Source organism: Niallia yueguangensis (genome assembly GCF_052663115.1).
The window spans coordinates 57,447-115,117 of sequence record NZ_JBQTCX010000004.1 but is presented as its reverse complement, the minus strand read 5'-3'; the positions used below and the strand labels follow the sequence as shown (position 1 = coordinate 115,117).

The window sequence follows — 57,671 nt, the reverse complement described above, 5'->3', positions numbered from 1 at the left end:
TGGTATTAGTTCCTGTGCATACACAACCGTAACACTAAAACTCGACTGAAGAATAAATCCAATTATCATTAATAAAGGACCAACTAAACTAAGCGGCATATGAGGCACTAATAACGTAAACGGTGCAGCTCCAAGCATGGAAAACAACAAAATTGTTCTTTTTCCATATCGATCCGCTAATGGTCCGCCAAAAAAAGTGCCAATTACTCCTGCTAACAAAAATAAAAAAACATAAATCTGCGCTGAACGAATTGATAGTTGAAATTTATCAATCAAATAAAAATGAAAAAAATTACTGATGCCTGCACCATACCAAGATCTAGCAAAAACTAAAAAAATTAATAAACTAATGGCGATCACAATTTCTTTATTGATATAAAGCGGCTTTTTTGCTTGGTGGTTTTTTTTAGGTGCGATTATTTTCAACTCGCCTTTATACCAGTTGGAAACGGAAAAAAGCACAACTATTCCAATGGCAGCTAGCAAAGTAAACCAGATAGTGCCAAACTGGCCAGTATAAGTAAAGATAAATGCTGTAAATAACGGCGCCATAGATTGGCCTGCATTGCCGCCAACTTGATAAATGGATTGGGCAAGCCCCCTTTTTGCTCCCGCAGCCATATAGGCGACACGTGATCCTTCTGGATGAAAAATAGCAGAACCGAAGCCAATAAATAGTACAGATAAAAGCACAAAATAAAAATTAGTAGAAATTGCCAGTCCAAACATGCCTAATAAACTAAAAATCATAGCAACTGGCAATAAATAAGGAGCCGGGCGTTTATCTGCCAATACACCAAAAAATGGCTGCATAATAGACGATGTAATATTAAGAGTGAACGCAATCCATCCTACTTGTGTATAGTTAAGGTTCATCGACTTTTCAATAATTGGAAATAATGCAGGTACGACCGACTGCATACAATCATTCATAAAATGTCCTAAACTTATCGCAAATAATATATTATAAACCGTTATTTGCTGTTGCTTTTGTAATACTTCTGCTGTTTGCAACATACCCCTTCTTTCTTTTTGCAAAAATAGATAATAAATCAAATTACAAATGTTATTATACATCGGAAAAGAAGGAAAAAATAGGTATGGTAAAGATTTTATAAAAATCATTTTCTACAGCAAAAAAGGTACGCTGTTATTTGTAACAGCGCACCTTTTCTATAATTAACATCTATCCATTTTTTTCTATAAAAATTAATCTTGTCTTTGCATTCCTGTATAAATTAGAATCAAACGAATTAATTCTAATACAGCAACAGCAGCTGCTGCCACATACGTTAATGCAGCTGCATTTAATACTTTTTTTGTTTCTCTTTCTTCGTTATTGCGGATAATTCCTAATGAAACTACTTGATCCATCGCACGGTTGGATGCATTAAATTCCACTGGCAAGGTAATAAACTGGAACAACACAGCTGCAGCCATAAATACAATTCCTAACAGAACAAAATTGGATAACCCTGCAAACATTCCAATTAAAATAAGAATCCATGAAAAGTTGCTACCGATATTCGCAACTGGAACTAATGCATGACGGAAGCGCAAAAAAGAATAATTCTGCTGATCCTGAATGGCATGTCCTACTTCGTGTGCAGCAATCGCAGCTGCTGCAACAGAATGTCCATGAAAATTATTGGTCGAAAGACGAACCACTTTTGTTCTTGGATCATAATGATCAGATAATACGCCTCTTGTTTCTTCTACTGTTACATCATATAATCCATTAGCATCTAAAATTTTTCTTGCAACTTCTCTTCCTGTCATATACGAAGAAGAAGCTACTTTTGAATATTTTTTATAAGCACGTTTAACTCTAAGATTGGCGAAGAGAGGAACTAAAAGGATGATAATAAAATACACTAAAAACATACATTTCCCCCTATTTCATGATGTTATATATTTTTATTGTAAGCAGGGAAAATACTAAAGTCAAATTTTATGATTTGATTTTCTTTGTCTCTTCTTTTCTGCTTTATCCCCTGCATATTTTCTCCAGCCAACGTAAGATAATGTAAGAATAATAATACTTCCTGTTGAAATAATCATCCACCAAAGAGAAGGATCTGTTTCATCTTCATATACTTGATTAAATACATTTTGCAGCTCGGATTGCAAGGTGATCAATTCCTCTTGTTGATCACTATTGCTAAATACTTGCAGACGATACGTATCAATAAACTGTACAAGTGCATTTAACTTTTGAAACTGCTCTGTCGCTACATCAAGCTTTAAACTCGGGTAAATAATGTCGTATAAAGAAAGAAAGGAATTCATCTTTTCTTCAAAAACTTGTTTGTCCCCATTTTCAGCTGCTTCTTTCATCTCGTTGTATGTCGTCATAACAGGATCCTTCATTTGTGTCCATAAAGGCTGCTGTCCTGAAGAGATGGCATCTACAACAAGTCGAAACTTAGTTACTGCAGAAATGCGTTCCTCTACATTCATGGTTGTATTGGTGGTCGCTTCAACAGCTTCATCATGTGCAACTGTAACAATTCTTAATTCATCCATTGTGAAAGGATTTTGTTTAACTGTTATGTCGCTAAATTGATTAGAAAAATAATCTAGTATTTTTTTTGCATCTTCATATCGTTCGGATTTTACAAGCTGCAACGCTTCGTCCGATAATGTGTCTAGTTCATCTATAGGCGCATTTTGATCTGTATCTGCATATACAGAAATCGAAATAGGTAGCAAAAGCACTAAAACACTTACGAATACAACGAATTTAGCTTTCATCCCATGTCCCTCCTTGGTCTACTATTAAAAATGTATGACGAGGTGGACAAGGTTAGACTATTAATTTTTTTGTTCTTATGCTGGAACTCTCACTTTAATGTACTAAATTCCAATTCAATCGATCCTTTTTTTGTGTAACATAATATATAATCGCGATGCTTGCTATACTTAACCAAAAGGTAAAATAACCAATTTGCGCCATGTATTGATCTAATACTTTATAACTAGGCATCATAAAAAAAACATAATCAATGATATCATTATGCAACGTCCAAATCGCTGCTATAATGAGATGCTTTACTTTTATTCGGTAAAAAGGCGCATATAATAGACCTTGCAACGCCATCGCCCCATGTGAAAATATCAACATAAGCCCTGCTTTATCAACTATTCCAGTCTGATAAAAAACAAGTAGATTCATGACAACAGCCCATATTCCGTATTTAAATAACGTAATTGCTGCCAACGCTTCAAATAACGGCCAATTTTTTTTCAATAAAAAAGCAAAAAGAACGATAACAAAAAATAAACTTGCTGTTGGACTATCTGGCACAAAGGCTAAAAAAACAGTCGGTGTTTCTTGTAATTGAAATCTATACCAATAATATCCATAAGCTGTTCCTAACACATTAATCACAAGCATTAACATTAAGAAAGAACGATTGCTTAATATATAATACAACGATCTCATGTATGTATTTTCCTTTCCTTGTATTTGTTGATTTATTTTATCATACGATCATATTTAGCGGAAATTTATTCTATTTCAACTTGTTCTAAAAGAACAAAAGCGCAAGCGCCTTGAACAGCTCTGAAGAAAAATGTTCACATGACTCAAAAAGTGTTTTTTACTTTTAGAGGCATGGGGTTATTTTTCACAAGAGCTAGGCGCTGGAGCTGGATGCGGACACAACCGCCAAGTTATCCACAATCCCATTTCGTTTATAATTTCCTAAACGACAAAAAAAGTGACGGGAACGAATAAACAACCCCATCAAAAACCAATCAAGTTGTTTATTCGCTCTATTCGTCACTGTTAATTAGTACTTTGAAAATGCTTTAGTCTACTCGTTAATTCTTGAAACAACTTTTCATCTCCATTATCCAGCGCTTCATCAATTAAGTGAAGAAGTTTCTCTTTTTGAAATTTTTCAATGCTTGTTACAAGAAATTGTTCGGCAATCATTCTGTCTTTTTCACTAATTTGTAATTTTTTTGGCAAGTATGGATTTTCGACCAAAACGGCTGCATATTGATGCGCTTGATTAGAAGCAAAAAAATTCAACTGAATATAAATATCTTCATCTCTGTTTAAACGAATATCGTGAAAGGACTTTTCTGCATCGGTTGTCATCACATTTTCTTTATAAAAGCGGAATGGAACTTCATCCACACAATGGGTGGACATCACCAATCCTCGTGGACATCTTTCCGCATTTTCAACAAAATGAACTTTTTCCATTAATTGATCATGACTCATTAAATAATTTAAAATCCAAACACATTCCCGTCTCTTTAATTGATAATGATTTAAAAACCAACGAATGAAGTCTTTTTTCTCGTTGACAGATACAGGGGTTTTCATTTTTTTATTTCCCTCCTCTGTTTCCAACTAATTTTTTAAGTTTCTCCAAACTCCCTACCATAACAATTCCCATTCTCCATAAAACCGTTTCCTTTTACCAGCAAAACAACTAATACGATTCATCTGCTAACTGATCAAGTATTTCTAAATACTCTGCATTGCTAGGATCTGTTGCTAATAGCTTATTAAAAATTTCGGCAGCTTCCTTTCTTTTTCCTTCTTCTAAAAGAAAATATCCATAATCGTAAAGAAAATCTGGTAGTTCTTTAAAATAAGTATATGCTATTTCATATTTGTTTAATGCCTCTGAATATTTTTCCAATCCTTGTAAAGATTTTGCTGCATCCCATAGAAAGGTTGGTTCTTCAATATTTTGTTCATCCATTAATTCAATTAGTTCCATCACATCATCAAATCTGTCTTGTGTGAAAAATAGTTTATTTAATAACAGCACTGCTTCTATAAATTCCGGATCTATTGCCAAGGCTTCACGAAATTGCTTTTCTGCGTCTTCTTCCTTTCCTAATTTCAACGCCAATTTTCCACCATATAAATATAAATCCTTATTAAATTCATCTTGTTTTATTCCGTCTAAAACAACGTCATATGCTTCTTTTAGCATTTCTTCTCCTTCATACGCTTTCGCTAAATATAAATATAAGGAGTGAAAAGATGGATCCAATGCTTTGACTTCTTCAAGATGATGAATGGCACTTTGGTTGAATCCCGCTTGCAAAGATGTTAAGCCAAGATTAAACAGTGTATTTATTTCAACTTTCTCTTCCAACGCTTTTTTATAATACGTAACTGCTTCTTCAAATGCGCCGCCTGCACTTAAATTATCGGCAATTCTCCCATTTACATTTACGCCGCCAACTACTGTTTGAACTGGAAGAACGACTTTATAAGCACGAATTGCATCAAACAGCTTCCCTTGCTCTGCATATAATTCTCCTAATGCAAAATCAATGATTACCTCTTCTGGCAACATCTTTTTTGCTTGCAGCAGCTTTTGCTCACTTACTTCATACAAACCATCCATTTGGTACAGATCCGCCAACAATAGCAGAGCTTGGGGAAAGCTTGCATCCTCTGTATTTATCTTTTCTAAAATGGAAATAGCCTCTTCTTCATTGCCAAGTTCCATTTCCGTTTCCGCTAACAGAACCATTAGCTCTCCTTCTTCTGGATAAGCATTTAATAACAGATGAAATAATTGTTTTGCTTCTTCTAAAAATCCTAGTTGAAAAAGCTCTTCTCCTAATACAAATCGTTCTTCATTTGAACCACTTTTTACTATATCTTTATAATATTCTAACGCTTTTTCTTGTTGCCCTTCTTCTAATAATGCAATAATTTCATTTACTCTTTCCATGTATTTTCCTCTCTAAACTCCCCCTAATGCAAAAAAGGAAGGTACTTTTACTTCTATCTGTTCACCAAAACCAGGACGAAAATAAACCTTTTCTCCTGCCCGAATACAAACACCTTTATGAATCGTAAATTGTATTCTCTCATTATGATAAAGAAACAATTCATTTTGTTCAATATTTATGTTTGAACCATTTTTTTCATAAAGATTATACGTCACCTCTCCTCCTTGATACACATTTCCTTTAAGCGGGTAAATTCCCATCTTTACTAAAGACGGATATGAAATGACTTCTCCTTCTTTTACTTCTTCTGTAATAGAAGGAAGTTTTTCATCTCTCATAATGGTGGACCAAACGGCAAGTGCTTTTTTCCTTTCCTGCTCTTCTTCTATTAATACAACAGGTACAAGAGGACAATTATAAGGAAACATCGCTTCCTTTATCCACCCCCAAGGAATTTTGTTTAAATCATTTTTATCCGTTATTTCAACAAAAATAGCAGGAATCTTTTGCTTTTTACACTTGCGGATTAAAGAAACGGATAATCGTTTTAACGGAATTTGAATACTGATAATATAATCTAAGGAACTGTTTAGCAAAATATTTTTCGTTTGTTTTAATTGCTGCTCTAAATCTTTTTCTTTACTTATTGCACAGCAGGTTAAAAAAGTCGTAACGCCTCTTTTAATCAAATTATTTTCAATATAATTCCTCTGTTCTTTTGCGGATGTTAATGTTGTGACATGATTATCTAAAATAATTGGTGTTGGGGTCATAATATACGGCGCTCCGTCCATTCGAACACAACGATACTTTTGAAAGGCAGGCTTCATCATTTCAATTCGATTACCTTGCACTAAAAGGGATGTTTTCGTTACTTTCTGTTTTTTTAAAATATGAATGTTTTCGATTATATATGCCATTGCATCACCACCAATCTTTTTAAGACAAGCTATGCTTTTAATTGGCATTATATGACTGAAAATTCAAAAAAGCAGCAGCACCTTGAACATTCTATTGCCCGCCGCTCCTTACAAAGGGTCGTTCCTCGATAGACAAACGTTGTCATTCAGCCTGAAATTTTGCAGTCTTACTTTTTCGAAAATCTGAGGGACTGTCTAGACAGCCCCATTATCTTTCATTTCGACTCTTTCTTTGTCTACTATCCTTCCATACTATCTTTTTTTACTTTCTCTTATTAGATGACATGAAAATTTCACAGTCCTCTACACTTAAAGGCCTACTAACTAAGTATCCTTGAAGTTCATCGCATTCCATTTCTTCAAGAAAGGATTTTTGTATTTCATCCTCTACCCCCTCTGCAATAACCTTGCAGTTTAATGATTTGGACATCATTACAATCATTCTAACTATTGCTGCGTCTTTCTCACTCTTCTCTAACGAAGTAATAAATGAACGGTCTATCTTCAGTCGATCAACTGGAAATTTACTTAAATAATGTAGTGATGAATATCCTGTTCCAAAATCATCTAACGCTATTTTAAAGCCCATTTGTTTTAACAAGGTTATTTTAGCAAGGTTATTCTCAGTTTTCCCCATTGCTATACTTTCTGTTATTTCTAATTCTATATTATTGGGATTTGCACCAGTGTCTTTTATTATTTCTGATACCATATTAATAAAATTATCATGTTGAAACTGTAGAGAAGATATATTTACGGCAATCCTTAATTCTGAGAATCCCTTCTTACTCCAGGATACAGACTGCTTACTGGCCTCTAATAAAACTCTTTCTCCTATTAATAAAATCAAACCAGTTTCTTCGGCAATCGGAATAAAATCGGATGGCAGTACCATTACTTTTCCGTCTCTATTCCAACGCAGTAAAGCTTCGACACCTACAATTTCATTCGTATGCAAGGAGATTTGCGGCTGATAGTGTAATATAAATTCATTACGTTCTAGACCCTTTCTTAAGGAACTTTCTAACTCCATGATAGATTTCATACTCATTGACCCGTTATAAATCATATAATGATTTTTTCCATTTTCTTTAACCTTGTACATTGCTGTATCAGCTTTCATTAATAGTGTATCCAAATCTCTGCCATGGTCAGGAAAAATAGATATCCCTATACTTGGGGTGATATGAAGTTCAACTCCCTTAATATTGTATGTTTCTCTTAAGCTAGTTAATATATTTAATGCTATTCTTTCAATATCCTGCATATTTGCATTTTCAATTAATAGGGCAAACTCATCTCCACCAATGCGGCAAACCACTTCATGTTGGGTTAAACATTTTACTAGTCGTTCTCCAACTTCTTTTAACAGTAAATCGCCATAGGAATGTCCCAGACTATCATTAATATGTTTAAAACGATCCATATCAAGAAGCATAAAGGCTAATTTCTTATCATGAGCATTGGTATTGTTAATCGCCTGTGAGAGTCTTTTTTCCATATATCTGCGATTAGGTAAACCTGTAACTACATCATGATAAGCTAAGTACTCCATGTTATTTACGGTTACTACTAGTTTATCGGTTCTTTCTTTTACTTTAATTTCTAAATTTTCATTTAAATGGTGCAAATCAGCAACTAATTTCTCATTTTCTATTAAAGTAAATATTTGTCTCAAAATTAAAAATAATATACTTATAAACAACCCCAATAACACTGGATGAGATTTGTATAACATAGATATTACATACATAGAAAATAGCAATACAGCCAAATAGGGGATACTTTGTTTTAAAAGGAGATTCTCTTTTTGTTTACTACCATATGTTTTAAACTCTTTTGCTGACTTTCCATCATGATAAATCCCTGACAACCCAATCAATAATATCGAGAGAATCCAAAAAGGCTCGTTTATACTCCCTACCGAGTATATTTTCATAACTGTTAGATAGTTAAAAATAGTATCTGCGATTATCTGGATAAATAGTCCAGACACAAGTAAATAATTTGTCTTTTTGGACAAGATACTATAAGAAGTCATAATGATGCTTAAGACCCCTACAAGTTCAATAAGATCCAATATTGGATAAAGCAACTCGATAATATTAAAAGTTATTTTCGCATGTTGATTTAGCAATGGTTTTATTAAGAAAATCCAGCTAAGAGTCGTTGCTACAGACATAGCTATTAACATGTCGAGACAGAAACGGATCGTTAATAAATAACTCCTCATTTCATTCATTAGTACAAGGAGTCCTATAAAATAAAATCCATTTTGTGCTATCCAAAACGTCACCGCTAGTCTATTCAATCCCTTACCTAGATGAAGAATAAATTCATTATAGCTCCAAAGGATGGTTCCAATGAGATAACTAAGTATCCCTAAACCAAGAAATAACCAGAAACTTTTAGCGGATCCTTTATGCTTAATAAATGTGGAAACGAGCCATCCAATAGATGCACAGCAAGCAATGATTTGAAAGGTCACTCCGCCCCAATCTAATAATTCTTGTTTATTTCTAAATACTAAATTCCAAAGGAAGTTTGCAAGAATAAAAATAACGATAAAAGAATATGCAAACCTTTTTGTTCTAACTTTGAACATGTATTTCTCCATTCTTCTTTTATTTAAGCTACCCTGAAAAGAAGTTCCGCATCGTGAATACACTACGCTTTCCGCTGACGAACTGTCAAGCCTCCTCGCTCGTCCTTCCCTGCGTAGTCTTGGTAGCTCGTTTTTCCGCAGAAGTGTCTAGGCTTTTCTGTCTAATCAATATTTCATAAAAACAACATTACTATAAAACAGATCCTTTATTTAAAAATCAGATTCCTTTTCGTATCATATTAACTTAATAACCATGGGTATTTTTCCTTATTACGGTAAATATCTTTAGGATAAATAATCGCAGGAATCACATAATCCCCCTTATAATAGATTTTATTACTAACTGACTCCAAAGGAATTTTGTATACAGTTTTGAGTGCTTTGTAAAACACTCTTTCAAGGAGTACTACACAATAACTTATATCATAGTATTCCGAATAATTTACGAACACAGTTAAAAGTCTATCCAGGTTCTTTCCTCTAAATTGCTTTAATATGGCCACCTTATCAATTTCTACCACTGAGTTTGGCTTACTTTTAATAGATTCAATCTGATGAAAGGGAAATACTGTATTAATGTTATTAGCAGGATCTAGAATATAAGGCTTAAATTCAATGGTTCCTACTTTTTGATTATGAGAATTTTGAATGATATATCGATCGCTCTGACCATTTGAATTCTCTAATCCATAACCCTTTTCAAGCCAACATTCCATCCAAATTTGGTTAAAATCATTTAATAGTGCAAAGGAATCAACTTTTATGTACACTTTTCTTTCCTCCTATAAAACATAAACTTATAATTTTACTAGTAAAGTAAGCAAGGGCTATTATACCTATATTTAAGTTACTAGTCTATCTCTAATTATATAGAGAAGTAACCTCTTAAAAAATGGTTCTTCAGAAAACTCCGCCGAAAAAAGTTTGAATATTCCGTTAATTAAATTTTAAATATCTCGTAAATTTCCTTCCAAAATTAACATTATCGTTTAATAAAGCCTTTATAAAAAAGAAAAAAGGGATCCAGAAAGTCAGTGTAAACTGACGTTCTGGATCCCCCCCTTCTTCTTACATCAAACTATTTAAATGCTCAAAAAACGACGGATAAGAAACAGAAATTGCTTCTGCGTTTTCCAAAAAAAGTTCGCCTTCGCAAATAACTGATGCAATTGCCAGCATCATACCGATACGATGGTCGCCATGACTGTTAACTAAAGCGCCTTTTAAAGGAGTTCCGCCATGGATAATCATGCCGTCATCTGTTGCTTCAATATCAGCACCTAGCTTTTTCAATTCATTTACAACTGTATCAATGCGATTTGTTTCTTTGACTTTTAATTCGTGTGCATCTTTTATTACCGTTGTTCCGCTTGCTTGCGTTGCTAATAAAGCGATAATTGGAATTTCATCAATTAAACGTGGAATGATATCTCCCTCTATCGTAATTCCTGACAAGCTGCTTGTTTTTACAACAAGATCACCAACCGGTTCAAACACTTCCGATTCGTCGAACTTCACTGCAACGGTTGCACCCATCATGTTCAACACATCCATAATTCCAGTACGAGTTGGATTTAATCCTACATTTTTTAACACGATTTCACTGTTCGGCACAATACATCCTGCAACAAGGAAAAATGCGGCAGAAGAGATATCTCCAGGAACATGGATTTCTGTACCTGTTAATGTTTGGCCACCATTAATATGTATCTCTTTTCCTTCAACTGTTATATCGCCGCCAAAGCGTTTAATCATTCTTTCTGTATGATCTCTTGTTGCAACAGGTTCAATAACTGTTGTTGTACCTTCAGCTTGTAATCCGGCAAATAACACAGCAGATTTCACTTGAGCACTTGCTACAGGCAGCTGATAAGACATGCTGTTTAATTGGCCGCCTCGAATAGATAACGGGGTAAACTCTCCATTATTTCTTCCATCAATACGAGCTCCCATTGTACGTAATGGATTAACCACCCTAGTCATTGGTCTTTTTCCAATTGACGAATCTCCAATGAGTGTACAATGAAAATCTCTCCCTGAAAGAATACCTGATAATAGACGAATAGTTGTTCCCGAATTTCCAACATCCAATATATCTTTCGGTTCTACTAATCCATCTAACCCATTTCCTTCGATGATTACTTTTTCGTCTTTATGCTCAATTGTTACACCAAGCTTTTGAAAACAAGAGATTGTACTTAAACAATCCTCTCCCATTAAGAAATTGGTAACGGTTGTTCTGCCGTTTGCAATCGCCCCAAACATAACAGAACGGTGGGAAATTGATTTATCTCCCGGAATAAAAAGCTCTCCTTGTAAGCTGGTTGGAGTTGCATTTAATTTAATTGGTTCCATTCTTATCACCTTTTTATTTATTACTTTTCAATTGTCGTGCCGTAATTAGAATATGACGCAATGCATTGTTGTGCACGCAATCTATCTTCATCCGTTTGAAAACTAATGACTAATATTCCGTTTAGTTCTTCTCTCGTTTCAATAATACGAATATTCGTGATACTTATTTTTTCCTTTGCTAAATACCCTGTTATTTCTGAAATAACACCCGGATAATCAGGAACATCTACATATAAATCATAAAATGCCGGTATAGCTCCTTTTTGATTTTGCGGAAGTTCATCTCTTACGTTTTTAGCATGCTGAAAATATTCAAATAATTCACTGGAATTTTCTTCTTTTATTAAGGAAATCACTTTATCCATCTCATGCTGCCAATCATTTAAAAGCTGAAGCAACACTTCTTTGTTATGCAATAAAATGTCACGCCACATAGCAGGGCTGCTTGAGGCAATTCTTGTTATATCTCTAAAACCTCCTGCTGCCAGCCTTGTTACAAGATCATTCTTTTTGCTTGTATGGTCTGCCTGATGTACCAATGACGTGGCAACAATATGAGGCATATGACTAATAACCCCTGTTAATAAATCATGCTCATTTGATGTAACAATAAGAAATTTAGCTTTTGTACCTTCTAACCAACTTTTTAAACTATTTATTTCTTCTTCTTTTGTATCTTGCACAGGTGTTAATAAATAAAAAGCATTTTCAAAAAGTAATTCTTTTGCAGCAAGGACCCCGCTTTTATGGGAACCAGCCATCGGATGGCCCCCGATAAAAGTTACGCCTTTATCTAAAAGAATTTGTGCCTTCTGAACGATCTTTCCTTTTGTACTGCCAACATCCGTTACAATAACACCTTTTTTTAATGGCATTTCAGCAAGCATATTAATGATTATTTCTGTTTCCTTGACAGGTGTAGCGATTATGATTAAATCAGCATGAATTGCCCCTGCCATAATCGATTCTGCCTTTTCATCTATCACACCAAGCATTTTTCCGAGCTTGACATTATGTTCCGAAACATCGTAGCCAATCACATAACTTTGTGGATGCTTATCTTTTATACCTAAAGCTAACGATCCACCAATTAGTCCCAATCCTATTACGAAGACGCGGCCATTCACATTGCTCACCGCCTTCTTCTTTTATAAAATTACAAAACAACAGCTGCCTTCTCTTCTATAAACTGAGACATTACTTTTATTAATCCTTCATTTTGTTCTTTAGAGCCAACTGTAATTCGAACAGATGTCGGGAAATTCAACGGCACTCCTGATCGTACAATATAGCCATTTTTCATGAAGTATTGGAATACTTCATTTCCATCCACTTTAAAGTCGATTAAAATAAAGTTCGTTTGTGATGGAAAATAAGTTAAGCCATGCTCTTCACAAAATGCATAAAATTGTTCCATGCCTTCTCTATTTTTCTTTTTACAGCTTTCGACAAATTCCTGATCTTTTAATGCTGTTTCGGTTGCAATTTGACCTAATGTATTCACATTAAAAGGTTCTCTAATCGGCTCTAATGATTTGATAAATTCTTCATTAGCAATACCGTAGCCTACGCGAAAGCTCGCAAGTCCATATATTTTTGAAAAAGTTCTTAGAACGATTAAATTATCAAACTGTTTTACGAGTGTAAGCGCATCGTAATAATCTTCCGCCACTACATATTCGTAATACGCCTCATCTAATACAACTAATACTTCCGATGGTACAGATTTTAAGAAGGGTACAAGCTTTTCATCCGAAATATACGTACCTGTTGGGTTATTTGGACTGCATAACCATACAACACTTGTATTTTCATCGATTGCAGCAAGCATTCCGTCTAAATCGTGATGCCCTTCATTTGTTAATGGAATTTCTCTTACCTCTGCTCCATCAACAATTGCATTATGTTTATATTGGCCAAATGTATGGGATGCCATCACCGTATTTAAACCAGGCTTTAACAAAGCACGAGAAATCATTAAAATAATTTCATCTGAACCATTTCCGAGTACTAACTGTTCTGGAGCAACTTGTAAAAATTCAGCTAATGCAAAGCGTAAATTTGTAGCATAACCATCTGGATATAAAGCAAAAGAGCCATCTACATTTTGGAGTGCCTCCTTCACTTTAGATGAACTGCCAAACGGATTTTCATTGGAAGCCAGCTTGACAATTTCATCTAAATTAAACTGTTTTTTTACTTCATCAATTGTTTTTCCCGGTTGATAAGGAGTTAAGTTTAGTAATTGCTCTTTCCATTTCATACTATTCACCTCTGAATTATGTTTCCCTTTTTTACGCTCGTGTTTCATTCTCTTTCAGATCTGGTCGCAGTTGAACCGCCTTTTCCAAATAAATATGGTTGATTTCTTTTTGTGATACAGTTGTATTTACATGGAACATGATGCGAATGCATTTTTTCAATGACAAAGGAACATTGATTTCTTGCATACACATTACTGGTACATATGTCCAACCTTCTTGTAAACGAATGACTTTAGCAGGGAAAGCTGCAGTAATATCATCTGTGACCGAAACAAACACAGAGGCAACACTATCCGCTTGTATGTCGTTTAAACGAATCATTTCTTGTACAAGCCGTTCTGTTGCCTGAAGGATTTCATTTTCTTCATTTTGTTCTACGGTTATTGCCCCCCGCACTCCTCTAATCATTTACATTCTCTCCATCCTTAAATAATTGTAGCTCTTTTTTGATTTCTTCTTCACCAAATTTTACTATAACCGGTTTGCCAATGCTTTCTAACAATACAAAGTGAATATCACCATTGACAGACTTTTTATCTTGCTTCATGCGGTTGATTAGTTTATCTGTCTCTAAATGTTCTGGAATCTGCACATCATATTGCAGCTTTGTCAGCCAGTTTAACCATTGCTGAAAAGAAAAATCAAAGCCATATTTCTTCTGACTTAATTTCATGGCAAATACCATACCGATGACAATTGCTTCCCCATGTGTGATATTTCCATAGCCCATTTCTGCCTCAATAGCATGACCTAAAGTATGGCCAAAATTCAAATATGCTCGAATACCTGCCTCTTTTTCATCTTGGCTTACAATATTTGCTTTAATTTCAATGCCTTTTTGTAGTAAAGAAGCCCATGTCTTCTCTGGTACATTTGCAAGATCTGTTATATCTTCCAAAAGCATGAAGTAAAATTCAGGATCGCTTATTAATGCGTGTTTCATTACTTCACCAAACCCGGATCTGATTTCTTTTAAAGGCAATGTTTGTAAATAAGCTGTATTATATATAACAGCTTCTGGCTGATAAAAAGCACCTATCATATTTTTGCCTTGAGGATGGTTAATCGCGACTTTTCCACCCACAGCACTATCATGCGCTAAAATCGTTGTTGGGAGCTGAATAAATGGAATTCCACGCATATAAGAAGCTGCTACAAATCCTGCTAAATCACCCACTGCTCCACCACCAAGTGCTAAAACAAAGGATTTACGATCCAGATTTTGCTCCAACGCAAATGTTAAGCAATTATAATACACTTCAAATGTTTTCGCCTTTTCTCCAGCAGGCACGGTATACGTGACATAAGCAAAAGAATCTAATTCTTGCTGTAGAGAAGCTAAATGAAGCTTCTCTACTGTTTCATCCGTAATGATTAATATTTTTGTCGTGCAAGGATAATGTTGTTGCAATATAGACGGCAGCTTGGTATGAACATTTTCTCCAATCAAAACATCATACATTTTAGATTCCGTTTTAACGGCAACTGTTTTCATTAAAATTCCCTCGCATACGTACGATGGTCATTAATATTGTTCAATAATGCATCAAATCTATCCGCGTAAAATTGATCAATAATGGCACAAGCTAATTCCCAAGCAACGACATTTTCTGCCACAACTGCTGCTGCTGGTACTGCACAGCTATCCGATCTTTCAATGCTTGCAGCAAATGGCTCTTTTGTTTCAATATCAACACTTTTTAGCGGTTTATATAAAGTCGGGATTGGTTTCATTACGCCTCTGACTACAATTGGCATTCCAGTTGACATTCCGCCTTCTAAGCCGCCTAATCTGTTTGTGCTGCGTGTATATCCTTTTTCTTCATCCCAAACAATTTCATCATGAACTTCACTGCCAGGTTTTCTTGCAGCTTCAAAGCCGATGCCAAATTCGACCCCTTTAAATGCATTGATACTCATAATCGCTCCTGCAAGTTTTGCATCAAGCTTACGGTCATAATGAACATAGCTGCCGACACCAGTTGGCATTCCTTCAACAATAACTTCCACAATTCCACCAATGGAATCACCATTTGCTTTTGCATCATCAATTGCTTTCATCATTTCTTTTTCGGCAATTGGATCTATACAGCGAACAGGTGAGTTTTCAGAAACTTCGACAACTTGATCAATGGAATCATATTCAACACCTGCAGATTTTACACCACCAATTTCTATTACATGTGATGCTATTTTAATCCCAAGTAAGGAAAGTAGTTTTTTGCCGACTGCACCTGCAGCTACTCTAACCGTTGTTTCCCTTGCGGATGACCTTTCCAACACATTTCGCATATCGCGATGGCCATATTTAATCGCACCGTTTAAATCTGCATGTCCTGGTCTTGGACGGGAGATTTTCCGTTTAATTTCTGCATCTTCCTCATTGATTGGTTCTTGACCCATAATTTTTGTCCAATGCTTCCAGTCATTATTATCGACTATTAAAGATACTGGTGAACCTAACGTATATCCATGTCTGATTCCTCCGCCAATCTCCACAGTATCTTTTTCAATTTGCATTCTTCTGCCACGTCCATGGCCTTTTTGTCTTCTTGCTAATTCTGTATTAATATCTTCTGCTAATAATGGCATTCCTGCTGGAAGACCCTCAATAATTGTTATAAGTTTGGGACCGTGTGATTCCCCTGAAGTTAAATATCTCATTTTTCGAATCCTTTCTCCCTTCAACGCTTTAAAGGAAATATGTTTCAATATACCATACGATTGATGATAAGAATAGTATAAAAAGCAAAAATAATAAAAAAGATAGCTAACTTTTACGAGTTTTCTGTCTTCTCCATCACTTATTTACTCATATGTATATCATAAACCATTTACTATCTTTTTAGTTACACTCTACATTAACGAGCATTCAAGTCAACAAAGAGATGAAAAGCTTTAATTTGCTGATTTATTGAACTTCCTCTTAAAGCGCAGATTATATTTTTTTATAAAAAAAAGTGTCTTCTGTTGCTAATCCATATTTGCCTGGATTAAAGATCTGTTCGGTACTGCCTACAAAGAAAACCCCGCCAGGACGCAAGGCAGCGGCAAATTTTTGATATAATTTATCTTTTGCCTCTTCTGTAAAATAAATAAGGACATTTCGGCATACAATTAAATCATACGATTCCTGAAAAGGATCTGCTAATAAATTTTGTTTTTTAAATACAACCGATTTTTTTATTTGTTCACTAATTTCATAAAAGCTTCCGTTTTCGATGAAATATTTTTGCTTTTGCTTTGCCGGAACCTCATTTAACGCTCTTTCCACGTAAAGGCCAGCCTGTGCCTTTTTAATCGCATTTTCATCAATATCCGTAGCTAATATATCATATTTTGGGAAAGCTGAACTATTAGCAAGAATCATAGAAATCGTATACGGCTCTTCACCTGTTGAACAAGCTGCGCTCCATACTTTCAGCCTTGATTTACTTTTATTAATTAGCCCTGGGAGTATCTTTTGTTCTAATACTTCCCATCTTTTATAATTACGATAAAATTCAGATACATTGATCGTCATTCGATCCAATAATTCTTCCATTAGTTCTTTATTTTTGCAAATCGCCTGAAAATAGTCACGAAAGGACGTGAAGCCTCTTTTTACGTAAAGAGATGTTAACCTTCTTTTCATTTGTGCTTCCTTATATAAGGATAAATCAATTCCTGATGTTTTGTAAAAATTACTGACAAAATCCTCATAATCTTTTTCCATTCTTTCCCCTCACAACACAACGGTAATTTCCTTTTTTTATAGTATAAACGATAATAATAAAAAAGGGAGATATAATTCATTAAGGAAACAAGTCTAACTTTAGAAAGTTATACTTCCTTTCCTTAATGAATCCATTTATTTGTCGCTTTTTCATATTCTATCAATTCCTCATCTTTAAAAAACAAAGCAATTTCTCTGGCAGCACTTTCAAATCCATCTGATCCGTGAATGACATTTTTGCGCATTACTACTCCAAAATCACCACGAATAGTACCTGGCAGTGCTTCCAGCGGATTTGTTTTCCCCATCATTAAACGTGCTTTTGCTATCACATCTTCCCCTTGCCATACCATGGCAAAAACAGGACCAGAAGTAATAAACCCGACTAAATCAGAAAAGAATGGTTTTTCAACATGTTCTTGATAGTGTTTTTCAGCTAACTCTTGTGAGATATGCATTAGTTTAGCACCAACTAACTGAAAGCCTTTTTGTTCAAAACGTTCGATAATTTTGCCTATTAGATTCCTTTGTACACCATCTGGCTTTACCATTAAAAACGTTCTTTCCATAAACTCACTCCCTATAAGAAAAGCGCAGGCGCCTTATCCTCATGCTTGAACACCCTTCTAATATTTCCGTTTCCCAATATATTTCGCAATTTGAATTAGTGCATTTTTGGACTTGTTATTCGGCAGAGATTCAATCGATTTTAATGCCTTTTCTAAATATAAATCACTAATTTTTAAGGAGCGCTCTACCGCATCTGAATTTTTAATAAGATCAATGATTTCTTGTAGCTGTTGTTTTTCTATGTCTTCATTCACCGTTATTATTTTATCGCGAAGCGCCTTATTTTCCATCGCAAAAAGAACCGGCAATGTAATATTTCCTTGCAGTAAATCCCCTCCAGCAGGTTTTCCTAACACTTTTTCTGTTGCGACAAAATCAAGGACATCATCAATAATCTGAAAAGACATTCCCACATAATAACCAAATTGATAAAGTTTTTTCTGATACTTTTCTTCGACCCCGGAAACAATGGCACCGACTAAAGAGCTTGCAGAAATTAAAAGGGCTGTTTTTCTTTTTATTCTGCGAAAATAATCTTTGATATTTTGATCAAAACGATATTTATCTTTTATTTGCTGAATTTCTCCAATACAAACTTCTACAATAGTATTTGCCAATACTTTATGCGCAGCGGTGTTTTCCAATTCACTCATTACCTCTAATGATCTGGCAAATATATAATCTCCTGTATACATGGCGACTTTATTATCCCATTTAGCCTTTATCGTTGGTTGTCCTCTGCGCAAATCAGCGTCATCGATTACATCATCATGAACTAAAGACGCCATATGTATTAATTCAAGCGAAACAGCAGCTTTTTTTATAACAGATAAATCATAATGACCAAATTTTCCTGCCAGCAATACAAATATTGGTCTAATTCTTTTTCCCCCTGCTTGCAAAAGATGCAAGGAAGATTCACGTAATAAAGAAGAATCAGCATTGACTGTTTCTTCTAGTGTCTTTTCAATCAATTCAAGATCTGAGTTCAAAAATGAATACATCATTTTTAATTTCACAAACAACTCACCTGTCTTTTACCTTCTATACGGATTATGCTCGTACAGAAACCTTATTTTTCTTTATGTCCTATATGAACGGCTGCAACCCCTCCACTGTAAGGTTTGTATGATACGTTTATTAATCCAGCTTGTCTAAACATATTAGCAAGTTCCTTCATTCCTGGAAAATCGCGTGCTGATTCTTGCAGCCAAGAATATTCTTTATAGCTTTTGGCAAACAGCTTGCCAAATAGAGGCATCACAAACCGAAAATAAAAATAGTAGCCTTGTTTAAAAACAGGCATCGTTGGCTGAGATGTTTCTAAACACACAACCATTCCTCCTGGCTTTACCACTCTTTTCATTTCTTTTAACACTTGCAAATAGTCTGGAACATTTCGTAAACCGAAGCCAATTGTTACATAATCAAAATGATTATCAGGAAATGGAAGCTCCATCGCATTGCCATGTATTAATTGTATATTTGCATATTTTTTTGTCTTCTCTTTTCCGATACTCAGCATATTTTCACTAAAATCTAGACCGGTTACATTGCCGTTTTGGCCGACAGCATCTGCCAAGCTAATGGTCCAATCAGCAGTACCACAGCAAACATCTAAAGCAGATGAACCTTTGGACACATTCATTTTTTTCATTGTATCTTTCCGCCAAATTTTATGTTGCTGAAAGCTAATCAATGTGTTCATTTTATCATAATTACCATAAATTTTTTCAAAAACATGGTGGACTTTCTCTTCTTTTGATTGCTGTTCCTGCATGGTATTACCCTTCTTCCACATACGTTTGTTATTGTTTACATTAATAAGAAAAGTGGAGGCGCCTTGCTTAGCCCCGAAGAAAAATGTTCTTCCTTGCTCAAAAAGTGCTCTTTACTTTTAGAGCCAAGAGGTTATCTTTCACAGGGGCTAGGCGCCGGAGCTAGACAGTTATCTAACTTGAAAAATTTTATACTTTCTTATCTGCTATGAAAAGCACAGGCGCCAAGCTAGACACCTGTAGAACTTCAAAATTTTACACTTTATTATCTTTTAATATGAGCTGAACCTTATTTTTTACTAAGCTGTTAATGGATGCTGGCAGCAATTCTGCTGCTTTTTTTAATTGATCACATAGAGCAAGCAAATGCTTTTCTACTATAAAATGAACATTGGATTGCTGTTTATCTTTTGCTGTCGTATTGTCTAATAGCAATATATCAATCACATTAGACTTCCCCGTTTTTAAGTATGTATTTTTTTCTTTTATTAATTTATTGATTATTAATAAAGAACGAGAAAAAGCCTTCCACTCTTCTAATTGAAAACGGGTAAATAGTTTATCTAACAATATATACTCTACTATTTCTATACTTTTAAACAATTGAAAACTATTTTTTTGCTTTTTTTGATAAAGCATGATTTTATGTTCGTTTATTTCCTTAATAGCTTCAGCAAACATTTTGATCATAAAAGTATCCTCAGCATCAGCCAACAATTTATAATAATGGCCACTGTAATAATCTCCTGCTAATACAGTCAGCTGCCTAGTCTTTTCCATTCCTTTGCTGCTGTTATTTGTTACAAGTTCATGGGTATCAAGGGCAATTTGAATTAATATAGTCGTAGTCGCGTATATTTCTACTTCTTTATCTGACAGTTTCGATTCTTGTAAGGCCGCAACTATTAAATAAAGTTTATCCTCATCCATACTCGGTTCAGGAATATGTTGAAACAAATACGCATTAGCTATTTTTTTAAAAACTTTTTTTCTTACATTCTCCACCATTTCTTGTGTTATTGCCATGTTATCACCCTTGTTCCCCTAATAATTATATTCTATTTCTTTTTGTGTAATGCTGTTTTCGTATAGATTGTTGCTTTTAAACGCGCAGCCTGAATACACTTCGCTTTCCGCGGGCGAGCGTCGAGCCTCCTCGTCGCATACGCTCCTGCGGGGTCTCGTCTTTCTCGCATTCCCACAGGAGTCTACGTGTATGCAGACTGCTAAGAAACCTTTTCCAAATGTTTATGTAAAAAACAACAAACTTTGAGAAAACAGCCTTATATAAAGACCCGATAATTATAACATAAAAAAGTGTTTTAATTTATAATTGCTTTGAAACTGCAAAAATCCATCTAAATTAGAGGGGATCAATTAAAAAAGCTCACGTCCTGTGAGCAAAGTTGAATTCACCACACCCTGTGAAAGTCCAGAAAATAGGCTTCACTGCCTAACTTCTCTTTTTAGCTTCCTGCTTATTTTAAAAAGGATAGCACTTCTGCTCTTGCATCAGGATTAGCGGCATATTTTCCACGTACAGCAGTAGTAATTGTTTTTGTACCCGGTTTATTAACCCCTCTCATCGTCATGCACATATGCTCTGCTTCAATTACAACCATCACCCCATGAGGTTCTAGCATTTCATTAATTGTATCCGCTACTGTTGTTGTAATCCTTTCTTGCAGCTGTGGTCTTTTTGCGACCGATTCAACTGCTCTTGCTAATTTACTTAGCCCGGTCACCTTTCCGTTTCTTGGAATATACGCTACGTGAGCTAATCCATAAAAGGGAACTAAATGATGTTCACACATGCTATAAAAGGGAATATCTTTTACTAGCACCAACTCTTCATGATCTTCTCCGAAAATTGTTTGAAAATACTCTTTTGGATCTTCTTGTAATCCAGAAAAGATTTCACTGTACATTTTCGCAACCCGTGCAGGTGTATCTAGTAAACCCTCTCTATTAGGATCTTCTCCAATTGCTTCTAAAATTAATTTTACAGCATCTTCAATTTGCGCCAAGTTTACTTTAGCCATTCTTTTTCCTCCTAAAGCCTTTCATTCCGTTTTCCTCTACTCATATTAGCATAATCGACCACGTAAAACTATGAAAGGTTAACCCATAGAATAATTTTGTGTAGTCCTTTCACTTTTTATAAGGAATCTATCATTATTTCCAGTTAGCTTTCTTAAAAATACATATAATAAGGAGAGTAATCTAAAAGTGGAAGTTTGTCGACTGTTTATTTATGCTCAAGTGGTATTTTATTCGTAGGTTGTCTTTATATCCATCGGCACTAGTACATTTTTGTACATCAAAGCGAGTCAAAAAAGTAAAAGGCGCTTTAGCATTCTGTATTTTTGACCATTGAGAAAGTGGAGTATTTCCTCTTACCGCCATCTACCTTCAAACATTTTATACTTCTTATCTCTCAAACAGAAAAACCGCGAATAATCGCGGTTTTCATTTAAATACGTTGCAATAATGTATGTAATTACTTCACTGCGTCTTTAAGTGCTTTACCTGGTTTAAAAGCAGGAACTTTGCTAGCTGCAATTTCAATTTCTTCACCTGTTTGAGGATTGCGTCCTTTACGTGCTGCACGCTCACGTACCTCAAAGTTACCGAAACCGATAAGTTGTACCTTATCCCCATCTTTTAATGCATTTAAGATTGTATCGAAAACAGCATCAACTGCTTTAGTAGCATCTTTTTTTGATAATTCACTTGCTTCAGCAACTGCATTAATTAATTCTGTTTTGTTCATGCCTTTCACCTCCTCCCAAAAGTTTCAAATAAATCTTCACATTCATTTCCTATCATTATTTGTAAACAATTTTTCGGAATTATATACGTCATCCCGAACTTTTTCTTAAACATGGACTATAATAGTGCATGTATGAGAATAAATCAAGTAAAAAGCTAATACTCTACCTTTAAAAAAAGCGTTAAGTTGCTTATGTGACGCTAATTCCTTTAAAAGATTATCATAATCATTAAATCTTATCAAGAAATTTTATCTTAAATGGCGAGAAAACCCCCGTTAACCACAAAAAAGAACCCTTAATAGAGTTCTCCTAAAGTATAATAGCAATTAATCCTCCCGATCCTTCGTTAATTATTCTTTCAAGCGTTTCTTTTAACTTATATCTCGCATTTTCTGGCATTAAAGAAAGCTTTGCTTGTATACCTTCCCGTACGATGGAACTCAAGCTTCTTCCAAATATATCAGAATTCCAAATGGATAATGGATCATCTTCAAAGTCTTGCATTAAGTATCTAACAAGCTCTTCACTTTGTTTCTCTGAGCCTATAATTGGAGCAAATTCTGATTCTACATCCACTTTTATCATATGAATGGATGGAGCTACAGCTTTCAGTCTTACACCAAAACGGGATCCTTGTCGAATAATTTCCGGCTCATCTAAGCTCATATCAACTAAAGAAGGCGCTGCAATTCCGTAGCCTGTTTGCTTTACCATTTTTAATGCATCTGAAATTTGATCATATTCTGTTTTCGCATGAGCAAAATCTTGCATCAGTTCTAATAAATGATCTTTCCCTCTTATTTCTACACCAACAATCTCCTTTAAGATTTCATCATATAGTTCATCAGGTGCAAAAAGATCAATTTCTGCCACCCCTTGCCCCATTTCAATACCAGCTAATCCAGCTTTGTCAATAAACTCATAATCACTAAATTGCTGAACCACTCGATCTACATCTCTTAATCTTTTAATATCTTTTACTGTTTCTTTCACCGCATCTTGATAGTTATCGCGCAGCCAGTGATTTTCTCGCAGCACCATTACCCAACTTGGTAAATTTACATTTACTTCTAATACCGGGAATTCAAAAAGAGCCTCTCTCATTACATTTAAGACATCAGACTCTCTCATACTTTCCACACTCATCGCAATCACCGGGATATCATATTTTTCCGTCAGTTCCGCTCTCAGCGCTTCTGTATTTGGATGAAATGGTTGCGCACTATTAATGATCATAATAAACGGCTTACCAACCTCTTTTAATTCCTCTATTACACGACTTTCTGCTTCTAAATAATTACTTCTTGGAATATCTCCAATCGTACCGTCTGTTGTAATGACAACGCCAATTGTACTATGTTCTTGAATAACCTTTCTTGTACCAATTTCAGCTGCTTCATGGAATGGAATAGGCTCTTCATACCATGGTGTATTAATCATTCTCGGACCATTTTCATCCTCATAACCCTGTGCTCCAGGAACAGTATATCCAACACAATCGACAAGTCTTATGTTAACGTCTAATCCTTCATCAACGGTTACGGAGGCAGCTTGGTTTGGAACGAACTTCGGTTCTGTTGTCATGATTGTTTTTCCTGCAGCACTTTGTGGCAGCTCATCTTTGGTACGTGTACGGTCTCCTTCATTTTCCATATTAGGGATTACGACAAGTTCCATAAATTTTTTTATAAAAGTTGATTTTCCAGTTCGAACAGCACCTACTACTCCTAAATAAATATCGCCGCCCGTTCTTTCGGCAATATCTTTAAAAATATTGACCTTTTCCAAGTGATCCCCTCCTGAACTTTCCCTAGCATATGGGATGGTAAAATACTATATGACAATATATATTTATGACGTTGTCCTATCTCTTTATGACTGATTTTATAAAATTCCCTCCTCCTACATATATTTTCATTCCGTATTCCGTTAACGAAAGATCGTCATACTTATCATGTAAAGTTTTCGTTTATCATTCAAACCGGCAATGATCCGTTTTTTTACATGTCATTATTTTTGTGGCTGTTTTCGTATAGATTGTTGCTTTTAAAATCGCAGCCTGAATACACTTCGCTTTCCGCGGGCGAGCGTCGAGCCTCCTCGTCGCATACGCTCCTGCGGGGTCTCGTCTTTCTCGCATTCCCGCAGGAGTCTACGTGTATGCAGGCTGCTGAGTACTTCTTTCCCCATTTTTTCACATAAAAAAACAACAAACTTTGAGAAAACAGCCTTATTTATACTCAAGTTCATCAATTAGCCTTTAAGAGGTTTTTCAATATCTATCTAACTTGAGACTTATAAATTCTGGTAAAAATTAAAAAAACCTTCTCTTCAATATATTCTTGAAAAGAAAGGTTATGACATTTTCCTATAAAATCTAGAATAAAAAAATACCAAAATAAAGTAGGGGAAACTTTATTTTGGCAATCATTGACTATTGTACCCTAACCCTGTTCAATCCACCAGGTTGCTTCGTTGCATTGTATGCTGAGCCTTTTAAATCGCTTCATTAAAATGCCTATTTTCTTTGAAAAAATACAGTTTTTTTTTACGTTCATTCTATGTACTGGGAGGCAAGGATGTTTAAAAATCTTCCATCTCATGCGTTTTGCCTCTTTCCATTAAACTGTCAACTGCATCCTTTGCATTTCCGCCATTAAAGAGCACATTATACAAGGCAGTAGTGATCGGCATTTCAACTTGATATTTCTGTGAAAGCTGGTAGGCAGCTTTTGTTGTCCGGATTCCTTCGACAACCATTCCCATATTCTCTAATACTTCCTCAAGGGCACAGCCTTTTCCTAAAAGGTTTCCTGCCCTCCAGTTTCTTGAATGAACACTTGTACAAGTTACGATTAAATCACCAATTCCTGTTAATCCAGCAAATGTTAATGGGTTAGCACCCATTTTCGTTCCAAGCCTCGCCATTTCAGCTAACCCTCTTGTAATCAAAGCAGCTTTTGCATTGTCGCCATATCCTAAACCATCTGTAATACCTGCGCAAACAGCGATAATATTTTTTAATGCTCCGCCTATTTCTACGCCAATAATGTCAGGATTCGTATATACTCTAAAATTTGAATTAATAAATAAGTCTTGGACTTTTTCTGCTTCTTCCATGTTTTTAGACGAAACAGTAACAGTAGTTGGATGACGTAAACTAACTTCCTCTGCGTGACTTGGACCAGAAAGTACGACAATGCTTTTTATCAAGTCAGCAGGAATTTCTTCTTCCATAATTTCAGAAATTCGCAGCAATGTCTCAGGCTCAATCCCTTTGCTGACATGAATAAATGTTAGTGGTTTCTTAATAAAGCTTAGCATTTGTCCGATTACTTCACGTATTGCTTTTGTAGGTACAGATAATACAATATAGGAAACATCTTTTAACGCTGCTTCTATAGAAGTAAAGCCATGTACTTCTAGTGGAAGAATAATACCTGGCAAATACTTTTTATTTTCATGATGTTGATTTATTCCATCTATTGTTTGCTGATTTTTCCCCCATATTTGGACCGTATGTCCATTATCGGCAAGTACTAATGATAATGCGGTTCCCCAACTACCTGCACCTATCATTGCAATTTTATTTTTCCCGTCAGCCATTTTTAACACCTCTTTTTATTTTCGTTCTCTAGCAAAGATTTTAATTGGTGTCCCTTCAAAACCAAAAGCATCCCTTATTCGATTTTCTAAGAAACGTTCATAAGAGAAATGAAGCAGTTCTGGGTCATTTACAAAAACAACAAATGTTGGAGGGCCAACAGCTACTTGTGTTGCATAATAAATTTTTAATCGCTTTCCTTTGTCTGTTGGAGTTGGATTCATTGCAACCGCATCCATAATGACATCATTTAATACACTTGTTTCGACGCGGCGTGAATGATTTTCACTAGCCAAATTTATCATTGGAATAAGTGTATGAATACGTTTTTTCGTTTTTGCAGATAAAAATACAATTGGAGCATAATCTAAAAATAAGAAATGTTCGCGAATATTTTGTTCAAATGCTTTCATTGTTTTTTCATCTTTTTCGACTGCATCCCATTTATTGACAACAATAATAACCGCTCTACCTGCTTCATGAGCATAGCCAGCAATCTTTTTATCTTGCTCAATAATTCCTTCTTCACCATCGATTACAACTAATACAACATCCGATCTTTCAATGGCTCTTAATGCACGAAGCACACTGTATTTTTCAGTACTTTCGTACACCTTGCCTTTTTTTCTCATTCCTGCAGTGTCAATAATGACATAAGGATCTCCGTTCACTGTTACTTGAGAGTCAATTGCATCCCTTGTCGTTCCCGCAATATTACTTACTATCACTCGCTCTTCACCAAGAATAGCATTTACTAATGAAGATTTCCCAACATTTGGTCTTCCAATTAAAGAAAACTTGATGACGTCATCACCATATTCCTTTGTTTCTCTTTTCGGAAAATTCTTTGCTGCTTCATCTAATAAATCACCTAATCCTAAGCCATGAGAACCTGAAATAGGTACTGGTTCACCAAAACCTAACGAATAGAAATCATAAATCTGCTCTCTCATTTCAGGATTATCAATCTTATTAACAGCAAGTACAACAGGTTTTTTCGCACGATATAAAATCTTTGCTACTTCTTCATCTGCAGAGGTTACCCCTTCTCGACCATTTGTGATAAAGATAATTACATCCGCTTCCTCAATAGCAATTTCTGCCTGCAGTCTGATTTGATCTAAAAATGGCTCATCGCCTATATCAATTCCACCTGTATCAATTAAATTAAAGTCATGATTTAACCATTCTGCCGAGCTATATATACGATCCCTTGTTACTCCCGGAATATCTTCTACTATCGAAATACGTTCTCCAACAATTCTATTAAAAATAGTGGATTTGCCTACATTCGGCCTTCCAACTATTGCAATTACCGGTTTTGCCATCCTTTTCAACCCTTTCTTTTATGCTAAAATTCCTATAATACCTATTGTCAAAAGTAGAAATTAGCTCCATCCATATATCCGATTAGTTCAAACCAACAATAGGGGATGGAAGAATACCCCTGTTGGATGTTTCACTTTATCAAACGCTTAAAGGTGTCCCCCAATGGGCATCCTCCAACTTTCTGATTAGAAAGTTGGATTAGATCCCGTATACTAGGACACCCTCTAACTTATTTATTTTAACAAAGTGCTATATGACTAGCAAGAATAAACAGAATAAAAGAACAGACTTTTAATGTATTCATGATAGTTTTTGCTTTTCTTTTTCCATCATATAAATATGCTGTTCCCATTTTGCAAGATACTCTTTCACGATGTACAACGTGATAATGGAAGTAATGCTAATTAGTAAACAATCAAAAAAATGCAACGTTCCAATTGAATAAAAAACATGATACGGCTTCAAAAGCAATGCAAACAATATGTCGCCATTTATACTTCCAAAAAGGATTAACATTATTTGTTTAACAGGATTGCTATATAAAACCCTTGCTAGGATCATTAAAAAAATAGCTAACATCCAGTTTTGATTAAAAAGCATCCATACAGGGTCAAGAATTGCCAATAATTGAAACGTACAATAGGCAAGCATGGTTAAAAAAACACAAATAAAAAAGGAAAATATAGCTGTTTTTCTTAAACTTGCAGCATATATAAATAGAACTCCTAAAATTATCAATAATAACCAGGAGATAGTAAAACCCCCAACATTTAATTGATAGGGAGATATAATGATAGCTAGCAATAAACAAACAGAATAAGCAAAACGATATTTATTCTCTTTTTTCATAAAAAATGTAGTAATAATCCAAAGCACCCAAGTACACCAATAAAATGATGCCCCATCCATTTTCTCACACTCCTCCTCTTCATTATGGCTCTTTCTATAAACTTTAAACGAAAATGAATAATCTTCTGTAAATTTATCATCCTAAAAGAGGACAGACTAATAGTAGGAGGTGTTAGGAATGGGAAGAGACAGACAAGAAAAGAAGTTGAAAAATAGTAAGCGAGTGGAATCAGATCGCGATCAAGCATTGCATTATCCAGGTGCAACTAAAATGCAAAGCCCAGAAGAAGCCAGGGATTTAAACGATAATAAATAAACTTGTTTATAGCAAATTGAAACTTTGATAAACCGGGTGTGATCTTCCCCTTAAAAAAGAGAGAGCAAGCAATTCGTTCATTGCCGCTCTCTCTTTTTACATAGATTATTTCTTTAGTTTTTTAAGCTGCTCCCCAATCATATCTCCTAATTGGAAACCTTTTGACTCTTCAGGCAACTCATAAACCTCTTCATCATCTTGTTCTTTTTCTGTCAATTCTTTAATGCTTAATGAAAGACGCTGTTCTTGTTCGTTAACATCTAACACTTTCACTTGAACTTCCTGACCCTCTTTTAATACTTCATGGGGTGTACCAATATGTTTATGGGCAATTTGTGAGATATGCACAAGTCCTTCCACACCAGGGAATACTTCAATAAATGCACCATAAGATACTATTCGTTTAACTGTTCCATCAAGGATGCTTCCCACTGCTGCTTTTTGGGCAATTTGTGCCCATGGTCCTGGCAATGTATCCTTTATCGATAACGAAATGCGATCATTATTTCGATCAACACTTAATACTTTTACATTTACTTCTTGCCCTTCTGATACAACATCAGAAGGATTGGATATATGTTCATATGATAATTGAGAGATATGAACTAATCCATCAATTCCACCTAAATCGACAAATGCACCAAAATCGGTAATTCTTTGAACTACACCTGAAATCGTTTGACCGACTTCTAATGAATCAAGTAAATTTTGTTTTTGTTTGCTTTTCTCTTCTTCAATTACAGCGCGATGGGAAAGAATTAAACGATTTTTATCTTTTTCTAATTCTACAATTTTAAAAGAGATCGTTTGTCCTTTATAGTCAGAAAAATCTTCTACATAATGTGCCTCTACTAAGGAAGCAGGAACAAATCCTCGTACACCAAGATCTACTACTAACCCGCCCTTTACTACATCTTTTACTTCTGCTTCAAATATTTCACCAGATTGAAACTTTTCTTCTAAACTATCCCAAGCTTTTTCCGCATCTACTTTTCTCTTAGATAAAACAAGTGCTTCTTCTTCTACTTTGATAACTTGAAGTTCAAGTTCATCCCCTTCAGAAACAACATCACTCGCTTTTTCAATATGCAGACTAGATAGCTCACTGATCGGGATTAGTCCATCCAATTTACTATTTTGAATTGCAACAATTACTTGTTTTTCTTCCACTTTTGTAACTTGTCCAATTACGTTTTGTCCTACCTCAAAATTATTTACAACAATATCATTTAATTCTTCAGACATATGTACTCCTCCTTATGCTTCACTAAACTAAAAGTTTAAAACAATCTAGTCAGGTTTCAAACCTAAAATGGTTTATCGACAAATATTTGTTTTCTTAGCCGCTCTCCTTCTTCAGATGCCATTTACTCAATAACAAACTTGCTCATTACAAGGTTTCGGCAGGATGATGGGACAAGCATTTTCGATCATCCTTTCTATTTGCAGCTTTATACTTTGTCAATAATCTGACTAATATGTTCAAAACATAATTGTTTAGAATTTCAAATTATTTGAATACTGCAAAATATATTTCTTTTATTTAACTTCTTATAAATAGCTGCTTTTGTCAAGTAAGAAAACTTCATTAGGAATAGATGCCGAAAAAGAATTCACAAAATGTTGAAATATCATTTTCGTTGCTATTCCTATGTTGTTTTACATCAATGTGTAATTTTTTCCACAGTAAGTTCCATTATGCGGTTTACTACATCTGTAATGGAAAGAGAAGTTGTATCAATTTCCGTTGCATCTGATGCTTTTTTTAATGGAGCAACTTCCCGTTCTGAATCTAATTTATCTCTTGTTGCAATTTCTTGCTTTAATAATTCTAAATCAGAGGAATAACCTTTATTAATATTTTCCGTATGACGGCGAATTGCCCGTTCTTCAACGGATGCTAACAAAAATACTTTTACTTCAGCAGTTGGAATAACATGTGTTCCAATATCTCTGCCATCCATTACCACGCCGCCGTTTACTGCAAACAACTGCTGGCGTCGAACCATTTCTTCTCGCACTAATTTATGCTTTGCAACAGCTGAAACAGAGTTTGTTACAGTACTTGTCCTAATTTCGTCTGTTACATTATTATTATCTAAAAAAATCAATTGTCCTTTATCACTTGGAAACAGTTCAATCACGGTATTCTCCAGCATTTTTATTAATGCTTGTTCATCTTCAAGATGAAGTTGATTCGTAATTGCTTTATAAGTTAGGGCCCGATACATCGCACCAGTATCAATATAAATATAACCAAGCTTTTCCGCTACTATTTTAGCAACCGTACTTTTCCCAGCAGCAGCTGGTCCATCAATTGCAATACTAATTTTTTTACTCATAAATCCTCCTGAATTATTGGTTTCATTAGAAAAATATAAGGACTTGACAGTAGTCTACCTTAAAAAATTTTATGCTTTCTTTTAAAACCAATAAACGATTAATAATAGCTTAGAATGACGAAATGTATTCTAACACTCTCTATTTTAACATATTTTCATCCCTTTTTTCGATAAGAAAAGAAAACGTCTTTCTCTGTAAAAGATAGTAGTTGAGAAATTTTTTAATCATATAATAGAGAAAAAGACGAGGCAAATACTTTACAAAAGTTATTTGCTCGCCTGATTTGCATGATGGAACATACTTCGAATAAGGACTATTTAAATTAGGCTATGTTAAAGCTCATTGTTGTTTTTGGCACTATGTTGATCTTCGTTCCAAGCGTAAGACTCCTGCGGAAAATGCGAGTCAAAGGGAGACCCCACAGGCGCACAGCGCCGAGGAGGCTCCCGAACCGCCCGCGGAAAGCGAACGCCTGAAGCGGAAATCAACAGGAAAGTTTAACAGAGCCTTAAATTAAAAAGAATCACCTGATAGCAGCAGATATAATCAGTGTTGCTGGAATGTTTCCAATATTTTCGAAAAATTCGACTTTGAAACCCCTTCATATTGAGCCAATTCGTAAAGTTGAGGAAATATATTCCATGCATGAATCAACTGACTAATTGCCAAAAATAGCAATTGGATAACAATCACTTTAACTAACAACCGCTCAAACCTTTTCATTACAATCACTCCAACAAATTCTTGCTAAGAAAATTTTGTCCTTTACTTTCTTATTTTTATTATTAGAGCAATTTATGCAGTTTATTCAATTCTCGAGTCCTTTTTTCTTAAAGGATAATTGTACATCATAGCAAAAACGTAATATAAATTGCCGGTCACTTGGTGATACATCAAAAAATTGCAAGGAAACTTTATTATGCGTCTCATTATGTTCCCAAACTCTTATAACCGTTCCTTTTAATCTAGGATAATAGTATTCTCCATTTTGCAAGTGCAATACCATATACAATTCTAGAGCAGCACCTTCTTGTAAATAAGAAGTTTTCGGGACAATTAAAGCAGCTCCTCCTGCACTAATATCAGTAGTTACCGTTGTAAAAGGGGGAAAATCATTATTTAATGGATGGACGGCAATATCCAAACTTGCGTCAACCCGAACAAATTGTCTTCTCTGTATTTTTATTAATTGCTCTTTTGAAGGCATATGCAAAATAAGCATGGGAACATTTTCTTTTTTTCTTCCTAAAATTTCTGTTTGAAACATAAATACAGCACCTTCATTTGTAACAAAATTCACTTTTAATTGTGTGCCGTTTAATAAAAATGCTGTTTTATTTGTTTCTAAATGAATCGGATAATCTATATATAATTCTTTTTCACTTGTTTCTACAAGCTTGCATTTATATTGATCGGAGCTATCTGTATTAACCGGCTCTAGTATTAATGTATCTCCTATTTTTATCACGATAATTACCACTCTTTCTTTTGTAACAAATGACTTATAAACAGTTTTTCTACCATTTTTTCCTTTTATTATGGCATGTAACTTTCCTATTAAGCAATAGGATAGACTAAATATTCTGCGATAAGAGTCTTAATAATACGAAAAGGCTATAAGTATTTGATGGTAGCTTTTAATAAATCCAGCTTGTGCAAAGATTTATCCATAAAGTTCATCATATACTCATAGCCTTTTTTTCTGATTATTCCTTTTATTTATACTACTTCTTCATACACTGGTTCAGCATTTTTCAGTTTTTCTACTTTTTCTTCTATGCCGCTTTTAGCATTAATGTAAATTCTGTACGTATCGTTCCCAAGTGTACCAATAAATTCATAACAAAGGACTTCTTCATTTATGTCATTTATAATAATGGCTAATCCATCCTCCATTATTTTTACTTGTTTATTAATTTTTTTCTGTGCATCTGCTTTTGAGATAACAGGTTCTGCAATCTCTCTTTGTTTATGGGCCTGCAAATAATCCTCTGCAGCAAAACCAACAATATTTCCATTATCAAGAGCTACTTTCACTTTGGTGCTATCGGGATATATTTTTACCCCATCTATTTCTGTGACAAAAGAAAATACACCGATATTATTATATTGCATGCTTTCGAAAAGTGCGAGGTCTTTAAAATGATTGTCTTTTAAAAATTTCACCGCATTATTTCCTGCTTCATTTAAGCTTATCTTTTGTTTATTTACGTCTCTCGAAAGAATATACCAGATAGGATATCCACCTTTTTTTGTTATATCCATATTTGCTTCATGGTTTGAATCTTTGTCCAACAACGAAACACTATAGAAGCCATAATTAGAGCCTTTTCCATTTTCCGTTACTTTCGCTTCTATCTTTCCATTAAAATTTGCATACTTCTTAGCTGTTTTGACTGCTTCTTCTTTTGAAATGATGCTTCCTTCTAAATGTTTAAAATTTTCATCTTTTTTCTCCATATTTACATAGGTTGGTCCAAAAGAAGATTCTTTATAGCCTTCTACCTTTTGTTCTACTGTTTTTAAACCATCGACAATCGTATTGTCTTTTGCTTCATTCCCAGATGCTATTGCCATTTCCACATCCATCCATCGTAAATTATTTTTTAATACAATGTGTTGGACGTTTCGTAATTCATTTTGAATTTCTTCCGCTTGACCATATAAATTTTTTAATGAATTGTATTCTTTATCGGATAAAGGTTCTTTATTAAGATCTCTTACAGCTGTTCGATAGCTGAAATCGCCAATATTCGCTAGAAATTCTTCCGTTTTATTAAACGGTAGTAAAGTTAGGGGCAATTGACCTACATCACTATGCGCTTCAGAAGTTATTCTCCAAACATCTGCCAGCGCTGGCGATAATGAGTCTCTAGAATTCATCGCCAGAGTAGTTCCAATTTGATCATGCAATAAATCGATTTGATAGGTTAAGTCATGGAATGCTCGTTGATAACTGTTTTCTGCATTTATTAAAATAGCATTTTTTTCTTTATGTTCTTGATAGCCCCAAAATCCAACACCTGCAATTGCTATCACTAATAATGCGATTAATATTCCTCTTAACAATTTTTCCCACCTCTTTATTTACAGAAGATATGTTTTCCTATTTGTTTAATTTGTGGTCTCGTCCATATCCAACCGCTTGTTGCTGTATCTGGATTAAAATAATACAATGCACTACCAGTCGGATCCCACCCGTTAATCGCATCCAATACCGCTTCTTTCGCCGTTTCATTTGGAGTTAGCCAAATTTGTCCATCTGCTACTGCAGTAAATGCACGAGGTTCAAAAATAACACCAGAAACGGTATTCGGAAAAGATGCACTATTGACGCGATTTAAAATAACCGCAGCTACAGCAACTTGGCCAGTATATGGTTCTCCACGCGCTTCGCCATAGACAGCATTTGCCATTAATTGAATATCATTTTGCGAAAATCCATTTGGAACATTGGCAGCTGTTGGTTTATTTTTTGCTGCCCCTTCACCTGCACCTGCTGTTTTATTAGTTGTACCCTGTGTACCAGCTCCGCCAGTAGGCGCCTTTTTAGAAGTAGGAGTTTTTTGTTTATTTAAATCAACTCCACCATAATGGGAAAACTTTTTTCCTTGATTAATCTGATTCTTGACAAAATTCTCATTATATTTTGATGCATTTGCAAGCTTTAGTTTTGTTGTCCATCCTGCCAGTCCATCAATTGGTAAACCAAATTCATATTGGAAATTTCTTAATGCCCAATACGTCTGCCACCCAAAAACACCATCAATTTTCCCATTGTAAAAACCTAAATACTGAAGTCTCGCCTGCAGTTCAATTACATCATCGCCGACTGCTCCCTGTTGAATAACTTGATTAGAAAATGCATACGCTTTATGTTTTGCACCTTGTAACGGCGTCATCATTAGGCACAGAGAAAAAATGATGGTCATTTTTGCGAGTAATAATTTTTTATTCACGATTGTTACCCCCAGAAGTAAATACTATTAACATTAACCCTATTTTTTGTAGTAGTTGGTTTTTTATACAAAAAAAAAAAAAACAGAATGAGGCAGTTTCATTCTGTTTCTTTTATTCTTTTCTTCCCTTTATTTTTCAGAGTACTTAATAAACAAGAGGGTCGTGCATACTTTTCACAAAACATAATATCCCAAAGAATACAGACTGGTAATTTACTCCATCGGCATTTAGATTTCTCTTTTCTCTTTTCCCGTTGATCTTTGGTTGTTAATTCTTGTTAAAAAAGGAACACTCAGACATGAGATGGCAGCGATACGGAGGTCACGAAGCCCAGTACGCAGAAGAGGAACTATGACTGGACTGAAGAGACAACATAACGAAGATTTTCGACTGGTATGTTTGTTAGACTTTTGGAACACCCTCATTTAATTCACTTTTATATATTTTTGAAAATGTTCTTTACTTAATTCCCTTGCCATTCTTACTTTCCGCAACCCTATCCACCATAAAAAAAGCATAAACGGTGTTATAATTAGCAACCAGTTTTTTTGAATGGAAAGGATATAATCATAAATACCATGCAGCAAAACAGGAATAAACAACGAATAAAATACCCATTTACCTCTAGGCATCGTAAATTTTCCTTTTCCTAAATAGTACCCCATAATCACTCCGAATAAAGCATGGCTTGAAACTGGTAATAACGCTCTTCCTAACGCATATTCCACTCCATTTGCAATTAAATATAAAATATTTTCAACTGTGGCAAACCCTAAAGAAACAGACGCACCATAAACGATGCCATCATAAGGTTCATCAAATTCCACATGCTGATAAGCTGTATAATATAAAATAAACCATTTAAAAAACTCTTCTAATAAACTTGTTGAAAGTACGGCTCTCCAAATTCCATTGGTAAAAATCATTTCTACGTTTAAAACATATTGAATAAACATGATTGGAAAAACGAGTAACGCTCCAGAAATAAACGTTCTTAACACAAGGGAAATGGGTTCAGAATCATATTGATCTTTTAAATAAAAATAACTTAATAACGCTAAACCAGGAGCTATCCCAGCAGATACAATTGCCAACATATCCAAACCTCATTTCCCTTATTATACATTCTCATTATTGAGTTCGCTTTAAAATTTCCTCAGCTACTAACCCTCCATGAAAACGGCCATTTTCAATAAAAATTTCATTTGCATTATTACCTGCAGCTAATACACCAGCAACAAAAATACCTTTTACATTTGTTTCCATCGTTTCAGGGTTGTATATTGGTCTACCTGTTGATTCTTCCATTTCAACTCCCATTTTTTTAAGAAATTCATGATCAGGATGATAGCCTATCATGGCAAACACAAAGTCATTCTTTATTTCAAAAGATTTTCCATCCTTTTCGTAACGGAGTGTTTTCTCTGTGATTTCCATGACATTTGCATTAAATTCCATATGAATAATGCCATTTCGAACTAATGAATCAAATTCTGGAAGTATCCACGGTTTAATGCTTGTTGAATATTCACTTCCTCTATATAAAACAGTGACTCTTGCTCCTGCTTTTACAAGTTCAATCGCAGCATCGACACTTGAGTTTTTCCCTCCTACAACGACAACATCATGATCAAAATATGGATGTGCTTCCTTAAAATAATGCATAACTTTAGGAAGGTCTTCCCCAGGAACCTCCATATAGTTTGGATGATCATAATATCCTGTTGCTACGACAAGATAAGGAGTTATGTATTCGTTTTTTGTACTTTTTACGATAAATTCATCGTCTTTCGTTTTTTCTACTTCTAGTACTTCTTCATAAGCATTAATTCGCAGCTGTTTTCTTATTACGACTTCTCGATAATAGACTAAAGCTTGATTCCGGTTCGGTTTGTATTGCTCTGTTAAAAAAGGAACACCGCCAATTTCCAATTTTTCACTTGTACTAAAAAAAGTTTGGTGGGTTGGGTACCCATGTATGGCATTAACAACATTTCCTTTTTCAATAATAACCGGATTTAAATTTAATTCCTTTAAAGCAATAGCAGCAGCCAATCCACATGGCCCTCCGCCAATAATGATGGCTCCTTCTTTTTTCATAACATGTCACTCCTTACTAATTCATCCAGCCGGTAAGGGTTGGGCAAAACAAGCATTGTTTGTTTTTTCAGAAGGCACTGTTAAACGATCATGTTGTTTATGGGAAGGGAATCTGCGAAACTCCTGTGGAAAAACGGGCTGGCAAGACCCCCGAGTAGAGGTACGAGCGAGGTCATCCGCGGAAAGGGAGTGGATGACCTGACCTTTTGAAAATCAACAATAGAATTTAACAGAGCCTTTCAGAAAAAAATCTCCTAAAAATAGCATAGGAGATTTTCCGAAAATATACAATAGTTAAATAAGGATTTTAAATCCAGCCTCTGAATCTAGAAGCTTCCGCCATTTTTCTGACACCTACCATATAGGCAGCCAACCTCATGTCCACTCGTCTTATTTGAGCAGTTTCGTATATATTATTAAATGCTTTGCTCATTACCTTTTCCAATCTTTCTTCTACTTCTTCATCTGTCCAATAATAACCTTGATTATTTTGTACCCATTCAAAGTAAGAAACCGTTACACCACCAGCTGAAGCTAAAACATCTGGTACTAATAGGACTCCTTTTTCGGAAAGAATCCGTGTCGCTTCTATTGTTGTTGGACCATTCGCCGCTTCTACTACAATTTTTGCTTTAATATTATCGGCATTTTGTTCGGTAATTTGATTTTCAATAGCAGCTGGTACTAAAATATCGCATTCTAATTCTAATAGTTCTTTATTTGTAATCGTTTTGTTAAACAAATTCGTTACTGTTCCAAAGCTATCTCGTCTGTCTAATAAATAGTCGATATCCAAACCTTTTGGATCATAAAGGGCGCCATATGCATCTGATATACCAATAATTTTTGCACCAGCATCATGCATAAATTTAGCAAGAAAACTGCCCGCATTTCCAAAGCCTTGAACAACAACACGAGCTCCTTCAATAGAAATATTTTTGCGCTTAGCTGCTTCTCTGATACAAATAGTTACCCCTTTTGCTGTAGCCGTCTCTCTTCCATGAGAACCACCTAGAACAAGAGGTTTTCCCGTAATAAAACCAGGAGAATTAAACTCATCTATTCTACTATACTCATCCATCATCCATGCCATGATTTGAGAATTTGTAAACACATCCGGTGCAGGAATATCCTTCGTCGGACCAACAATTTGACTAATTGCACGAACATACCCACGACTAAGGCGCTCTAATTCACGAAAAGACATTTCTCTGGGATCACAGACAATCCCACCCTTTCCACCACCATACGGGAGATCTACAATGCCACATTTTAAACTCATCCAAATGGATAATGCTTTTACTTCAGTTTCTGTAACTTGCGGATGGAAACGAATTCCTCCTTTTGTTGGACCAACTGCATCATTATGCTGAGCCCGGTAGCCAGTAAAAATTTGAACACTTCCGTTATCCATTCGTACAGGAATCTTAACAGTCATCATCCGGACAGGTTCTTTTAATAATTCATACACTTCATCTGAATATCCTAATTTATTTAATGCTTTATGAATAATTGTTTGTGTTGATTTTAACACATTATGCTCTTCTTCCAATTGGTTTATGTCACTAGATTTTTTGGCTACCATTATTGATCCTCCTAAAAAACTACAAAATAATTATTTTTATAATCTTAGAAAAGTAGAAGCAAGTTCATAGTAAACTACTATTTTTTGTATGTTGATGTAGCTTTTTGTTATATAATGAAGATTTCGTTATGATTTTTAGACCATTTTCAAAACTAGTATACACGTTTCGATTCATAATGCAAGTATTCTATTTATTATCGAAACTGCCACTTTGTTACTATTATTAGTATGGGTAGATGTTTATTCCTCATTTATTTCATTATCGTATTTTCATCTGATAATACTCTGTTTATCCGTCATCTCCCCTATAAGTTTAATATGTAAAATGGGCTTAAACATATATCTTATCTAAGTGAATTTTATCCAATTAAAAATGGGGAAAATCTTGTTTCTATTTTAACATTTTTATAATGTTTTACCAGTAGCATGCACTTGTTTAATGTCTTTTTTCTGTAAATTTTATTTCCACCCTGTATCAAAAAAGGTGAAACTTCTATCAGTAGGGCTTTATCCTTACTAATAGAAGTTTCACCTTTCCTTTTTATATAGGCTCTGTTAAACTTGCCCGTTGATTGCAGCGAGAGGCATTCGCTTTCCGCGGGCGGTCTGGGAGCCTCCTCGGCGCTGTACGCCTGCGGGGTCTCCCTTTGACTCGCTTTTCACCGCAGGAGTCTCACGCCTTCCGCTCCAATCAACAAAGTATCAAAATCAACAATTAGCTTTAACACAGCCTTTATATAAGAACAATTATGCTGCTCTTATAAGGGAATTTGCTCCAGTTCATTTAAAAATAGGTTGTTATGATTTCAATAGCTTTGTTTTCACAAATTGTATTTCCATATTCTTGTATAAGATAAACACTAGTTAAGGAACATTCTCCATACTCCCCTAATAACGCTACCATTTGCTCTTCTCTTTTTGTCATTACATCAGCAAAACATATATAATAAATTCCATCTTTACAATAAAGGGATCCACCTTTAAAGCCTACATGGTCGAGCTGCTTGCATACTTGTATTACATCTTCTAATTCCTTAAATTCAAATAGCATATCGACTGTTTCTTCTACGGTTACCTGCATTTCCAAAAACCCTTCATTTAAGAGTTCCTCTTCGTCATTCTCTTGATCGCTCATCGTTAATATCATAACCATTCCCTGTGCTTTTAAAGAAAAAATTTCCACTGCAACAGAACCATTTATTTCTAATCCGAACTGATCATTTGCTTCCTCTAGCATTTCATGAAAAAAATACTGCCATTTCATCGAGTCTTTCCAAATATCATCCTTTGTTAAGCCACGTTCATATAAGTCATCAAAAGTCAGATGTATTTTTATTCTGTTATAATTTAATCTCTCTAAGCGCATGACATTGCCTCCTGCTCCTTGAAAAAACTCTTACTGTAGCTTATGAAGCAGAAAGAAAAGGGTGATTCGTTTTAAATGAACATGTCATGTATAAGTGTGTATTAAAAAGGAAACCAATTAGCAGCAGCCAAGAACAAAAGCGCAAGCGCCTTGAACAGCTCTGAAGAAAAATGTTCACATGACTCAAAAAGTGCTTTTTACTTTTAGAGGCATGGGGTTATTTTTCACAAGAGCTAGGCGCTGGAGCTAGATGCGGACCCAACCGCTAAGTTATCCACAACTCCGTTTCGTTTATAATTTCCTATAAAACAAAGAAATTAGAGGCTTTCATTTAATGACTTTTTGAACTTCCTTAATTAAAATTTTACTGATCTAGTGTATTTTTTATTTTAATAACATGTGTTTCTGGTTTTGCTCCCAGGCGCAGTGATACGGAGGTTGTTCCATAGCCGTTGCTGGTTAATATCGTTGTATCGCCAATAACTTTTGTTCTTCCAATCTCATATGGACCAAAACCAAAAATTCTTATTTGACCACCATGTGTATGTCCGCTTAAAACGAATGTAATTTGATCCTCTTCTTTTATTTCTTTTATAATCTTCGGATTGTGACTTAACAAAATTTTAAAATTTTCCTTCTTCACTTCTTTTAGAGTGCTTTCTAAATCATCCATTTCCATAGAATAATCTTCAATTCCAATTAAAGACCATTCTTCGCATTGTTCCGAATGAAAGGTTACTGCTTTATTGTCTAGTATGATTACCTTTTCTTCTGACAATAATTGTTTCAAATGATCTGTATTCACTTCATAATCATTATTTCCCCAAATAAAGTATACGTCTCCGATTTTTTTTAACTTTTGAATATTTTCTTTTACTTGCTGAAAACTAACTCCTTTTTCCAATAAATCTCCACCAATTATCACCATATCTACAATACCTATTACTTCCTCTATTACACTATCTGCAATACGTCTTCTATGTATATCTGAAATAAAAAACATCGAAACTTCTTTAAAAGAACGGGGAAAATTCGGAAAATAAAGCATTTCATATTTTATATTGTTTTCATGAGCCTCTTGATACATTTTCGAGACGATCCATCCTCCAACTATTATTAAGGGCATTAATAGAATAAAAATTCCCATTTATTTTTCCTCTCCTCTTGCTCGTTAGCAAATTTTCATTTTATTTTACAAACTCTCCATTAAAAACATAAAAGCTCATTAAAAAGAAAAGCATGAAATAGAAATATTTTCATATTATTTAAAGATTATAACATTTTAAAGGAGGACTTTTTTATGAGTTCGTTTTATAAACAATATCATCCTTATATAAGCCCAAATGATCCATGTCCGCCTATGAAAACAAAAACGTATTCCACTCCACCGAATTTATACATGGGTTTTCAACCACCAAATTTGCCACAATTTTCCCCAATGGAAGCTTTAAGAGCAGGGACTTTATGGAAGGCATTTTATGATCCTTATTATAGCCCCTATGAAAAAAGGGAAGGAGATAGATCATGACGAAACAACTGCCAGCAGAATATTATCAGTTGTTAGAACAGCTACAGGCAGTTGATTTTGTCCTAGTTGAATTAACCCTATACTTAGATATACACCACCATGACGAAGATGCCATCAATCAATTTAACCACTATGTACAAGAAAGAGAAAAATTTAAAAAGTTATATGAAAGCAAGTATGGTCCATTACTTCAATTTGGAAATAGTTACTCCGGAACTCCATGGGATTGGGATTCTACACCATGGCCCTGGCAAGTGTAATTAGAAAAGCGGAAGCGGCTTGAACAGCTCTGAAGAAAAATGTTCACATGACTCAAAAAGTGCTTTTATCTTTAGAAAGGAGACATATATCATATGTGGTTATATGAAAAAAAATTACAGTATCCTGTAAAAGTGAGCACCTGTAATCCAATGTTAGCAAAATTTCTCATTGAACAATATGGTGGGGCAGACGGCGAACTAGCGGCAGCTCTCCGATATATTAACCAACGCTACTCCATTCCTGATCGTGTTATTGGCCTGCTGACAGATATAGGAACAGAAGAGTTTGCTCATCTCGAAATGATTGCTACCATGATCTATAAACTAACCAAAGATGCGACTCCAGACCAATTAAAAGCAGCAGGACTTGGGGAACATTATGTTAATCATGATCATGCACTATTTTACCAAAATGCAAGCGGGGTTCCGTGGACTGCCAGCTATATTGCAGCAAAAGGCGATCCAATTGCTGATTTGTATGAAGACATTGCTGCAGAAGAAAAAGCAAGAGCAACTTATCAATGGATTATTAATATGAGTGATGATCCTGATATAAATGACAGTCTACGTTTTTTACGTGAAAGAGAAATTATCCACTCGCAGCGTTTTCGAGAAGCAGTGGAAATATTAAAAGAAGAGCGTGATCGAAAAAAATTTTTTTAATAAATTAATAAAAAGAAAGCCATCATATAGCATTCGTTTTAATGTTATATGATGGCTCTCTTCATTTCGTTTCATGAAATAAATTAATGTCATATTGCTGTTTCATCATGTTAAACACTTGATGACGATTTTTCCACGCTTCTTCTTTTTTCCATAAATCTTTACTTTTATCAATTATTTCACAGCGCAGTTCATGGAATTCTTTTTCCGCTTTCTCTTTTTTCTGTTTTAATATATTCATAAAACCGAAAGATCCAATAATAAGCAGCATTGCATATAAATGAACATTTTCTTGAACAAGAACGGAAAACATTGCTGCAAAGGAATAATTATAAGGAACAGCAACTTGTTTATAGAACCAGTATGTATAAACAAATGTTAAAAAAATAGTCAACCACATAATAAACAAATGTATTTTTTTTAATCCATCATATTTCCGCTTCTTTTCAACCAATTTTTGCAGCATCGCTTTTGTTGCTTCATCCGTATCATGATCTAACTTTTGTATATAATCTTCCATAACCTACTCTTCCTTTCCTATCCAAACCTTTTCTATTCGGCATATAAAAATATATGAGGCTATAGGACAAGTTAGAATAATATTTTGGTCTAATCAGAATTATAAGTTAGATAACTGCCTAGCTCCAACGGCGATGACCAAGGAGGCTGCGCTTTTTCTTCTTATGGAAGAGGGATTTTTAAAATTTGACCAAGTCGTATTTCATTACTTTGTAAATGATTTGCTTCTTTTATTATTTCTACACTTACATTATATTTCAACGAAATTCGATATAAATTTTCGTTCTTTTGTACGGTATGATATTTCACTTTTCCTTCCGATGCTTCGCCTACAGAAGAATTGGGTTCGGTTTTACGGTCTTTGGGTTCGGTTTTAGTTTCTTTTGGTTCCGTTTTAGTCTCAACGAATTCAGATTTAGGGTCTTGATAAGAAGGAAGCGATTCGTTTTTTGTTCCTTTCTCTTTTGCAACTTGTTTTGTCTTTTTATTTAAGGAACTTTCCTCTGATTGAACCGTTTTGCTTTCGTTCTTATCTGCTTGTTTATTCGTTATTTGATTTGCACCTTTATCTGTACGGTCAATTTCTTTCTTTTCATTTTGATGCTTGTTGTCATTATTTATTTTCTCTTCTGCTTTTTCGTTTATGCCATCTTCTTTTTTCACAGACTCTTCTGTTTTATCTCCTTCTTTTTCCTTTGCTGCTTCAATCGTCTCCGCATCTTCTTCATTTTGTTGTATATCGACTTTTTCAAATTGATCAGACGACGAATCCACTGGAACAATGTTAGAGAACCAACGCTCAGAAATAGTTTTATTAATAACTAACAAACTAATAGGCAATAAAATGAAGATAAAAACTAATAAAGTTATGATAGGTGTTTTTAATTTCTTCTTTTTTCTTTTATTACGATGAACTCTGCTTCTAGGTGGAAATTTTTCATTCTCATTTTCTGCTTCTATTGCAGCTGCCGTTTGTTCCACCGATTTATCTATACGAGAGATTCTCTTTTTTCCCTTTTCTGCCTGCACTCGATAAGGATCTTCTTTCGTCATAACATCCCTTCCCTAACTATTTATTCTTTTCTGTTTTTTCTTAAGGCTGTTTTTTCAAAGTTTGTTGTTTTCCACTAAAAAAATGGGAGAAGAAGTACTCAGCAGACTGAATACACGTAGACTCCTGTGGGAATGCGAGAAAGACGAGACCCCACAGGAGCGTATAGCGACGAGGAGGCTCGACGCTCGCTAAACGGACGAAGTGTATTCAGGCTGCGAATTTAAAAGCAACGATCTATACGAAAACAGCCTTTCTTAATTAGTACTCTTTTTATAGCCAAACAGTTTATATCTGATAATCATTCCTAGCAGGAAATCGATAGTAAAATGCATGATAATTGTAACTGAAAGATTATTCGTTATTTGAAATAAATACCCCATCAGAAAACTTAATACAATAATATTTGCAAATAAAAAACGATTAAATAAATATCGGTAGTGAATAATCGCAAAAATGACACTGCTGATTAACAAACCTAATTTTGTTTGTACTATGCCTCGAAACAAAATCTCTTCGCTAATAGCAACCACCGCTGCAATAATCATAATATGAAATGGGTTTCTGCCAGTAAAAATACGGTGATTTATCCCGCCGTCATCTTGATATTTTTCAGGTAAAATGTTCATGAAAAGAATATCTATTGCCACGATGACTACACCAGACGCTAAACCAATTAAAAAATGATTGAAATGAAACCGAAATAGTGTAAAAAACGACAGATCCAATTTAAAAACAAACATACCTAAAATGACGGATACAATCAATAATAATAGTTGTGTAAAATATAAATGCTTAACTAATTCTTTATCTGACAATTGATTGATCATGTGAAAATATCTTTCTTTATTCATTTGACCACTCACTTTTTAAAAGAATTCGCGCTAAAAGCTCTTTCCAGTTTTCTATATGGGAGTGGTTCAAATTTATTGTGCGACTCTTATCATAGTCGGACATATCTAAGCCGCATTTATCACAACATTTTTGTGAAAATGACGGTTTATTTTCTTCTGCAAAATACGTTGTAATCAATATTCTTCGACAATGTTCAGCATGAATCCAATTTAAAAAACCAGCTATTTTTTGTTTCTTGTTTTCTAAACGAATAGTGCGGTGCCGTTTATAAGCATGCAGTTTTTTTAATAACAAGGACATGTCGTGTTTTTCCGATTGAATGTACGCTTCTAACACACGCCACTGGACTTCAGAAAAATGATGCTCTAACCAGTTTTTTTCTGACTTTTCCCAATCATCATACTTATTATACTGTAACAGAGACATTTCCAGCTGTTTTATTTGCAGTTCAGAAGGCCATTCCATCTCTGCTAATTGGTAGGCAATAAATTCATCTCCAGGCGTATATAAAAGGATGGAAATGCTTTGAAGTTGGTCTCTTCCAGCACGGCCTATTTCTTGAAGATACGATTCAAACTGGGAAGGCATATGAAAATGGATGACAAAACGAATATTTTCTTTGTTAATACCCATTCCAAATGCACTAGTTGCACAAATAATGTCTAACTGTCCATGAAGAAATTGCTGTTGAATGAGGATTCTATCTTCCTGTGTCATTCCTCCATGATAGCTCGTACAATTCACTTTGCTTTTTTCGCGAAGATATGCTGCAGTTTGTTCCGCTATTTTTTTGCTGGAAAAATAAATAATTCCAGGACCTTGTAATGTTTGTACTAAATGTACTAATCGGTTCATTTTCTCTTTCAAAGAAAAGAGTTTTTCCACTGAAAGAGCAATATTTGGGCGATTAACCGAATAAACCACTTCTTTCACTTCTTGTAAAAACAATGATTCTTTTATATCGTTTCTAATTTCTTCTGTTGCCGTTGCTGTTAAAGCTAACGTAACAGGGTTGTTTAATTCCTTTCTGACAAATCCAATTTTTTGGTATTCTGGGCGGAAATCATAGCCCCATTGCGAAATACAATGTGCTTCATCAATAACAAATAAACTAATTTTTAATGATTTAAATACCGCTAATACATGGTCATTACTTATCATTTCTGGAGAGATAAACAAAAACTTATATTTCCTTATATTTTGCAGCACATCATTTTTTTCTGATTTTGACAAAAAGGAGTTTAAAGCAACCACTCTTTTTTCCCCATTCATTTTCATCTGTTCTACTTGATCCTGCATTAATGAAAGCAATGGAGAAATAATAATTACTATACCTTCCAGCAACATTCCTGGAAATTGATAGCATAGAGATTTCCCTGTTCCAGTTGGCAGCATAGCCAATGTATGATTGCTTTCTAAAATAGAAGCAATCACTTCTTCTTGCCCAGGTCTAAACGCATCAAAATGAAATAATTGTTGTAAACTTTTTTCTAAATTCACCACTTATCCCCTAACCTTGCTAAAACAACTCGTATTTCAAAATAACTTACATTCGCTAATCTTTCTTTTAACTGTTTTAATGACTTGGAGGAGGTTTGCTTCGCACAATTTTCAATCTGTTTTATTTTGTCTTCTGCAACAAATTCATTAATAAGGAATGAAGGAATATTTAATACCATTTCGACTATATGATCTTCAATGGTACTTTGTTTTAATTGACGAATACGGCAAATTTCTTCTACTGAATATCCTAATTGCAAATACTCATATGTTGTTGCAGTTGATTTTGTCAGTGATAAAAAATGAGAATTGGTATTTATCATTTTCTTCAATAAAGGGAAACGTTGCTCATTTTCGATAATTCGTTCTATCATATAATGAAGAATAGATAAAAAACATACATGATAATAGTCATGATCCATCTGTAATTGTTCTGCTGCCTGCTGAGAAGTCAATCCTACATAATCCACTCCTGTCAATCGAACGATTAAATATCGTGGATCCCCTTCTATTTTTTCCAGACATTCGATTATTTCTTTATAAAGCTGTTTACTTAACTCGTTTCGTGGAATTTTTACGGAATAAATGGTTTCCTTTAGCCAATCTTGAACGAAACGATCTCTTTGAACAGGAAGATAGCGGACTTTACTTACAGCAAGATGGGAAGTTACTTGCACAAACAAGGAAAGCCTTTCCCAGAAAACAGTTGTCAATTGATAGTATCTCCAACCTTTTAAACGGGGAATCGGGCACTTTTGCAATAAATCTTTTATCTTATTATATTTTTCTTTTTTCACGACATAATGCTGATCACTGACTTTATGTATCCACCCATTTTCTTCAAGCTTTGTTATAACTTTTTCAAAATCTGCCCGTGTTAAAGATGGAAATGTTTGAAATAATGCTGTTAATTGAAAAAGATGAATATCTTGGATCGTTTGAGATGATTTTTTTCCATTTAACATGTGTAAAATAGAATAAATCGTTCTTTCCCCATTTATTATTTGCATACAATGTAATACTAATGTCTCCATAAAGGACATATAACGCTTCTCCTTTAAATGATGGTATGACCGATATTTGTAAAAATTATACCTATATTCTATCATGAAATCGTATTTTTTCGACAATTTACACAAGGAAAATGAAAGAAAATTACCTTACTTATAAAAGAACTACTTATTTTTTATTGAAAAGTTGTAGATTCAGTTTTACAATAGGGTAATAGTGAGTAGTATCATTTGTAAACAATGAATATCACTTTACTAAAAATATTGGAGGTTTTGCGACTCATGGCAAAATATACTATCGTAGATAAAGACACATGTATTGCGTGTGGAGCTTGTGGAGCTGCTGCACCAGACATTTATGATTATGATGATGAAGGCCTTGCATTTGTTACTTTAGATGATAATGAAGGTACTGCAGAAGTTCCTGAAGTTTTATTAGATGATATGTTAGATGCTTTTGAAGGCTGCCCAACAGATTCAATTAAAGTAGCTGACGAGCCGTTTGAAGGCGACGCACTTAAATTTGAATAGTAGAAAAAAGGAAGCGGTATGAATACCAGCTTCCTTTTTCTTTATACATTTCGATATTGTATTTGTTTTTGAATCCATACACTCATTTTAGTAAAAATAAGCATAAAGATTGCAGAAATGATGACACCTTTTAATAGATTAAAAGGCAAAATACCTTTTATTACTGTTTCTCTAATATCCATCGGGAACTTCGTTAATTCTATAAATACTGGCAAAAGGACAAAATAATTAAATAAACTTAACGCCACAGTCATTGACAGCGTACTGATTATTAGTCCGACAACCATTCCTCTTTTGGACTTCATTTTTTGATAAATATAATAACTTGGAAGTATAAAGGATACACCAGCAAGAAAGTTTGCCATATGTCCAACTGGAATGCCAGTTTCGCTTCCTGTGATAAAATAATCGATGATATTTTTGATTAATTCTACTAAAATACCAGCAGCAGGTCCAAAGATTAACGCCGCAATTAATGCAGGTACATCGCTAAAATCAATGAGCAGCCAGTTTGGAAATGGCGGTATCGGAAAATTAAGCATCATTAAAACATAAGCTAAACCGCTTAACATCCCAACCGATACATAAGTTCTTACATTCATCTTTTTTCTCATTTTCCTCTTCTCCTTTTCAGGATCCATCTCACCTAAAGAAGAAAGATTCTAGCATTGTTCACACAGCCTAAATAAACCCCAAAAACCCCCAAGTCATAGTACACTTGAGGGAGAGTTATAAAGGTATGCTAAACAAACGTTCGTATATATATATTTTGAACGGTGCAGAACCTCCATCTTCTCCCATCCAGACTGTACTGTCGGTTTTGGATTTTCACCAAATCAACCTACCGAAATAGGTTCACGGACTTTGAAGGCCACCCTTCATCACCGCCGGTCGGGAATTTCACCCTGCCCCGAAGATAGATCAATATTAATTTTAAATACATATATTATTATACAAAATAAACATCATTCTGTGAAGAAGTTAGCATTAAACTCACCGGATTTATGTATAAATTATATATTCTATAATTTGTTCCTTTGCTTTTATAGTAGAAATTATTAATTTTTGTTTATTTTCTGTTATTTTTATATATTTTGGTCCAAACTTTCACATTAGGTCTTGAGAAATAAAAAATAATCAACAATAATAAAATAGGACAACTGATTTTACTCTTAAAGACATAATACTACGTTATGGCAGGTGAAGAGAAAATGTATCAAATTTTAGTAGCAGACGCAATTAGCGAAATCGGATTACAGCCTTTATTAGAAATGCAATCGGTAAACATTATTCAAAAAAAGACCGATAATCCCGATGTTGATTTAACTTTGATTGATGCTTTACTAATCAGAAGTGCAACGACCGTTACTGATGAACTTCTTCAACAAATGCCTAACCTAAAGATTATTGCTCGTGCTGGTGTTGGCGTAGATAATGTTGATATCAACGCAGCAACAAAAAGAGGGGTTATTGTCGTTAATGCACCGGACGGAAATACTATTTCCACTGCTGAGCATACTTTTGCAATGATGGCTTCCTTGATGAGAAAAATTCCACAAGCACATCAATCCGTTAAAAATCTAGAATGGAAACGAACTGCTTTTGTTGGAACTGAATTAAACGGCAAAACTCTTGGTATTATCGGTTTCGGCAGAATTGGTTCTGAATTGTCTAAACGTGCAAAAGTGTTTGGTATGAGTGTGGATGTTTATGATCCTTTCTTAACAAAAGAAAGAGCCGACCAGCAAGGAGTAAAAGCCTGTTCTTTAGATGAATTGTTAAAAAATGCGGATATTATTACCGTTCATACACCATTAACTCCCGAAACAAAAGGATTAATAAACACAGAGGCTCTACGAAAAACGAAAAAAGGGGTTTACTTCCTCAATTGTGCCCGCGGGGGCATTATTGATGAGTTAGCGCTTGCTCAATTCATTGAAAATGGCCATGTAGCAGGAGCAGCTATTGACGTATTTGAGGTGGAGCCGCCAATTGACAACCCATTAGTGAATCTAGACAACGTAGTTGTTACACCACATTTAGGTGCATCAACAAACGAAGCACAACTGAATGTAGCAACTCAAGTAGCACAGGAAGTTCGGGTATACCTAGAAGGGAAACCTGTTGCAAACTCTATTAATTTACCTGCTTTATCCAAAGATATTTTTGAAAAAATAAAACCGTTCCATCAATTAGCAAAACAAATGGGTTCTATCCTATCTCAATGTATGCAACAAGGCATTCAAGAAATTACAATTACTTATTCTGGTTCTGTTACTGACTTAGAAACTACTTATCTTTCCAAAGCAATGATCTCTGGATTCTTTGGAAACCGTGTGGATGTATACGTTAATGAAGTAAATGCATTATTAACAGCAAAAGATCGAGGCATTACAGTTGGCGAAAAAATTGCCAATAACACGTATGGCTACTCTAACTTAATCACCGTAACAGCAAAAGGAGAGCATACTAGTTTTACTGTTAAAGGAACGTATATTGAAAACTATGGGCCGCGAGTTGTTTACTTAAATGGATTCCATATTGACTTTAACCCTGAAGGAAATTTAATATATGTTCAGCATATGGATAAACCAGGCGTGATCGGAAGAGTTGGTAAAATTCTTGGAGACTGCTCTATAAATATTGCAACGATGCAAGTAGGCCGTAAAGAAGCTGGCGGAGAAGCGATCATGATTCTTTCATTTGATAAACCAATCGAAGACAGCTCTATTGCAGCTATTAATCAACTTGATGATATTACTTCTTTAATTCGTATTATTTTATAATAAGGCTGTGTTAAAGCTAATTGTTGATTTTGATACTTTGTTGATTGGATCGGAAAGCGAGTGCCTCTCGCTGCAATCATCAGGCAAGTTTAACAGAGCCTATAATAAAAAATCTTTTTTACAATGGCTGTTTTCTCAAAGTTTGTTGTTTTTTACGTAAAAAAATGGAAGACGAAGTACTCAGCAGACTGAATATACGTAGACTCCTGTCGGAATGCGAGAAAGACGAGACTTAAGCAGAGCGTATGCGACGGGAGGCTCGACGCTCGCTAAACGGACGAAGTGTATTCAGGCTGCGAGTTTAAAACAACAATCTATACGAAAACAGTCTTTACAATAAGACAGGAGCCAGCTTTTCAATTAGAAGAGCTGGCTCTTTGTAAACATATATTATTTTGATTGCTGCATTTAAAATACTTTTATTTCCCTTGGTCTAACATATACCACGTCGCCTTTTTTCACTTTTAAAGCACTGAATTGTTCATTTGTTATCTCTACCTCTAAACTTCCCTGTATATCTGTTCTCGACACTTCTAGGCGAACGACACTTCCTACTTTTTGAATATGATGTATTACTGTTTTAATAGAACTGCTATCCGAATATTTATGTTCAATAATAAAATGGTGTGGTCTGACATACCCTATTCCATCTTCTCCTGCTAAGTGAACTGGAATGTCAAACTTTGCACTTCCTGAAGATAACTTCCCTTTTTCTATATGACCTTTAAATATATTGACACTTCCTAAAAAGTCATATACAAAAGGATTAGCTGGAAATTCATATACTTCCTCCGGTGTACCAATTTGTTCAATTTTCCCTTCATTCATTATCACGACTCTGTCAGCCACATCCAACGCCTCTTCTTGGTCATGTGTTACAAATATACTCGTAATTTTATATTCATCATGCAATTTTCGCAGCCAACGTCTTAATTCTTTTCGAACCTTGGCATCTAAAGCGCCAAAAGGCTCATCCAGCAATAAAATATTCGGTTCTACTGCTAATGCTCTTGCTAGAGCAACCCGCTGCCTTTGTCCGCCAGACAATTGAGAAGGAAACCGATCAGCATATTGGTTTAATTTAACAAGCTCCAATAGTTCATTTACTTTGGCTGTTATCTCTTTTTTTGTTTTTCTATATTTTTTTGGTTTTACTTTTAAGCCATAGGCAACATTTTCAAATATAGTCATATGGCGAAATAATGCGTAATGTTGGAAAACAAAACCTACATTTCGATCTTTTACATGCGTATCTGAAAAATTCTGATTATGAACAATTATACTGCCACTATCTTGATATTCTAATCCCGCAATAATACGCAGCAAAGATGTTTTTCCTGAGCCCGATGGACCTAATAAGGCAACAAGTTCACCTGTATTGACTTGCAAATTAATATCTTGCAGGGCTTCATAACTTCCGTAGTTTTTTGAAATATTTTCGATAATAATGCTCAAATCTTCCCCTCCTAACGTGTAAACATGTTGTCCTCTTTCTTTGAATCAATAAAACTTTTAATAATCAAAGTGATAATCGCAAAAATGGACATAAGCGATGCAACGGCAAAGGATGCAGAAAATTGATATTCATTGTATAAAATTTCTATATGAAGCGGCATCGTATTGGTCATTCCTCTTATATGGCCTGAAACGACCGAAACTGCGCCAAACTCCCCTATTGCCCTTGCATTTGCCAAAATCATGCCATAAATCAAAGCCCATTTAATATTAGGAAGGGTAACATAAAAGAATGTTTTTAAACCACTTGCCCCTAAAATAATGGATGCTTCCTCTTCGGAAGTTCCTTGATTTTGCATGATAGGAATTAATTCCCTCGCAATAAATGGAACCGTAACAAAAAGTGTTGCTAAAACAATACCAGGAACAGCAAAAATAATCTTTATATTGTGTTCCAGCAAAAATGGTCCAAATAAGCCATGAAGACCGAATAATAAAACAAAGATAAGACCTGCAATAACTGGTGAGATGGCAAATGGCAAATCTATTAATGTTAGGAGAAGATTTTTTCCTTTAAACTGATACTTTGAAATCGCCCAAGCTGCAATGACACCAAAAATAGTATTTACTGGCACTGTAATAGCCACAATTAAAAGCGTAAGTTTTATGGCTGCAATAGCATCTGGATTAGAAATTGCTTCTACATACACCGAAATTCCTTTTTCAAAAGCTTTAACAAAAATAGCAGCTAACGGAACGATGAGAAAAAGACTTAAAAATACTAGAACGATAGATATTAAAATCCACTGTATAAAAACTGGATCTTTTTTTACAGCAAGATTATTTTTTAAAGGTTTCGTAGAAATTTGTATATTTGCATCCATTTTTATTCTCCTCTACCTGCTTAAATATTTCCGATTGCTCCACCATTGAAGAAAATTAATACAAAACAAAATAATAAACGTAATGATCAGCATCCCTGCCGCAACAGCAGTAGCACCTTTATAATCATATTGCTCCAGCTTCGTCATGATTATTAATGGGGATATTTCTGTTTTAAACGGCATATTGCCTGATATAAAAACAACAGATCCATATTCTCCTAAAGCGCGGGCAAAAGAGAGCGCAAATCCAGTGATGATTGCCGGAATCAACTCCGGCAATATCACTCTGAAAAAAGTTTGAAATCTGTCAGCCCCCAACGCAGCGGATGCTTCCTCTACTTCTGCCTCGATATTTTCTAAAACTGGCTGTACCATCCTTACAACAAACGGCAATCCGATAAAAACTAATGCAATGATGATTCCAACAGGTGTGAATGCTATTTTGAAGTTAAAAAATTGACCAATCCAACCGTTAGCAGCATAAAGCGTTGTTAGTGTTATGCCGGCTACTGCAGTTGGCAAGGCAAATGGCAAATCAACAAGACCATCTATTATTCTTTTTCCTGGAAATTGATATCTTGTTAGCACCCAAGCTATTAATAAACCGAATATCGCATTAATAAAGGCGGCTGCAAACGCTGTTAGAAAACTTAATTTATAAGATGCCAATACCCTTCGTTCTGTAATAATGCCCCAAAATTCATCGAATCCATTTGAAAAAGAATTTAAAAATATCATCGATAATGGGATGAGAACGATTAAGGATAAATAAATCAACGTAAACCCTAACGTAAATCCAAACCCTGGAATATGTGATTTTCGTCTTGGCTTCTTATTTATGATTACTTTTTCCATACCACACCAACTTTTTTCATCTATTCTATTAAATTACGGTTGATAAATTTCATCAAATGTGCCACCATCATTAAAATGTGTTTCTGACGCTTTTTTCCAACCGCCAAATTCTCCATCTACTGTTACTAAATTAATATCTGCAAATTGATTTTTATATTTGTTTAAAACTTCTTTATTTCGAGGGCGATAGAAATTCTTAGCTGCAATTTCCTGGCCTTCCTCTGTATACAAATAGTTTAAATAAGCTTCTGCCACTTTCTTTGTACCTTTTTTGTCCACTACTTTATCTACTACTGCAACAGGCGGTTCGGCTAAAATACTGATAGAAGGATTGACGATCTCAAATTTATCGGAACCAAACTCTTTTAATGTTAAATAGGCTTCATTTTCCCATGCAATAAGAACATCGCCAATTCCGCGTTCTACAAAGGTTGTCGTAGCTCCCCGCGCCCCGGAGTCTAATACCTCTACATTTTGGTACAATTTTTTCATAAAGTCTTTTACTTTTCCTTCATCTCCACCATTTGCTTGTTTTGCATATGCCCATGCCGCTAAATAGTTCCATCTTGCACCACCAGATGTTTTTGGGTTGGGGGTAATGACAGATACATCTTTTTTAATTAAATCATTCCAATCTTTTATGCCTTTAGGATTTCCTTTTTTCACAAGAAATACAATAGAAGACGTATATGGTGTGGAATTATTCGGTAACCGTTTCTGCCAATTTTCATCTAATAGATTAGCAACTTGCGAGATTTCATCAATATCATACGCAAGAGCCAAGGTTACAACATCTGCTTCTAACCCATCTATTACAGCTCGTCCTTGCTTTCCAGATCCTCCATGCGATTGCTTAATTGTCACAGTTTGCCCAGTTTTTTCTTTCCAATTTTCAGCAAATGCTTTATTAAATTCTTGGTAAAGCTCTCTTGTTGGATCATAAGATACATTTAATAATTCCACATTTTCTTTCGATTTTTTTGTCGTTGTTTTCTCTGTTTTGCCGCAAGCAGACAAAATTCCAACTAGTAAGATAGTTGATAACAATAAAATAATGCTTTTTTTCATTTTAAATCCTCCTAATTTGATCTATGTACTTGGTTAATGCCGTAAAAAAAGGCATATTACCATCTTAGCTAATCTGGTAATATGCCTTTAGTTTGTCTAATCAGCATCTAAAGTACTATTATTTTTATTAATCCATAATAATCCTTATTATTCATAGTTGTCAACTAGGTTTTTTTATATTTTTTCATTATCCCTACATTTATTACAAATTATCTACAAAAATTTCACTACTATCGGGAACAAAAGTGAATACGTGTTTTCATCTAAGATAAAATCGATAAAACTATTTTTTGTTTGGGTGGCTTTTTTTGGGTTATGATATGCTTCCATTCTTTTTATTTCTTTTGTAGCTTGAACTACATCGTTTTCTCGTTGTTTTTGATAGGCAGCATACTTGTCCTTTTTCTGATGTGTGGCATGAACGCTTTGGCCTACCTCAACATTTCCTAATGCTAAAATAGGGTTAACTGCATTTTTTTTAGTTATCGTCCACTTTTTATTATGTAATTCAAAATGCAAATGAACTCCTGATGATTCACCTGTGTTCCCCATCATACCAATGATATCGCCTTTTTCCACTGTTTCATTTTCTTTGACTTTACGTTTATTTAAATGGGCATACACAGTCTCCATTCCATTATGATGCTTTACAAAAATAACATTGCCATATGACTTAGAAAGATAAGATTTTACAACTCTTCCATCGTCCACCACATAGATTGGAGAATCAAGCTCTCCAGCAATATCAATCCCTTTATGATGACCATTTCTTGAATTAAATAGATCTGAAATAACTCCATCACTCGGCCATATCCAATCTTTTGTACGTTCTGAAATAGAAATGGAACTTGCTTCTGATCGGCTACTCCCTAACAATAAACTAATAAATTGAAGCATAATTGCTGCTATTAGCAGTCTCCTTATGGACTCTATCATGCTTTCCTCCTTTTTCACTTTAAAAATACATCGCAGAACAACTATTTTTGTCTGCTAACCTCTTATACCCTTATTAGGCATGAAAAAAGTTATATTACAAAAGGCTGTTTTCTCAAAGTTTGTTGTTTTTTACGTAAAAAAATGGGAGAAGAAGTACTCAGCAGACTGAATACACGTAGACTCCTGTGGGAATGCGAGAAAGACGAGACCCCACAGGAGTGTATGCAACGAGGAGGCTCGACGCTCGCCCGCGGAAAGCGAAGTGTATTCAGGCTGCGAGTTTAAAAGCAACATTCTATACGAAAACAGCCTTCCAAAACAATAGTAGTGATTGATAAGAAGCAGCTTATGAAGGAACAAAGTTTATTATTTCTATTGATAGGGAATCTATACATAAAAAAGTAAAACTTCCATCAGTAGGAGTTTTCTTCCTACCCATGATGGAAGTTTTACTTTAATTAAATACCTCTTTTATTTGCAGCAACAGGAACTTTTACTTCTTTTGACAAGATAAATCTTCCTATTTGTTTTATTCTCGTATTTTCAAATTTTACAGATGAATAATGAAAATCCTTTGCGGTTAATAAAATTGCCTCAATCGCTCTTATCGTAGTAAGATTTTCTTCAAACTTACTATCTTTTGTAAAAAAAACGATTAATTGTTTTTTGGAATGGTTGCTCGTTATTTTTTCAACATGTATCGTATTAGGCAAAGATGCAGAAAGTCCTAACATTTTTTGATCATTTTGCATATCATAAAAAGCTTTCTCAATGGTGTCATATGAATCAAACGAAGGAACATAATAAATATTATTAGCTTCGCTTCCAGTATGAAGTAGAAAGTACCCTCTATTCTCCAACTCTTGGTAATGATGCGATCTTATTTCTCCCCAGTTTCCAAAAATAATCCCAGGTTTATTTTTTGTAAAAAACAATACCTTTTTGGCATCTACAGCATGTAGTTGTTCATTTAATATCGCAGAATAAAAATGATCTCCAGCAGATGTAAAGGCAGAAGGCGCTTGTTCTACATTCACTATTACCGCCTTTTTATTGGAATTAAAGGAAATATCGGCATTAATAGGATAGTACTCCTTTAAATTCCAGCTATCCTCGGATAACTTTTTCATATAATTCTTATATAAGTCAAATTTGTTTGCGTATTGCTGATTATCGACAAGAATACTTACAGGTACGACAACTTGTAAGTTTTCATCTGGGATTGGATATGTCAGAACTTCCTTGCCTTTTATATCATCTCCATAAACCGCATTTGTTTCTAACTGAACATCCTTTGTATTCGCAAGATCAAAGGTTGATCCTCGATTTTCTGCTTTTGTCATCTTTTCTTCAGATTGTATTGTTGCCAGATTACGATCTTGCAAAGCAGATTTTTTTTCACTTGATCTTGTTCCCTCATTCATGATGCTATTTATAATAACAACAAAAAGAAACAATGAGAATATTGTTGCGATAGAAGGCAGCATCCAGTTTCGGCGCCGATGCTTTTTTTGTTTTGCTATTATTTGCTGATAAACTGTTGTCGGGTGCCGTTCATCCTTTAAGCAAGGAAGTTGTTTTAAAAGGTTGGTTAGTTGTTCATCGCTCCATTTTGATTGTTT

At 34.7% G+C, this 57,671-nt stretch carries 56 protein-coding genes and 1 riboswitch (3 of these 57 running past the window's edge); of the genes, 6 read left to right on the top strand and 50 right to left on the bottom strand.

The window, feature by feature from the left end:
* The 26 genes from ACTYA4_RS05405 to ACTYA4_RS05280 form a co-directional block, all read right to left on the bottom strand.
* A protein-coding gene (locus ACTYA4_RS05405; RefSeq protein ID WP_443479953.1) for an MFS transporter crosses the window boundary here: on the bottom strand, nucleotides 1–1,017 show its 5' portion. Its footprint begins 204 nt before the window's first position; the window shows 1,017 of its 1,221 coding nt (coding positions 1–1,017); its start codon is at nucleotides 1,015–1,017; its stop codon lies beyond the left edge, outside the window.
* Nucleotides 1,018–1,209: 192 nt separating this feature from the next.
* Entirely contained in the window at nucleotides 1,210–1,884 is a 675-nt protein-coding gene (locus ACTYA4_RS05400; RefSeq protein ID WP_443479954.1) for a zinc metallopeptidase, read from the bottom strand.
* Between the two features lie 60 nt (nucleotides 1,885–1,944).
* Entirely contained in the window at nucleotides 1,945–2,754 is an 810-nt protein-coding gene (ypjB, locus tag ACTYA4_RS05395; RefSeq protein WP_443479955.1) for a sporulation protein YpjB, read from the bottom strand.
* Between the two features lie 94 nt (nucleotides 2,755–2,848).
* On the bottom strand, nucleotides 2,849–3,445 hold the full coding sequence (gene lhaT / locus ACTYA4_RS05390; RefSeq protein ID WP_443479956.1) for a lipoprotein heptaprenylglyceryl N-acetyltransferase LhaT: 597 nt from the start codon (nucleotides 3,443–3,445) through the stop codon (nucleotides 2,849–2,851).
* 345 nt (nucleotides 3,446–3,790) lie between these two features.
* On the bottom strand, nucleotides 3,791–4,339 hold the full coding sequence (locus ACTYA4_RS05385; protein ID WP_443479957.1) for a ReoY family proteolytic degradation factor: 549 nt from the start codon (nucleotides 4,337–4,339) through the stop codon (nucleotides 3,791–3,793).
* A 109-nt stretch (nucleotides 4,340–4,448) separates the two neighbouring features.
* The gene (locus ACTYA4_RS05380; RefSeq protein WP_443479958.1) at nucleotides 4,449–5,714 is read right to left on the bottom strand and encodes a tetratricopeptide repeat protein; all 1,266 of its coding nucleotides are present in this window, start codon (nucleotides 5,712–5,714) and stop codon (nucleotides 4,449–4,451) included.
* Between the two features lie 12 nt (nucleotides 5,715–5,726).
* Nucleotides 5,727–6,635: a hypothetical protein gene (locus ACTYA4_RS05375; protein ID WP_443479959.1), complete on the bottom strand. Its 909-nt coding sequence runs from the start codon at nucleotides 6,633–6,635 to the stop codon at nucleotides 5,727–5,729.
* 262 nt (nucleotides 6,636–6,897) lie between these two features.
* Entirely contained in the window at nucleotides 6,898–9,240 is a 2,343-nt protein-coding gene (locus ACTYA4_RS05370) for a putative bifunctional diguanylate cyclase/phosphodiesterase (RefSeq protein ID WP_443479960.1), read from the bottom strand.
* A 239-nt stretch (nucleotides 9,241–9,479) separates the two neighbouring features.
* On the bottom strand, nucleotides 9,480–10,010 hold the full coding sequence (locus ACTYA4_RS05365; protein WP_443479961.1) for a hypothetical protein: 531 nt from the start codon (nucleotides 10,008–10,010) through the stop codon (nucleotides 9,480–9,482).
* A 298-nt stretch (nucleotides 10,011–10,308) separates the two neighbouring features.
* Nucleotides 10,309–11,595: a 3-phosphoshikimate 1-carboxyvinyltransferase gene (gene aroA / locus ACTYA4_RS05360; RefSeq protein ID WP_443479962.1), complete on the bottom strand. Its 1,287-nt coding sequence runs from the start codon at nucleotides 11,593–11,595 to the stop codon at nucleotides 10,309–10,311.
* Nucleotides 11,596–11,615: 20 nt separating this feature from the next.
* Nucleotides 11,616–12,722, bottom strand: a complete 1,107-nt coding sequence (locus ACTYA4_RS05355) for a prephenate dehydrogenase (RefSeq protein ID WP_443479963.1) — start codon at nucleotides 12,720–12,722, stop codon at nucleotides 11,616–11,618.
* Nucleotides 12,723–12,751: 29 nt separating this feature from the next.
* On the bottom strand, nucleotides 12,752–13,858 hold the full coding sequence (hisC, locus tag ACTYA4_RS05350) for a histidinol-phosphate transaminase (protein WP_443479964.1): 1,107 nt from the start codon (nucleotides 13,856–13,858) through the stop codon (nucleotides 12,752–12,754).
* Nucleotides 13,859–13,889: 31 nt separating this feature from the next.
* Nucleotides 13,890–14,267 carry a chorismate mutase gene (gene aroH, locus ACTYA4_RS05345; RefSeq protein ID WP_443479965.1) on the bottom strand — a complete coding sequence of 126 codons (378 nt, stop codon included), beginning with the start codon at nucleotides 14,265–14,267 and terminating at the stop codon, nucleotides 13,890–13,892.
* On the bottom strand, nucleotides 14,260–15,354 hold the full coding sequence (aroB, locus tag ACTYA4_RS05340) for a 3-dehydroquinate synthase (protein ID WP_443479966.1): 1,095 nt from the start codon (nucleotides 15,352–15,354) through the stop codon (nucleotides 14,260–14,262). The genes aroH and aroB overlap by 8 nt, the downstream gene beginning before the upstream one ends.
* Nucleotides 15,354–16,523, bottom strand: a complete 1,170-nt coding sequence (aroC, locus tag ACTYA4_RS05335) for a chorismate synthase (protein WP_443479967.1) — start codon at nucleotides 16,521–16,523, stop codon at nucleotides 15,354–15,356. Before aroC ends, aroB begins: the two co-directional genes overlap by 1 nt.
* Nucleotides 16,524–16,797: 274 nt before the next feature.
* Nucleotides 16,798–17,574, bottom strand: coding sequence for a CheR family methyltransferase (locus ACTYA4_RS05330; RefSeq protein ID WP_443479968.1), 777 nt, complete (start codon nucleotides 17,572–17,574; stop codon nucleotides 16,798–16,800).
* A 122-nt stretch (nucleotides 17,575–17,696) separates the two neighbouring features.
* Nucleotides 17,697–18,143 carry a nucleoside-diphosphate kinase gene (ndk, locus tag ACTYA4_RS05325; protein WP_443479969.1) on the bottom strand — a complete coding sequence of 149 codons (447 nt, stop codon included), beginning with the start codon at nucleotides 18,141–18,143 and terminating at the stop codon, nucleotides 17,697–17,699.
* Nucleotides 18,144–18,200: 57 nt separating this feature from the next.
* Nucleotides 18,201–19,163, bottom strand: coding sequence for a heptaprenyl diphosphate synthase component II (gene hepT, locus ACTYA4_RS05320; protein WP_445505574.1), 963 nt, complete (start codon nucleotides 19,161–19,163; stop codon nucleotides 18,201–18,203).
* Nucleotides 19,164–19,216: 53 nt separating this feature from the next.
* Nucleotides 19,217–19,924: a demethylmenaquinone methyltransferase gene (locus ACTYA4_RS05315; protein ID WP_443479971.1), complete on the bottom strand. Its 708-nt coding sequence runs from the start codon at nucleotides 19,922–19,924 to the stop codon at nucleotides 19,217–19,219.
* Between the two features lie 253 nt (nucleotides 19,925–20,177).
* Nucleotides 20,178–20,948, bottom strand: coding sequence for a heptaprenyl diphosphate synthase component 1 (locus tag ACTYA4_RS05310; protein WP_443479972.1), 771 nt, complete (start codon nucleotides 20,946–20,948; stop codon nucleotides 20,178–20,180).
* Nucleotides 20,949–21,400: 452 nt separating this feature from the next.
* Nucleotides 21,401–21,964, bottom strand: coding sequence for a GTP cyclohydrolase I FolE (folE, locus tag ACTYA4_RS05305; RefSeq protein WP_443479973.1), 564 nt, complete (start codon nucleotides 21,962–21,964; stop codon nucleotides 21,401–21,403).
* A 458-nt stretch (nucleotides 21,965–22,422) separates the two neighbouring features.
* Nucleotides 22,423–22,695: a non-specific DNA-binding protein Hbs gene (gene hbs, locus ACTYA4_RS05300; protein WP_016203034.1), complete on the bottom strand. Its 273-nt coding sequence runs from the start codon at nucleotides 22,693–22,695 to the stop codon at nucleotides 22,423–22,425.
* A 310-nt stretch (nucleotides 22,696–23,005) separates the two neighbouring features.
* Nucleotides 23,006–24,484 carry a stage IV sporulation protein A gene (gene spoIVA / locus ACTYA4_RS05295; protein ID WP_443479974.1) on the bottom strand — a complete coding sequence of 493 codons (1,479 nt, stop codon included), beginning with the start codon at nucleotides 24,482–24,484 and terminating at the stop codon, nucleotides 23,006–23,008.
* 795 nt (nucleotides 24,485–25,279) lie between these two features.
* A complete protein-coding gene (locus ACTYA4_RS05290) occupies nucleotides 25,280–26,302 on the bottom strand; it encodes an NAD(P)H-dependent glycerol-3-phosphate dehydrogenase (RefSeq protein WP_443479975.1) in 1,023 nt (340 codons plus the stop codon).
* 15 nt (nucleotides 26,303–26,317) lie between these two features.
* Nucleotides 26,318–27,628 carry a ribosome biogenesis GTPase Der gene (gene der / locus ACTYA4_RS05285; RefSeq protein ID WP_443479976.1) on the bottom strand — a complete coding sequence of 437 codons (1,311 nt, stop codon included), beginning with the start codon at nucleotides 27,626–27,628 and terminating at the stop codon, nucleotides 26,318–26,320.
* 301 nt (nucleotides 27,629–27,929) lie between these two features.
* Complete coding sequence (locus tag ACTYA4_RS05280) at nucleotides 27,930–28,538, bottom strand: YphA family membrane protein (protein ID WP_443479977.1); 609 nt, start codon at nucleotides 28,536–28,538, stop codon at nucleotides 27,930–27,932.
* Nucleotides 28,539–28,656: 118 nt separating this feature from the next.
* Between ACTYA4_RS05280 and ACTYA4_RS05275 the strand changes: the two genes are divergently transcribed.
* On the top strand, nucleotides 28,657–28,794 hold the full coding sequence (locus ACTYA4_RS05275; RefSeq protein ID WP_443479978.1) for a YpzI family protein: 138 nt from the start codon (nucleotides 28,657–28,659) through the stop codon (nucleotides 28,792–28,794).
* Nucleotides 28,795–28,899: 105 nt separating this feature from the next.
* Here the strand turns inward: ACTYA4_RS05275 and rpsA are convergent, their stop codons facing one another.
* The 11 genes from rpsA to ACTYA4_RS05220 all read right to left on the bottom strand — a co-directional run bounded on the left by rpsA (nucleotide 28,900) and on the right by ACTYA4_RS05220 (nucleotide 41,295).
* On the bottom strand, nucleotides 28,900–30,039 hold the full coding sequence (gene rpsA / locus ACTYA4_RS05270; protein ID WP_443479979.1) for a 30S ribosomal protein S1: 1,140 nt from the start codon (nucleotides 30,037–30,039) through the stop codon (nucleotides 28,900–28,902).
* 419 nt (nucleotides 30,040–30,458) lie between these two features.
* Nucleotides 30,459–31,136, bottom strand: coding sequence for a (d)CMP kinase (gene cmk / locus ACTYA4_RS05265; protein ID WP_443479980.1), 678 nt, complete (start codon nucleotides 31,134–31,136; stop codon nucleotides 30,459–30,461).
* A gap of 547 nt (nucleotides 31,137–31,683) precedes the next feature.
* A complete protein-coding gene (locus ACTYA4_RS05260; protein ID WP_443479981.1) occupies nucleotides 31,684–31,860 on the bottom strand; it encodes a YpfB family protein in 177 nt (58 codons plus the stop codon).
* A gap of 85 nt (nucleotides 31,861–31,945) precedes the next feature.
* Nucleotides 31,946–32,605 carry a flagellar brake protein gene (locus tag ACTYA4_RS05255; protein ID WP_443479982.1) on the bottom strand — a complete coding sequence of 220 codons (660 nt, stop codon included), beginning with the start codon at nucleotides 32,603–32,605 and terminating at the stop codon, nucleotides 31,946–31,948.
* Between the two features lie 251 nt (nucleotides 32,606–32,856).
* Entirely contained in the window at nucleotides 32,857–34,206 is a 1,350-nt protein-coding gene (ypeB, locus tag ACTYA4_RS05250) for a germination protein YpeB (RefSeq protein ID WP_443479983.1), read from the bottom strand.
* Between the two features lie 14 nt (nucleotides 34,207–34,220).
* The gene (sleB, locus tag ACTYA4_RS05245; protein WP_443479984.1) at nucleotides 34,221–35,096 is read right to left on the bottom strand and encodes a spore cortex-lytic enzyme; all 876 of its coding nucleotides are present in this window, start codon (nucleotides 35,094–35,096) and stop codon (nucleotides 34,221–34,223) included.
* A 426-nt stretch (nucleotides 35,097–35,522) separates the two neighbouring features.
* Nucleotides 35,523–36,194, bottom strand: a complete 672-nt coding sequence (gene prsW, locus ACTYA4_RS05240) for a glutamic-type intramembrane protease PrsW (RefSeq protein ID WP_443479985.1) — start codon at nucleotides 36,192–36,194, stop codon at nucleotides 35,523–35,525.
* Between the two features lie 34 nt (nucleotides 36,195–36,228).
* Nucleotides 36,229–37,197 (bottom strand): YpdA family putative bacillithiol disulfide reductase, encoded by a 969-nt coding sequence (locus ACTYA4_RS05235; RefSeq protein ID WP_443479986.1) that lies wholly within the window; start codon nucleotides 37,195–37,197, stop codon nucleotides 36,229–36,231.
* A 307-nt stretch (nucleotides 37,198–37,504) separates the two neighbouring features.
* Complete coding sequence (locus ACTYA4_RS05230; protein WP_443479987.1) at nucleotides 37,505–38,782, bottom strand: Glu/Leu/Phe/Val family dehydrogenase; 1,278 nt, start codon at nucleotides 38,780–38,782, stop codon at nucleotides 37,505–37,507.
* Nucleotides 38,783–39,566: 784 nt separating this feature from the next.
* Nucleotides 39,567–40,148: a genetic competence negative regulator gene (locus ACTYA4_RS05225; RefSeq protein WP_443479988.1), complete on the bottom strand. Its 582-nt coding sequence runs from the start codon at nucleotides 40,146–40,148 to the stop codon at nucleotides 39,567–39,569.
* 364 nt (nucleotides 40,149–40,512) lie between these two features.
* Nucleotides 40,513–41,295, bottom strand: coding sequence for a metallophosphoesterase (locus ACTYA4_RS05220; RefSeq protein ID WP_443479989.1), 783 nt, complete (start codon nucleotides 41,293–41,295; stop codon nucleotides 40,513–40,515).
* Between the two features lie 153 nt (nucleotides 41,296–41,448).
* Between ACTYA4_RS05220 and ACTYA4_RS05215 the strand changes: the two genes are divergently transcribed.
* The 3 genes from ACTYA4_RS05215 (at nucleotide 41,449) to ACTYA4_RS05205 (ending at nucleotide 42,599) form a co-directional block, all read left to right on the top strand.
* Nucleotides 41,449–41,676, top strand: a complete 228-nt coding sequence (locus tag ACTYA4_RS05215) for a spore coat associated protein CotJA (protein WP_443479990.1) — start codon at nucleotides 41,449–41,451, stop codon at nucleotides 41,674–41,676.
* A complete protein-coding gene (locus tag ACTYA4_RS05210) occupies nucleotides 41,673–41,936 on the top strand; it encodes a spore coat protein CotJB (RefSeq protein ID WP_443479991.1) in 264 nt (87 codons plus the stop codon). Before ACTYA4_RS05215 ends, ACTYA4_RS05210 begins: the two co-directional genes overlap by 4 nt.
* Nucleotides 41,937–42,029: 93 nt before the next feature.
* Entirely contained in the window at nucleotides 42,030–42,599 is a 570-nt protein-coding gene (locus ACTYA4_RS05205) for a manganese catalase family protein (RefSeq protein WP_443479992.1), read from the top strand.
* A gap of 61 nt (nucleotides 42,600–42,660) precedes the next feature.
* Here ACTYA4_RS05205 and ACTYA4_RS05200 read toward each other — a convergent pair whose 3' ends face one another.
* From ACTYA4_RS05200 to ACTYA4_RS05180, 5 genes are all read right to left on the bottom strand, one after another.
* Entirely contained in the window at nucleotides 42,661–43,119 is a 459-nt protein-coding gene (locus tag ACTYA4_RS05200; RefSeq protein WP_443479993.1) for a DUF2663 family protein, read from the bottom strand.
* A 161-nt stretch (nucleotides 43,120–43,280) separates the two neighbouring features.
* Entirely contained in the window at nucleotides 43,281–44,171 is an 891-nt protein-coding gene (locus ACTYA4_RS05195; protein WP_443479994.1) for a LysM peptidoglycan-binding domain-containing protein, read from the bottom strand.
* A 255-nt stretch (nucleotides 44,172–44,426) separates the two neighbouring features.
* Nucleotides 44,427–45,023 (bottom strand): CPBP family intramembrane glutamic endopeptidase, encoded by a 597-nt coding sequence (locus tag ACTYA4_RS05190; RefSeq protein WP_443479995.1) that lies wholly within the window; start codon nucleotides 45,021–45,023, stop codon nucleotides 44,427–44,429.
* Complete coding sequence (locus ACTYA4_RS05185; protein ID WP_443479996.1) at nucleotides 45,016–46,524, bottom strand: RecQ family ATP-dependent DNA helicase; 1,509 nt, start codon at nucleotides 46,522–46,524, stop codon at nucleotides 45,016–45,018. Before ACTYA4_RS05185 ends, ACTYA4_RS05190 begins: the two co-directional genes overlap by 8 nt.
* On the bottom strand, nucleotides 46,521–47,567 hold the full coding sequence (locus ACTYA4_RS05180) for a YpbB family protein (RefSeq protein ID WP_443479997.1): 1,047 nt from the start codon (nucleotides 47,565–47,567) through the stop codon (nucleotides 46,521–46,523). The genes ACTYA4_RS05185 and ACTYA4_RS05180 overlap by 4 nt, the downstream gene beginning before the upstream one ends.
* Nucleotides 47,568–47,816: 249 nt before the next feature.
* On the opposite strand from ACTYA4_RS05180, the gene ACTYA4_RS05175 reads away from it, so the two are divergent.
* Nucleotides 47,817–48,065 carry a ferredoxin gene (locus ACTYA4_RS05175; RefSeq protein WP_443479998.1) on the top strand — a complete coding sequence of 83 codons (249 nt, stop codon included), beginning with the start codon at nucleotides 47,817–47,819 and terminating at the stop codon, nucleotides 48,063–48,065.
* Between the two features lie 41 nt (nucleotides 48,066–48,106).
* Here the strand turns inward: ACTYA4_RS05175 and ACTYA4_RS05170 are convergent, their stop codons facing one another.
* Nucleotides 48,107–48,679 (bottom strand): ECF transporter S component, encoded by a 573-nt coding sequence (locus ACTYA4_RS05170; protein WP_443479999.1) that lies wholly within the window; start codon nucleotides 48,677–48,679, stop codon nucleotides 48,107–48,109.
* A gap of 171 nt (nucleotides 48,680–48,850) precedes the next feature.
* Nucleotides 48,851–48,987: riboswitch (FMN riboswitch) on the bottom strand.
* 289 nt (nucleotides 48,988–49,276) lie between these two features.
* Here ACTYA4_RS05170 and serA point away from each other — a divergent pair.
* Nucleotides 49,277–50,851 carry a phosphoglycerate dehydrogenase gene (gene serA, locus ACTYA4_RS05165; RefSeq protein ID WP_443480000.1) on the top strand — a complete coding sequence of 525 codons (1,575 nt, stop codon included), beginning with the start codon at nucleotides 49,277–49,279 and terminating at the stop codon, nucleotides 50,849–50,851.
* 408 nt (nucleotides 50,852–51,259) lie between these two features.
* On the opposite strand, the gene ACTYA4_RS05160 is transcribed toward serA, so the two are convergent.
* Nucleotides 51,260–52,306 (bottom strand): sulfate/molybdate ABC transporter ATP-binding protein, encoded by a 1,047-nt coding sequence (locus tag ACTYA4_RS05160; protein WP_443480001.1) that lies wholly within the window; start codon nucleotides 52,304–52,306, stop codon nucleotides 51,260–51,262.
* 11 nt (nucleotides 52,307–52,317) lie between these two features.
* Nucleotides 52,318–53,190, bottom strand: coding sequence for a sulfate ABC transporter permease subunit CysW (gene cysW, locus ACTYA4_RS05155; RefSeq protein WP_445505573.1), 873 nt, complete (start codon nucleotides 53,188–53,190; stop codon nucleotides 52,318–52,320).
* Nucleotides 53,191–53,202: 12 nt separating this feature from the next.
* Entirely contained in the window at nucleotides 53,203–54,045 is an 843-nt protein-coding gene (gene cysT, locus ACTYA4_RS05150) for a sulfate ABC transporter permease subunit CysT (protein ID WP_443480003.1), read from the bottom strand.
* A gap of 33 nt (nucleotides 54,046–54,078) precedes the next feature.
* Complete coding sequence (locus ACTYA4_RS05145; RefSeq protein WP_443480004.1) at nucleotides 54,079–55,113, bottom strand: sulfate ABC transporter substrate-binding protein; 1,035 nt, start codon at nucleotides 55,111–55,113, stop codon at nucleotides 54,079–54,081.
* A 213-nt stretch (nucleotides 55,114–55,326) separates the two neighbouring features.
* Nucleotides 55,327–56,049 carry a M23 family metallopeptidase gene (locus tag ACTYA4_RS05140; protein WP_443480005.1) on the bottom strand — a complete coding sequence of 241 codons (723 nt, stop codon included), beginning with the start codon at nucleotides 56,047–56,049 and terminating at the stop codon, nucleotides 55,327–55,329.
* Nucleotides 56,050–56,507: 458 nt separating this feature from the next.
* Nucleotides 56,508–57,671: the 3' portion of an RsiX family anti-sigma factor gene (locus ACTYA4_RS05135; protein WP_443480006.1), read on the bottom strand. 6 nt of this gene lie beyond the right edge of the window; 1,164 of the gene's 1,170 nt are visible here — the last part of the coding sequence; its start codon lies beyond the right edge, outside the window — the gene reads right to left on this strand; it ends in the stop codon at nucleotides 56,508–56,510.
* A protein-coding gene (sigX, locus tag ACTYA4_RS05130; RefSeq protein ID WP_443480007.1) for an RNA polymerase sigma factor SigX crosses the window boundary here: on the bottom strand, nucleotides 57,649–57,671 show its end. 529 nt of this gene lie beyond the right edge of the window; 23 of the gene's 552 nt are visible here — the last part of the coding sequence; its start codon lies off the right edge, out of view; its stop codon occupies nucleotides 57,649–57,651. The genes ACTYA4_RS05135 and sigX overlap by 29 nt, the downstream gene beginning before the upstream one ends.

Coding starts and splice junctions, on each gene's coding strand:
- ACTYA4_RS05400 (WP_443479954.1), bottom strand. CDS start 1,884: ATGTTTTTAGTGTATTTTATTATCATCCTTTTAGTTCCTCTCTTCGCC.
- ypjB (WP_443479955.1), bottom strand. CDS start 2,754: ATGAAAGCTAAATTCGTTGTATTCGTAAGTGTTTTAGTGCTTTTGCTA.
- lhaT (WP_443479956.1), bottom strand. CDS start 3,445: ATGAGATCGTTGTATTATATATTAAGCAATCGTTCTTTCTTAATGTTA.
- ACTYA4_RS05385 (WP_443479957.1), bottom strand. CDS start 4,339: ATGAAAACCCCTGTATCTGTCAACGAGAAAAAAGACTTCATTCGTTGG.
- ACTYA4_RS05380 (WP_443479958.1), bottom strand. CDS start 5,714: ATGGAAAGAGTAAATGAAATTATTGCATTATTAGAAGAAGGGCAACAA.
- ACTYA4_RS05375 (WP_443479959.1), bottom strand. CDS start 6,635: ATGGCATATATAATCGAAAACATTCATATTTTAAAAAAACAGAAAGTA.
- ACTYA4_RS05370 (WP_443479960.1), bottom strand. CDS start 9,240: ATGTTCAAAGTTAGAACAAAAAGGTTTGCATATTCTTTTATCGTTATT.
- aroA (WP_443479962.1), bottom strand. CDS start 11,595: ATGGAACCAATTAAATTAAATGCAACTCCAACCAGCTTACAAGGAGAG.
- hisC (WP_443479964.1), bottom strand. CDS start 13,858: ATGAAATGGAAAGAGCAATTACTAAACTTAACTCCTTATCAACCGGGA.
- aroH (WP_443479965.1), bottom strand. CDS start 14,267: ATGATTAGAGGAGTGCGGGGGGCAATAACCGTAGAACAAAATGAAGAA.
- aroB (WP_443479966.1), bottom strand. CDS start 15,354: ATGAAAACAGTTGCCGTTAAAACGGAATCTAAAATGTATGATGTTTTG.
- aroC (WP_443479967.1), bottom strand. CDS start 16,523: ATGAGATATTTAACTTCAGGGGAATCACACGGTCCCAAACTTATAACA.
- ACTYA4_RS05330 (WP_443479968.1), bottom strand. CDS start 17,574: ATGGAAAAAGATTATGAGGATTTTGTCAGTAATTTTTACAAAACATCA.
- ndk (WP_443479969.1), bottom strand. CDS start 18,143: ATGGAAAGAACGTTTTTAATGGTAAAGCCAGATGGTGTACAAAGGAAT.
- ACTYA4_RS05315 (WP_443479971.1), bottom strand. CDS start 19,924: ATGCAGGAACAGCAATCAAAAGAAGAGAAAGTCCACCATGTTTTTGAA.
- ACTYA4_RS05310 (WP_443479972.1), bottom strand. CDS start 20,948: ATGGCAATAACACAAGAAATGGTGGAGAATGTAAGAAAAAAAGTTTTT.
- folE (WP_443479973.1), bottom strand. CDS start 21,964: ATGGCTAAAGTAAACTTGGCGCAAATTGAAGATGCTGTAAAATTAATT.
- hbs (WP_016203034.1), bottom strand. CDS start 22,695: ATGAACAAAACAGAATTAATTAATGCAGTTGCTGAAGCAAGTGAATTA.
- ACTYA4_RS05290 (WP_443479975.1), bottom strand. CDS start 26,302: ATGGCTGACGGGAAAAATAAAATTGCAATGATAGGTGCAGGTAGTTGG.
- der (WP_443479976.1), bottom strand. CDS start 27,628: ATGGCAAAACCGGTAATTGCAATAGTTGGAAGGCCGAATGTAGGCAAA.
- ACTYA4_RS05280 (WP_443479977.1), bottom strand. CDS start 28,538: ATGGATGGGGCATCATTTTATTGGTGTACTTGGGTGCTTTGGATTATT.
- ACTYA4_RS05275 (WP_443479978.1), top strand. CDS start 28,657: ATGGGAAGAGACAGACAAGAAAAGAAGTTGAAAAATAGTAAGCGAGTG.
- rpsA (WP_443479979.1), bottom strand. CDS start 30,039: ATGTCTGAAGAATTAAATGATATTGTTGTAAATAATTTTGAGGTAGGA.
- cmk (WP_443479980.1), bottom strand. CDS start 31,136: ATGAGTAAAAAAATTAGTATTGCAATTGATGGACCAGCTGCTGCTGGG.
- ACTYA4_RS05260 (WP_443479981.1), bottom strand. CDS start 31,860: ATGAAAAGGTTTGAGCGGTTGTTAGTTAAAGTGATTGTTATCCAATTG.
- prsW (WP_443479985.1), bottom strand. CDS start 36,194: ATGTTGGCAATTGTATCTGCTGGGATAGCTCCTGGTTTAGCGTTATTA.
- ACTYA4_RS05235 (WP_443479986.1), bottom strand. CDS start 37,197: ATGAAAAAAGAAGGAGCCATCATTATTGGCGGAGGGCCATGTGGATTG.
- ACTYA4_RS05230 (WP_443479987.1), bottom strand. CDS start 38,782: ATGGTAGCCAAAAAATCTAGTGACATAAACCAATTGGAAGAAGAGCAT.
- ACTYA4_RS05225 (WP_443479988.1), bottom strand. CDS start 40,148: ATGCGCTTAGAGAGATTAAATTATAACAGAATAAAAATACATCTGACT.
- ACTYA4_RS05220 (WP_443479989.1), bottom strand. CDS start 41,295: ATGGGAATTTTTATTCTATTAATGCCCTTAATAATAGTTGGAGGATGG.
- ACTYA4_RS05215 (WP_443479990.1), top strand. CDS start 41,449: ATGAGTTCGTTTTATAAACAATATCATCCTTATATAAGCCCAAATGAT.
- ACTYA4_RS05210 (WP_443479991.1), top strand. CDS start 41,673: ATGACGAAACAACTGCCAGCAGAATATTATCAGTTGTTAGAACAGCTA.
- ACTYA4_RS05205 (WP_443479992.1), top strand. CDS start 42,030: ATGTGGTTATATGAAAAAAAATTACAGTATCCTGTAAAAGTGAGCACC.
- ACTYA4_RS05200 (WP_443479993.1), bottom strand. CDS start 43,119: ATGGAAGATTATATACAAAAGTTAGATCATGATACGGATGAAGCAACA.
- ACTYA4_RS05195 (WP_443479994.1), bottom strand. CDS start 44,171: ATGACGAAAGAAGATCCTTATCGAGTGCAGGCAGAAAAGGGAAAAAAG.
- ACTYA4_RS05190 (WP_443479995.1), bottom strand. CDS start 45,023: ATGAATAAAGAAAGATATTTTCACATGATCAATCAATTGTCAGATAAA.
- ACTYA4_RS05180 (WP_443479997.1), bottom strand. CDS start 47,567: ATGTCCTTTATGGAGACATTAGTATTACATTGTATGCAAATAATAAAT.
- ACTYA4_RS05175 (WP_443479998.1), top strand. CDS start 47,817: ATGGCAAAATATACTATCGTAGATAAAGACACATGTATTGCGTGTGGA.
- ACTYA4_RS05170 (WP_443479999.1), bottom strand. CDS start 48,679: ATGAGAAAAAAGATGAATGTAAGAACTTATGTATCGGTTGGGATGTTA.
- serA (WP_443480000.1), top strand. CDS start 49,277: ATGTATCAAATTTTAGTAGCAGACGCAATTAGCGAAATCGGATTACAG.
- cysW (WP_445505573.1), bottom strand. CDS start 53,190: ATGGATGCAAATATACAAATTTCTACGAAACCTTTAAAAAATAATCTT.
- cysT (WP_443480003.1), bottom strand. CDS start 54,045: ATGGAAAAAGTAATCATAAATAAGAAGCCAAGACGAAAATCACATATT.
- ACTYA4_RS05145 (WP_443480004.1), bottom strand. CDS start 55,113: ATGAAAAAAAGCATTATTTTATTGTTATCAACTATCTTACTAGTTGGA.
- ACTYA4_RS05140 (WP_443480005.1), bottom strand. CDS start 56,049: ATGATAGAGTCCATAAGGAGACTGCTAATAGCAGCAATTATGCTTCAA.